The organism is Clostridium sp. TF11-13AC, assembly GCF_003481065.1.
GTDB classification, from domain to species: domain Bacteria; phylum Bacillota; class Clostridia; order Lachnospirales; family Lachnospiraceae; genus Otoolea; species Otoolea fessa.
In genome coordinates, this window is record NZ_QUKJ01000003.1 from 173,015 (window position 1) to 228,498 (window position 55,484).

70 protein-coding genes and 2 riboswitches (2 of these 72 running past the window's edge) are annotated in these 55,484 nt (G+C 48.2%); of the genes, 47 read left to right on the top strand and 23 right to left on the bottom strand.

The window, feature by feature from the left end; translation table 11 throughout:
- From DXD12_RS08130 to DXD12_RS08155, 6 genes are all read left to right on the top strand, one after another.
- On the top strand, nt 1–1,523 hold the final stretch of the coding sequence (locus tag DXD12_RS08130; RefSeq protein WP_003499613.1) for an ATP-binding protein. Its footprint begins 1,534 nt before the window's first position; 1,523 of the gene's 3,057 nt are visible here — the last part of the coding sequence; the start codon falls outside the window, past its left edge; it ends in the stop codon at nt 1,521–1,523.
- 193 nt (nt 1,524–1,716) lie between these two features.
- Nucleotides 1,717–2,244 (top strand): DUF5697 family protein, encoded by a 528-nt coding sequence (locus DXD12_RS08135; RefSeq protein ID WP_182457061.1) that lies wholly within the window; start codon nt 1,717–1,719, stop codon nt 2,242–2,244.
- On the top strand, nt 2,245–2,907 hold the full coding sequence (locus DXD12_RS08140) for a DUF6100 family protein (RefSeq protein ID WP_003499617.1): 663 nt from the start codon (nt 2,245–2,247) through the stop codon (nt 2,905–2,907). It abuts the gene before it with no gap.
- Nucleotides 2,908–3,079: 172 nt separating this feature from the next.
- Complete coding sequence (locus DXD12_RS08145) at nt 3,080–4,165, top strand: hypothetical protein (RefSeq protein WP_003499619.1); 1,086 nt, start codon at nt 3,080–3,082, stop codon at nt 4,163–4,165.
- 17 nt (nt 4,166–4,182) lie between these two features.
- Entirely contained in the window at nt 4,183–6,117 is a 1,935-nt protein-coding gene (locus tag DXD12_RS08150) for a VirD4-like conjugal transfer protein, CD1115 family (protein WP_003499621.1), read from the top strand.
- A 33-nt stretch (nt 6,118–6,150) separates the two neighbouring features.
- Nucleotides 6,151–7,647, top strand: a complete 1,497-nt coding sequence (locus tag DXD12_RS08155; protein WP_003499623.1) for a S1 RNA-binding domain-containing protein — start codon at nt 6,151–6,153, stop codon at nt 7,645–7,647.
- 88 nt (nt 7,648–7,735) lie between these two features.
- Here the strand turns inward: DXD12_RS08155 and DXD12_RS08160 are convergent, their stop codons facing one another.
- Both DXD12_RS08160 and DXD12_RS08165 read right to left on the bottom strand, forming a co-directional pair.
- Entirely contained in the window at nt 7,736–8,689 is a 954-nt protein-coding gene (locus DXD12_RS08160) for a nucleotidyl transferase AbiEii/AbiGii toxin family protein (protein WP_003499625.1), read from the bottom strand.
- Entirely contained in the window at nt 8,670–9,338 is a 669-nt protein-coding gene (locus tag DXD12_RS08165; protein WP_003499627.1) for a DUF6088 family protein, read from the bottom strand. Before DXD12_RS08165 ends, DXD12_RS08160 begins: the two co-directional genes overlap by 20 nt.
- Here DXD12_RS08165 and DXD12_RS15790 point away from each other — a divergent pair.
- From DXD12_RS15790 to DXD12_RS08365, 40 genes are all read left to right on the top strand, one after another.
- Entirely contained in the window at nt 9,276–9,887 is a 612-nt protein-coding gene (locus DXD12_RS15790) for an AAA family ATPase (protein ID WP_279221047.1), read from the top strand. The two genes, DXD12_RS08165 and DXD12_RS15790, sit on opposite strands and share 63 nt — an antisense overlap.
- Nucleotides 9,888–10,025: 138 nt before the next feature.
- Nucleotides 10,026–10,484, top strand: a complete 459-nt coding sequence (locus DXD12_RS08175; RefSeq protein ID WP_347561375.1) for a DUF4320 family protein — start codon at nt 10,026–10,028, stop codon at nt 10,482–10,484.
- An 8-nt stretch (nt 10,485–10,492) separates the two neighbouring features.
- A complete protein-coding gene (locus DXD12_RS08180) occupies nt 10,493–10,993 on the top strand; it encodes a hypothetical protein (protein ID WP_003499630.1) in 501 nt (166 codons plus the stop codon).
- A gap of 74 nt (nt 10,994–11,067) precedes the next feature.
- Nucleotides 11,068–11,637: a DUF6550 family protein gene (locus DXD12_RS08185; protein WP_003499631.1), complete on the top strand. Its 570-nt coding sequence runs from the start codon at nt 11,068–11,070 to the stop codon at nt 11,635–11,637.
- Between the two features lie 80 nt (nt 11,638–11,717).
- Entirely contained in the window at nt 11,718–13,415 is a 1,698-nt protein-coding gene (locus DXD12_RS08190; RefSeq protein WP_118638060.1) for a hypothetical protein, read from the top strand.
- Nucleotides 13,387–13,899: a prepilin peptidase gene (locus DXD12_RS08195; RefSeq protein WP_003499633.1), complete on the top strand. Its 513-nt coding sequence runs from the start codon at nt 13,387–13,389 to the stop codon at nt 13,897–13,899. Before DXD12_RS08190 ends, DXD12_RS08195 begins: the two co-directional genes overlap by 29 nt.
- Nucleotides 13,900–13,911: 12 nt before the next feature.
- Complete coding sequence (locus DXD12_RS08200; protein ID WP_003499634.1) at nt 13,912–14,751, top strand: RcpC/CpaB family pilus assembly protein; 840 nt, start codon at nt 13,912–13,914, stop codon at nt 14,749–14,751.
- Nucleotides 14,752–14,778: 27 nt separating this feature from the next.
- Nucleotides 14,779–15,573 carry a hypothetical protein gene (locus DXD12_RS08205; RefSeq protein WP_003499635.1) on the top strand — a complete coding sequence of 265 codons (795 nt, stop codon included), beginning with the start codon at nt 14,779–14,781 and terminating at the stop codon, nt 15,571–15,573.
- Entirely contained in the window at nt 15,566–16,942 is a 1,377-nt protein-coding gene (locus tag DXD12_RS08210; protein WP_003499636.1) for a CpaF/VirB11 family protein, read from the top strand. The genes DXD12_RS08205 and DXD12_RS08210 overlap by 8 nt, the downstream gene beginning before the upstream one ends.
- Nucleotides 16,943–17,875, top strand: coding sequence for a hypothetical protein (locus DXD12_RS08215; protein ID WP_003499637.1), 933 nt, complete (start codon nt 16,943–16,945; stop codon nt 17,873–17,875). It begins immediately after the preceding gene.
- The gene (locus tag DXD12_RS08220; RefSeq protein ID WP_050624192.1) at nt 17,872–18,750 is read left to right on the top strand and encodes a hypothetical protein; all 879 of its coding nucleotides are present in this window, start codon (nt 17,872–17,874) and stop codon (nt 18,748–18,750) included. The genes DXD12_RS08215 and DXD12_RS08220 overlap by 4 nt, the downstream gene beginning before the upstream one ends.
- 185 nt (nt 18,751–18,935) lie before the next feature.
- Nucleotides 18,936–19,082 (top strand): hypothetical protein, encoded by a 147-nt coding sequence (locus DXD12_RS15310; RefSeq protein ID WP_006873413.1) that lies wholly within the window; start codon nt 18,936–18,938, stop codon nt 19,080–19,082.
- 61 nt (nt 19,083–19,143) lie between these two features.
- Entirely contained in the window at nt 19,144–19,365 is a 222-nt protein-coding gene (locus tag DXD12_RS08225) for a DUF6133 family protein (RefSeq protein WP_003499639.1), read from the top strand.
- Nucleotides 19,366–19,448: 83 nt separating this feature from the next.
- On the top strand, nt 19,449–19,796 hold the full coding sequence (locus DXD12_RS08230) for a hypothetical protein (protein WP_003499640.1): 348 nt from the start codon (nt 19,449–19,451) through the stop codon (nt 19,794–19,796).
- A 41-nt stretch (nt 19,797–19,837) separates the two neighbouring features.
- Nucleotides 19,838–20,260, top strand: coding sequence for a zinc-finger-containing protein (locus DXD12_RS08235; RefSeq protein ID WP_003499641.1), 423 nt, complete (start codon nt 19,838–19,840; stop codon nt 20,258–20,260).
- A gap of 16 nt (nt 20,261–20,276) precedes the next feature.
- Nucleotides 20,277–20,858 carry a sigma-70 family RNA polymerase sigma factor gene (locus DXD12_RS08240; RefSeq protein WP_050624190.1) on the top strand — a complete coding sequence of 194 codons (582 nt, stop codon included), beginning with the start codon at nt 20,277–20,279 and terminating at the stop codon, nt 20,856–20,858.
- A gap of 60 nt (nt 20,859–20,918) precedes the next feature.
- Nucleotides 20,919–21,614, top strand: coding sequence for a hypothetical protein (locus DXD12_RS08245; RefSeq protein ID WP_003499643.1), 696 nt, complete (start codon nt 20,919–20,921; stop codon nt 21,612–21,614).
- Between the two features lie 2 nt (nt 21,615–21,616).
- Entirely contained in the window at nt 21,617–22,075 is a 459-nt protein-coding gene (locus tag DXD12_RS08250; protein ID WP_308459193.1) for a hypothetical protein, read from the top strand.
- A gap of 172 nt (nt 22,076–22,247) precedes the next feature.
- A complete protein-coding gene (locus DXD12_RS08255) occupies nt 22,248–22,856 on the top strand; it encodes a hypothetical protein (protein WP_003499645.1) in 609 nt (202 codons plus the stop codon).
- A 293-nt stretch (nt 22,857–23,149) separates the two neighbouring features.
- Complete coding sequence (locus tag DXD12_RS08260; protein WP_003499646.1) at nt 23,150–23,551, top strand: single-stranded DNA-binding protein; 402 nt, start codon at nt 23,150–23,152, stop codon at nt 23,549–23,551.
- Nucleotides 23,552–23,667: 116 nt separating this feature from the next.
- The gene (locus DXD12_RS08265; RefSeq protein ID WP_003499647.1) at nt 23,668–24,483 is read left to right on the top strand and encodes a hypothetical protein; all 816 of its coding nucleotides are present in this window, start codon (nt 23,668–23,670) and stop codon (nt 24,481–24,483) included.
- A 45-nt stretch (nt 24,484–24,528) separates the two neighbouring features.
- The gene (locus DXD12_RS08270; protein ID WP_003499648.1) at nt 24,529–25,602 is read left to right on the top strand and encodes a DUF932 domain-containing protein; all 1,074 of its coding nucleotides are present in this window, start codon (nt 24,529–24,531) and stop codon (nt 25,600–25,602) included.
- Between the two features lie 37 nt (nt 25,603–25,639).
- Entirely contained in the window at nt 25,640–26,473 is an 834-nt protein-coding gene (locus tag DXD12_RS08275) for a hypothetical protein (protein WP_003499649.1), read from the top strand.
- A 103-nt stretch (nt 26,474–26,576) separates the two neighbouring features.
- On the top strand, nt 26,577–27,116 hold the full coding sequence (locus DXD12_RS08280; protein ID WP_003502011.1) for a hypothetical protein: 540 nt from the start codon (nt 26,577–26,579) through the stop codon (nt 27,114–27,116).
- A gap of 63 nt (nt 27,117–27,179) precedes the next feature.
- A complete protein-coding gene (locus tag DXD12_RS08285) occupies nt 27,180–27,425 on the top strand; it encodes a hypothetical protein (RefSeq protein WP_003502009.1) in 246 nt (81 codons plus the stop codon).
- A gap of 104 nt (nt 27,426–27,529) precedes the next feature.
- Nucleotides 27,530–28,213 carry a YkgJ family cysteine cluster protein gene (locus DXD12_RS08290; RefSeq protein WP_003502007.1) on the top strand — a complete coding sequence of 228 codons (684 nt, stop codon included), beginning with the start codon at nt 27,530–27,532 and terminating at the stop codon, nt 28,211–28,213.
- 35 nt (nt 28,214–28,248) lie between these two features.
- Nucleotides 28,249–28,677, top strand: coding sequence for a DUF6809 family protein (locus DXD12_RS08295; RefSeq protein ID WP_003502005.1), 429 nt, complete (start codon nt 28,249–28,251; stop codon nt 28,675–28,677).
- Entirely contained in the window at nt 28,670–29,155 is a 486-nt protein-coding gene (locus DXD12_RS08300) for a hypothetical protein (protein ID WP_118638062.1), read from the top strand. The genes DXD12_RS08295 and DXD12_RS08300 overlap by 8 nt, the downstream gene beginning before the upstream one ends.
- A gap of 175 nt (nt 29,156–29,330) precedes the next feature.
- Entirely contained in the window at nt 29,331–29,870 is a 540-nt protein-coding gene (locus DXD12_RS08305; protein WP_003502000.1) for a hypothetical protein, read from the top strand.
- Nucleotides 29,867–30,412, top strand: coding sequence for a hypothetical protein (locus DXD12_RS08310; RefSeq protein ID WP_003501997.1), 546 nt, complete (start codon nt 29,867–29,869; stop codon nt 30,410–30,412). The genes DXD12_RS08305 and DXD12_RS08310 overlap by 4 nt, the downstream gene beginning before the upstream one ends.
- Complete coding sequence (locus DXD12_RS08315) at nt 30,409–31,509, top strand: DUF4313 domain-containing protein (RefSeq protein WP_003501995.1); 1,101 nt, start codon at nt 30,409–30,411, stop codon at nt 31,507–31,509. Before DXD12_RS08310 ends, DXD12_RS08315 begins: the two co-directional genes overlap by 4 nt.
- The gene (locus DXD12_RS08320) at nt 31,506–31,829 is read left to right on the top strand and encodes a hypothetical protein (RefSeq protein WP_003501992.1); all 324 of its coding nucleotides are present in this window, start codon (nt 31,506–31,508) and stop codon (nt 31,827–31,829) included. The genes DXD12_RS08315 and DXD12_RS08320 overlap by 4 nt, the downstream gene beginning before the upstream one ends.
- A 128-nt stretch (nt 31,830–31,957) precedes the next feature.
- Complete coding sequence (locus tag DXD12_RS08325) at nt 31,958–32,665, top strand: DUF4313 domain-containing protein (protein WP_003501990.1); 708 nt, start codon at nt 31,958–31,960, stop codon at nt 32,663–32,665.
- 26 nt (nt 32,666–32,691) lie between these two features.
- A complete protein-coding gene (locus DXD12_RS08335) occupies nt 32,692–33,348 on the top strand; it encodes a hypothetical protein (RefSeq protein WP_003501988.1) in 657 nt (218 codons plus the stop codon).
- 386 nt (nt 33,349–33,734) lie between these two features.
- A riboswitch (TPP riboswitch) is annotated at nt 33,735–33,834 on the top strand.
- 60 nt (nt 33,835–33,894) lie between these two features.
- A riboswitch (TPP riboswitch) is annotated at nt 33,895–33,992 on the top strand.
- Nucleotides 33,993–34,058: 66 nt separating this feature from the next.
- Nucleotides 34,059–34,733 carry a TenA family protein gene (locus tag DXD12_RS08340; RefSeq protein ID WP_003501986.1) on the top strand — a complete coding sequence of 225 codons (675 nt, stop codon included), beginning with the start codon at nt 34,059–34,061 and terminating at the stop codon, nt 34,731–34,733.
- Nucleotides 34,730–35,533 carry a bifunctional hydroxymethylpyrimidine kinase/phosphomethylpyrimidine kinase gene (gene thiD, locus DXD12_RS08345; protein ID WP_003501984.1) on the top strand — a complete coding sequence of 268 codons (804 nt, stop codon included), beginning with the start codon at nt 34,730–34,732 and terminating at the stop codon, nt 35,531–35,533. Before DXD12_RS08340 ends, thiD begins: the two co-directional genes overlap by 4 nt.
- 11 nt (nt 35,534–35,544) lie before the next feature.
- Entirely contained in the window at nt 35,545–36,186 is a 642-nt protein-coding gene (gene thiE, locus DXD12_RS08350) for a thiamine phosphate synthase (protein ID WP_003501982.1), read from the top strand.
- The gene (locus DXD12_RS08355; RefSeq protein ID WP_003501979.1) at nt 36,176–36,832 is read left to right on the top strand and encodes an HAD family phosphatase; all 657 of its coding nucleotides are present in this window, start codon (nt 36,176–36,178) and stop codon (nt 36,830–36,832) included. Before thiE ends, DXD12_RS08355 begins: the two co-directional genes overlap by 11 nt.
- 2 nt (nt 36,833–36,834) lie before the next feature.
- A complete protein-coding gene (locus DXD12_RS08360; RefSeq protein ID WP_003501977.1) occupies nt 36,835–37,320 on the top strand; it encodes an NUDIX domain-containing protein in 486 nt (161 codons plus the stop codon).
- Between the two features lie 209 nt (nt 37,321–37,529).
- Nucleotides 37,530–37,955 (top strand): response regulator transcription factor, encoded by a 426-nt coding sequence (locus DXD12_RS08365; protein WP_003501975.1) that lies wholly within the window; start codon nt 37,530–37,532, stop codon nt 37,953–37,955.
- A 53-nt stretch (nt 37,956–38,008) separates the two neighbouring features.
- Here DXD12_RS08365 and DXD12_RS08370 read toward each other — a convergent pair whose 3' ends face one another.
- The 4 genes from DXD12_RS08370 to DXD12_RS08380 all read right to left on the bottom strand — a co-directional run bounded on the left by DXD12_RS08370 (nt 38,009) and on the right by DXD12_RS08380 (nt 39,912).
- The gene (locus tag DXD12_RS08370) at nt 38,009–38,191 is read right to left on the bottom strand and encodes a helix-turn-helix domain-containing protein (RefSeq protein ID WP_003501974.1); all 183 of its coding nucleotides are present in this window, start codon (nt 38,189–38,191) and stop codon (nt 38,009–38,011) included.
- Nucleotides 38,188–38,595: a sigma-70 family RNA polymerase sigma factor gene (locus tag DXD12_RS08375; protein ID WP_243024401.1), complete on the bottom strand. Its 408-nt coding sequence runs from the start codon at nt 38,593–38,595 to the stop codon at nt 38,188–38,190. The genes DXD12_RS08370 and DXD12_RS08375 overlap by 4 nt, the downstream gene beginning before the upstream one ends.
- A gap of 19 nt (nt 38,596–38,614) precedes the next feature.
- Nucleotides 38,615–38,914 (bottom strand): hypothetical protein, encoded by a 300-nt coding sequence (locus DXD12_RS15655; protein ID WP_243024402.1) that lies wholly within the window; start codon nt 38,912–38,914, stop codon nt 38,615–38,617.
- Between the two features lie 443 nt (nt 38,915–39,357).
- Nucleotides 39,358–39,912, bottom strand: coding sequence for an SLOG family protein (locus DXD12_RS08380; protein ID WP_243037023.1), 555 nt, complete (start codon nt 39,910–39,912; stop codon nt 39,358–39,360).
- Nucleotides 39,913–40,038: 126 nt separating this feature from the next.
- Here DXD12_RS08380 and DXD12_RS08385 point away from each other — a divergent pair, with 126 nt between their 5' ends.
- On the top strand, nt 40,039–40,368 hold the full coding sequence (locus DXD12_RS08385; protein WP_118638066.1) for a helix-turn-helix transcriptional regulator: 330 nt from the start codon (nt 40,039–40,041) through the stop codon (nt 40,366–40,368).
- 30 nt (nt 40,369–40,398) lie between these two features.
- Here the strand turns inward: DXD12_RS08385 and DXD12_RS08390 are convergent, their stop codons facing one another.
- From DXD12_RS08390 to DXD12_RS08460, 17 genes are all read right to left on the bottom strand, one after another.
- Nucleotides 40,399–40,851, bottom strand: a complete 453-nt coding sequence (locus DXD12_RS08390; RefSeq protein ID WP_243037021.1) for a hypothetical protein — start codon at nt 40,849–40,851, stop codon at nt 40,399–40,401.
- Nucleotides 40,814–41,728 (bottom strand): ParM/StbA family protein, encoded by a 915-nt coding sequence (locus DXD12_RS08395; protein ID WP_118638070.1) that lies wholly within the window; start codon nt 41,726–41,728, stop codon nt 40,814–40,816. The genes DXD12_RS08390 and DXD12_RS08395 overlap by 38 nt, the downstream gene beginning before the upstream one ends.
- A gap of 166 nt (nt 41,729–41,894) precedes the next feature.
- Nucleotides 41,895–42,329, bottom strand: a complete 435-nt coding sequence (locus DXD12_RS08400) for a winged helix-turn-helix domain-containing protein (protein WP_029465871.1) — start codon at nt 42,327–42,329, stop codon at nt 41,895–41,897.
- Between the two features lie 55 nt (nt 42,330–42,384).
- Nucleotides 42,385–42,549: a DUF6440 family protein gene (locus DXD12_RS08405; RefSeq protein WP_117497604.1), complete on the bottom strand. Its 165-nt coding sequence runs from the start codon at nt 42,547–42,549 to the stop codon at nt 42,385–42,387.
- Nucleotides 42,550–42,699: 150 nt separating this feature from the next.
- Nucleotides 42,700–44,382, bottom strand: coding sequence for an FtsX-like permease family protein (locus DXD12_RS08410; RefSeq protein ID WP_243105364.1), 1,683 nt, complete (start codon nt 44,380–44,382; stop codon nt 42,700–42,702).
- Nucleotides 44,345–44,665, bottom strand: coding sequence for a hypothetical protein (locus DXD12_RS15660; RefSeq protein WP_243105365.1), 321 nt, complete (start codon nt 44,663–44,665; stop codon nt 44,345–44,347). Before DXD12_RS15660 ends, DXD12_RS08410 begins: the two co-directional genes overlap by 38 nt.
- Nucleotides 44,666–44,677: 12 nt before the next feature.
- Complete coding sequence (locus DXD12_RS08415) at nt 44,678–46,915, bottom strand: ABC transporter permease (protein ID WP_118638072.1); 2,238 nt, start codon at nt 46,913–46,915, stop codon at nt 44,678–44,680.
- On the bottom strand, nt 46,905–47,672 hold the full coding sequence (locus DXD12_RS08420) for an ABC transporter ATP-binding protein (protein ID WP_015538086.1): 768 nt from the start codon (nt 47,670–47,672) through the stop codon (nt 46,905–46,907). The genes DXD12_RS08415 and DXD12_RS08420 overlap by 11 nt, the downstream gene beginning before the upstream one ends.
- 101 nt (nt 47,673–47,773) lie before the next feature.
- Nucleotides 47,774–48,787 carry a sensor histidine kinase gene (locus tag DXD12_RS08425; protein WP_118638074.1) on the bottom strand — a complete coding sequence of 338 codons (1,014 nt, stop codon included), beginning with the start codon at nt 48,785–48,787 and terminating at the stop codon, nt 47,774–47,776.
- Nucleotides 48,784–49,452 (bottom strand): response regulator transcription factor, encoded by a 669-nt coding sequence (locus tag DXD12_RS08430; RefSeq protein WP_118501980.1) that lies wholly within the window; start codon nt 49,450–49,452, stop codon nt 48,784–48,786. Before DXD12_RS08430 ends, DXD12_RS08425 begins: the two co-directional genes overlap by 4 nt.
- A 131-nt stretch (nt 49,453–49,583) precedes the next feature.
- Complete coding sequence (locus tag DXD12_RS08435; protein ID WP_118501978.1) at nt 49,584–50,000, bottom strand: DUF523 domain-containing protein; 417 nt, start codon at nt 49,998–50,000, stop codon at nt 49,584–49,586.
- Between the two features lie 121 nt (nt 50,001–50,121).
- Complete coding sequence (locus DXD12_RS15315) at nt 50,122–50,298, bottom strand: hypothetical protein (RefSeq protein ID WP_002578900.1); 177 nt, start codon at nt 50,296–50,298, stop codon at nt 50,122–50,124.
- Between the two features lie 24 nt (nt 50,299–50,322).
- On the bottom strand, nt 50,323–50,742 hold the full coding sequence (locus DXD12_RS08440) for a nuclear transport factor 2 family protein (protein WP_118501976.1): 420 nt from the start codon (nt 50,740–50,742) through the stop codon (nt 50,323–50,325).
- A 12-nt stretch (nt 50,743–50,754) separates the two neighbouring features.
- Nucleotides 50,755–51,342, bottom strand: a complete 588-nt coding sequence (locus DXD12_RS08445) for a DUF2812 domain-containing protein (protein WP_118501974.1) — start codon at nt 51,340–51,342, stop codon at nt 50,755–50,757.
- On the bottom strand, nt 51,339–51,662 hold the full coding sequence (locus tag DXD12_RS08450; RefSeq protein ID WP_118501973.1) for a PadR family transcriptional regulator: 324 nt from the start codon (nt 51,660–51,662) through the stop codon (nt 51,339–51,341). The genes DXD12_RS08445 and DXD12_RS08450 overlap by 4 nt, the downstream gene beginning before the upstream one ends.
- Nucleotides 51,663–51,794: 132 nt before the next feature.
- Entirely contained in the window at nt 51,795–54,176 is a 2,382-nt protein-coding gene (locus DXD12_RS08455; RefSeq protein WP_118501971.1) for an FtsX-like permease family protein, read from the bottom strand.
- Nucleotides 54,177–54,253: 77 nt separating this feature from the next.
- Nucleotides 54,254–55,484, bottom strand: partial view of an ABC transporter permease gene (locus DXD12_RS08460; protein WP_118501969.1) — the 3' portion only. 1,154 nt of this gene lie beyond the right edge of the window; only the last 1,231 of its 2,385 coding nucleotides appear in the window; the start codon falls outside the window, past its right edge — the gene reads right to left on this strand; its stop codon occupies nt 54,254–54,256.

The window sequence follows — 55,484 nt, forward strand, 5'->3', positions numbered from 1 at the left end:
TCAAAGAGGGCCTTGCCAACAACGAGGACTTCTACTACTTGAATCTGCTGATTACCATTACTGCCTCCAACGAGGAAGACTTGGAATGGAAGGTCAGCGAAATGAAAAAGCTCCTGCTCTCACAGGACATGAACGCCTGCACCTGCCATTTTCGGGAGGAACAGGCGTTTTTATCTGCCCTGCCATTGGTGGCAATGGAAAAGAAACTGTATGAGCGGGGTAAGCGCAACCTGCTGACAGGCGGTGCGGCAAGCTGTTATCCCTTTACATCCTATGAGATGTGTGATGATAACGGTATCCTGCTGGGTGTCAACAAGTACAACAGTTCCCTTATTATCGTGGACATCTTCAATTCTGCGGTCTATAAGAACGCCAATATGTCGATCCTTGGCACGAGCGGAGCCGGCAAAACCTTTACCATGCAGTTGATGGCGTTGCGAATGAGGCGGAAAAATATCCCCATTTTCATTGTTGCGCCCCTAAAAGGCCATGAATTCCATCGCGCCTGCTCCAATGTGGGCGGCTCCTTTATCCAGATTTCACCGGCCAGTCCCCACTGCATCAATGTCATGGAGATTCGGCGGGTAGACCGCTCGGTGAATGAACTTCTGGACGGTCCAGGCATCCAGTTATCTGAACTTGCAGCAAAGATCCAGCAGCTCCACATATTTTTCAGTCTGCTGATCCCCGATATGTCTCACGAGGAACGACAGCTTTTGGACGAAGCCCTTGTTCGTACCTATAACACAAAAGGCATCACTCATGATAATGCCTCTTTGGAAGACCCTGCAAAGCCCGGCCAGTACCGTGAGATGCCGGTGCTTGGTGACCTGTACGAAATTTTGAAAACCTCCAAGGAAACGATGCGCATGGCCCACATCCTAAATCGTCTGGTAAACGGAAGCGCCAGCACCTTCAATAAGCAGACCAATGTTCGGCTCGACAACAAGTACACTGTTTTGGATATTTCCTCCCTCACCGGAGACCTGCTCACCGTAGGTATGTTTGTGGCGCTGGACTTTGTTTGGGACAGAGCCAAAGCCGACCGTACAGAAGAAAAAGCCATCTTCATCGATGAGTGTTGGCAGCTTCTATCCGGCGCCGGTGCTGCTGGTGTAAGATTGGCCGGCGATTTTCTTTTGGAAATTGCCAAAACCATACGCGGTTACGGCGGCGCCTCGATTTTTGCAAGCCAGGATCTTGCCGATTTCTTTGACCTTGACGGCGGCAGATTTGGTAAGGGCATCATCAACAACTCCAAGACCAAGATCATTCTGAATCTGGAGGACGACGAAGCCCAGCGGGTACAGGAAGCCCTGCACCTGTCCGATGCTGAAACAATGGAGATCACTCACTTTGAAAGAGGTCACGGTCTGATTTCTACCAATAACAACAATATTATGGTGGAGTTCAAAGCCAGCCCTCTGGAAAAGGATCTGATCACTACCGACCGCCGCGAGCTGCGTGAAATCGTAGAGCGAAAACGCCGTGAACAATCCACATCTGCCGAACAGCAGATATAACAATTTGAAAAGCGAGGTGATTCCCATGTGCAACTTTCCTTCCAGACGCCGCTATGCGTCTGCTTTGCGTCTGTATTACGCCTAAAAACCAGTTTTGCCAGCCAGATCATCTTTTTGGCTTACACTGACTGGCTTTCCTTCCTATTTAATGCGTCTTGAATACGCCTATATTACGCCATTGGAGGTGATACCCATGAAGACCAGGGCTGAAATCTATGGAAATGAAGCTGCGGCTCTGCTGCGGATCGTCACGATGTATCCCGGTCTCAATATGCAGCAGCTTCTTTGCTTTCACCCTGACAAAGAAGAAATCATCAAGACCCTGCTCTCCCATCTGCAAAAGCAGGGCCGTATTTTTCAAACTGATACAGGCGGTTACTTTCCGTCTGGTTGGGCAGCAAAATCAGACAACTCTCTGATACGGGCTGCCTGGGTACTCTTGGATTTTATCGGGCAGGTGGAATACCATGCTCCCGGTGATTTTCCGGCCAAGCTTATCTTCTTTGCAAACGGTGAACTATACGAAATCGTCTACGCAGCTTCCGGCCAGGAGGCCCTGATCAACCATGCGCTTCGGGATGACCGCAGCGGTGGACGCCGCATCATTTTGGTCGATAATCCGGAAGACATTTGCCGCATTGACTGCCCTGGCATTTCCGGTTTCTGCACCGTGGATGCAGCGGGCCAGGTGCATTACTTTAAGAAAACAGGAGGAACTTGATTGGAACGAAAAATCATCTCACACCGGATTGGAAGCATTCTTGATGATATATCCCGTTTGAGCAATGCTCTTTACGCGATGGATACCACGGATATTCAGCGCTATCCGGACAACTATGAAGTCTTATCCACTGACGCCGCCCTACGGGCAGAGAAAATTGCCTGCAGGCTGCGGCATTTGATATATTCCAGCACCACCATCCACAAAGGCGATTACCTGACATCCGCCGGTATTGTACACGGAATTGAGGTTGTCTATGAGGACGGTGTACTGGAGGTCACCCTGCCCGGGCTGCTCCCAAAACGCAAGCAGAGACAAAACACTGAGTTTCTGCTCGACCCGTTCTACTTCTCATTGGAGCAATACGCCAAAGAGCATCCCATGCCCCACTTCAGCGATTGTGTGGTGTGCTTTACGCAGGTTTATGACCAGTGCCTTCCCACCCGGCGTATCCGTGACTACGACAATCTGGAAGAAAAGCAGCTTCTGGATGTCCTCTCCACCTTCGTCATGGCTGACGATACCGGCCTGCTCTGCGATGCCTACAACACCGCTGCGCTGGGCGAAAAGGACTGTACCAGAATCAGTGTCATGGAAAAAAAGCGGTTTCCCGCCTGGCTTGCTGAGCATGAAAACACCCTAAAATCCATCTCGGATTTTTGAGCATTTTCAGCCATTGCTTGTCCGACCTGCCGCAACATCGTATTTCGCCCCGGATTTCGGGGCTTTTTTCTGTCGTTACACCACGGATTTTTACCGAAGTTCCTTGCAGTCTCGGTAAAAGCCACACACCACAAGGAGGTGATCACTTGGGAAATTCCCACAGCCAGACACGATGGCGTACAGGCTTCTCTCTCTGACTGCCATCTCCGGCGAGTTCCCCACAGACCAGCTTAACAGACTTCCCGGCAGTCCATATTATCTGGAGTCTGTTGTCACTGCACTGAAAAAAGACGGGCTGCTGCGTACCTATTACCGGGATAAACTGCGCGGCTACCGTCTGGGGCCGCGAGCCAAAGCCACTCTGCTGGAAAGCCGGCCGGACAGGTTTGCCAGCTACCTGACAGGAGATACCGACACCAACCGTTTGAAATGCGAAATTGACCGAAGACTCCGGCTACACCGCCTGGCAGAAACCTATGTGACCATGGATAATGCGGGTGTATGTGTGTATCGGGATGAAAAACCGGCAATTTTTGCGCCGGAGGGTTACGCTGGTGGCATGATTGTCTATCCTGCTTTTTTCAGTTCCAGAGAAGTGAAAGAAATGGGGATCGACACCACGAAGATCCGCAGTTCCCGCTCCACCGGAATACTCCTTGCGCCCTCCGGCATCTTCGTGACCTACAACAGCAGTAGCGCCCTGATGAAATGGCGCTACAAATCGGAAATGCGGGTCAAAGCATTGATCTGGAGTGTAATCTGCCAACAACGCCTGTCCTCACAGTTTCGCCATGAGGATGTTCATGGACTGATTCTGGGCAACAGCATGGATCTGGCTTATCAGATTTTGACCAGCACCGGAGGTCGCAAACATGATTTCTTCATGCTGGATGGCAGCTATGAGCATTTTCTTTATCTTACCAACGACCATCAGGGGGAGGTGACACTGGCACTATTGTGCGACCCTGGGAAAACTGCGGAGCTGGACCGTATTCTGCTCCAAGGTCTTACGGCGAGGCAACCCGGGCTGGCTATTGAGCATGACGGCATTTCACCAGATGGCTCACCAGTCCTGTTTGGCTATTTCTGCGATCTGCCCCGTATCGCACGCTTTAACACCTCTCTCGAACTATCCGAGCGCCCGGGCACACTGATCTGCTTTGACTTCCAGGCAGAGGTACTTCGCAGTTACTGCGGTTCCCGAGTGCGCTTCCAGACCATTGACTTCACAAAATTCGAGGGGAGGTTGTTCCCATAAACAAGAAAAAACTGATCGTGAGCCTGATTGCAGCGCCCTTTGCCATTCTTGCAATCCTATACGCAGGCGGCTTTCTGGCACAGCTTTTGGGTAACTATGCAACCTGGAAACAGGGCGGCGGCATTCCCGGCGATGGTACTTCACCGCTGGCCGCTTCGCCCGACTTCCTTCTCTGCCTTTCCTCTGTGCTCCGACCGCCTTATGGCGTGTATGGCATTTTGATCTGCATTGGCTTGTTAGCAGTGCTGCTCATCATGGTCATGCGCATGGGATATGGTGATGCCGACGAGTATGATGAAGACCGTAATTTCTCCTACTCCGCCAAAGGCACTTATGGCACCTCCGGCTGGATGTCCCGCAAAGAGATGTCCGGCGTACTGGATCTGGTGCCCGACCTGCGCAAGCACAAGGGTATTGTACTGGGTATGCTGGATGGCAAAGCAGTCTGCATACCGGAAGATACCAGAATCAACGGCAATCTGGCAGTCTACGGCGCCAGTGGCTCCATGAAAACCCGTTCGTTTTGTATGAATCGTATTCTTCAGGCCACTGTCCGAGGCGAAAATGGCGCCGGAGAATCGCTGATCATCTGCGATCCCAAATCGGAATTGTACGAGAAGTCAAGCGAATTTCTCCGCAGCCGGGGCTATTGTGTCAAGGTATTCAACCTCGTTTCGCCTGAAAACTCAGATTCCTGGTGTTGCCTTGCCGAAGTTGAGGGACAGGAACTAATGGCTCAGCTTTTTGTAGATGTCATCATCAAGAACACCACGAACAACGGCAAGAGCGACCATTTCTGGGATGCCTGCGAGATGAATCTGCTCAAGGCCTTGGTACTGTATGTGGATCAAGGCTATGCGGAAGAAAACCGCAACATTGGCGAAGTCTACCGGCTGCTGACCCTCAATGGGGAATCCCAACTTGACACATTGCTCGAAGCGCTTCCTTCCACTCATCCTGCCAAAGCACCCTACAGCCTGTTCAAGCAGGCCAGCGACACAGTGCGAAGCGGCGTGATTATCGGTCTGGGCAGCCGCCTCCAGGTATTCCAGTCTGAACTGATCAAGAAAATTACCGCTAAGAATGAGATCGATCTGGAGCTTCCGGGTCAGCAGCCTTGTGCCTACTTCCTCGTTACCAGCGACCAGGACAGTACCTTTGATTTTCTGGCCTCGCTGTTTCTATCTTTCTGCTTCATCAAACTGGTGCGATATGCAGACCACAACTGCGAGGGTGGCAAACTGCCTGTGCCTGTCCATATCCTTGGGGAAGAACTGACAGCGTGCGGCACGATCCCCGACCTCTCCCGCCGGCTCAGCGTAATACGCTCCCGGAATATCTCCATGTCCTGTGTATTCCAAAATCTCGCAGGATTGCAGAACAGATACCCGCAGAATTTGTGGCAGGAGATCATTGGAAACTGTGACGCGCAGTTGTTTTTGGGCTGTACAGACCAGCTTACTGCCGAATTTATTTCTGCCAGGACAGGGCTTGCCTCCGTAGCAGTATCCAGTAAGTCCAAACAGCTGGGCACCTGGCGTATCTCCAACTATACACCGGAGTTTCGTGAAACCTCCGGTGTTGGAAAACGCCCTGTACTTACTCCTGATGAAGTCCTGCGACTCCCGCTGGATCAGGCACTCATCATCATCCGCGGCAAGAAGGTTCTGCAGGTAGACAAAATGGATTACTCCAAACATCCGGAAGCCAAGTATCTGCGTTCCTGCAAAGCATCTGCCCATGTGCCGGAATGGCGCCGCTTGGAAGAAGAAGCCGCCAAAACACCGCAGCCCGCGCCGAAACCGGCTCCGGCAGCAAAGAAACCGGCAAAGCGCAAAGCCACCAAACCGGCATCCCCCACAGATAAATCACCCAAAGAGGCTCCGGCTCCCAAATCTGCCGGTACGCCGGAAGGCATTATTACCACAGACAAGGATTCCATCCTGTCTTAAACAAAACTATCAAATTCATAGGAGGTTTAATCTATGGCAACCAAGAAAAAAGAACTTCTGGAACAGGACGCTCCTGTTACCGAAACCGTTATGTCGGAAAGCGAAACTCTGCTGGTCGATACCGCTCAACCTGAATCCCTTCCTGCTGACGCTGGCGATGGTCTGGATTTGAACGAACTGCTGGGGCTGATGGATCAGCCCCAGCAGGACACCTCTGGCGAAGATATGAATGAAGATCCCCTTCCTGAACTCACCGAGGAGGAAATGTTCGGGGATGCGCCTGCTGAAACAGACGATCAAAGCGCTGCTCCCACTGATATGCCGGAAGACTCTGATGTGCAGCCGCCTGATGTTTACGAAGATAACGCCGACGCTTTGCAGGAACCCCCTGCATCTCCAAAGCCCAAGCGTACCAGCCGGAAGAAGAAAGAAGCTGCTGCTCCTGAAGAACCTGTCTCAGAGGAAGTTCCTACCGAAACAACAGTGTCGGCGGATACAGCCGAAACCCTTTCTATTGCGGAGGAACCTGCTGTGGAGCCTGACGTTCCTGCTGTGGAAGAAGTTGCCGCTCCTGCACCCATTCCCTCTCCTCCCCGGCGCCAGCCCCGCCCCCAGCGCGGCGAGGCTCCCGTCCTTACCATCCGCAACCGGGATGATGTCGAGACTGCCGAAGACCGAGATGATGTAATCTGGCATGAGATCCATAATGCCTACCGTACCCGCAAGATCATCACCGGCAAGCTGGGCGGCATTGAACAGCTGGACAACCGCAAGACAGTGGCAGTTGTGGATTACAAGGGGTTCCGTGTCATTATCCCTATCAAGGAAATGATGATCAATCTGGGCCGCAGCCCTTCCGGCCAGGAATATACCGACCTTATGCTGCGCCAAAATAAGATCCTTGGCAACATGCTGGGTGCTGACATTGACTTCATCGTGCGTGGTATCGACTCCAAAACTCGCAGCGTAGTTGCCAGCCGCAAGGAGGCCATGCTGCGCAAACGCCAGATTTTCTATCTGGATACGGATGCTGCCGGTATGTACCGTGTCTATGAGGGCCGCATCGTCCAGGCGCGTGTGATTGCAGTGGCTGAAAAGGTTGTGCGCGTGGAAGTTTTCGGCGTTGAAACCTCCATCCTTGCCCGTGACCTTGCCTGGGACTGGATCGGTGACGCCCATGAGCGTTTTTCCGTAGGCGATGAGGTTCTGGTCCGTATTCTCAGCGTGCGGCGCAACAGTCTGGAGGACTTGGGCATCAAGGCTGACATCAAGAGTATTTCCGAGAATACCGACAGGGACAACCTGCAGAAGTGCCGTATCCAGGGCAAGTATGCCGGTCGTGTCACAGATGTCCACAAGGGCGTTGTCTATGTGCGCCTCTCCAACGGTGTCAATGCGGTAGCTCACTCCTGCTATGACTACCGGATGCCCGGCAAAAAGGACGATGTATCTTTTGCCGTCACCCGTCTGGATATGGAGCGGGGTGTGGCCGTAGGTATTATCACCCGGATCATCCGTCAGAACCTGTAAGCAAAGCAATGCCAGAGGAGCAGATAAACCGCTGCTCCCCTGGCTAATTTTTGTCCACAGTTTTTATGACACCAGTGTCATACTGCACTTACTCAAGCGCAAGCAATACCTCTCCAAGTTTCTTCCACTGCTCTACCACAAAACCAAAAGACAATGCATCTTCTTCCGCAAAAACATAGTTGCGCTGCATATTCTGATAGTCCTTACGAAGTGCCTCATTATCAGAAAACCCTCTGAGCAACTGAAAATCAGAAAACTTCTTTTCCGCCAGATCACTGCCTGTTCTTCGGGTCTCTTCCAGTCTTTTATACCCCAGCATCTCAAGGAATGTCTGCTGATTTTGAATCATTTCCTGAATCTGCTCTAAATCAAACATGACGCTGACATCGTAAAGATGTTTTGCCACATCAAAATACATCTTACGCTCATAATAGAATTCAGCAGCAAAAATCTTGTCGGCAAAAATCCTCTCTAACCGAATTGTGTTAATCATGAAAGGGGCAACATTATATTGTGACTGAAGAATATTTCGCTGTTCTTCGGTAGCATAAGTGTAAAGTATCGGTTCAATTTCAAGCGGTGTAAAAGGCTCGCTGACGGTAAAGGATGTACCTTCTACTTTGACATACCCAAACCGTTGGAGCGGATCATCCGAGTCAACGCCTACAAGCGGAGTATAATCATAGACAGTTGTGATACTACCTTTCCGATCATCTTCGAGATCCTTTCTGGATGTGCGTGGTAGGGCCTGATATTTCTTTGTTGCCATCTCCAGCCGTTTCTTAGCCTGGCTGTTACTGCAATTATCGATGCACACCGTCAAGTCAATATCCTCTGAAAACCGGCGGATACTTTTCTGTGCTTTATACAAGGCCGTTCCGCCTTTAAAATAGGCTGGCAGCGTTACCTGTTTCCCTGCTAACTCCCTCAACAGTAGTGTAACATAATAGTCCTTCTCCAAAATATCAGCCCTAATGCTGCTAGCCTCATGGATTAAATTGATAATATTCAAAAAAGCAAATTTATCCTCGTGCAATTTCATAACTACCCTCCAACAAAATGTCTATGGTCCGAAGCAAAGTTTTTTGCCCATAATATTTTCTGGCCATCAGAATCAACATCTCAGTTTTCAATGTGAATTCCTCAACAGTAGCTCTTACCACATCAATCGGCTTTGCAGTATCTACTGGTGCCATATCCAGTTCTCTGATTGCATCCAAAATTTGCAAATACCGAAAATTGTCAGAATTAACTACGATAGGCGGTTTCCGAATCTCAATCTGCATTCCTTCCGGAACTCGTTTTGTATGCAGGTTGGTTGCAATGCATCTCCTTCTTGGCATTTGAGAAACAAGACCAATGCGATTTAATGCCGACAATCCTGTTTCATATCCAATTATCTCGTTTTCTTTCCGAAGTAATTGCTTACAAAAAAGTGTTTCTTTATCCGGAGTATAATATCCAAATGCTGTTTTCACCCTCCTGCAGTAAATCCCTTTGGTTAGACGCATAATCTGCCCCTCTTTTTCAAGCCGGGCCATATTTACATTGACTGTCTTTTTTACCATCGCCGCATCAAGTAAAAGTCGCTCCGCCACATACTGTGCGACCTGTTCGGTTGTAATTGTTTGATCTGGCTCCAGAGCAGTCAGATACTGCATGATCAAATCTCGGTACTTTATCTTTTCCATACAGATCTCCTTTCTGTTGCACTTGTTATTATAATACTCAATTTTTCTTTATTTTATGTATTCATAATAACATTTTTTCTTGTTGCAGTCAATGGGAGAAAAAAACAGATATACTCCAAGTCCAGTTTCTCATTTTCAGTTACATCTTCCTACACACTGAACATGGCAGAGGAATCTGATGGCACCAACAGTTATTTCAAACTGATTGGCATAGTAAAAGAGGTGCTGGATGAAGGAACACCCCTTGTAGTAGACGAACTGGACGCTCATCTGCATCCCCTCCTGACAAAGCATCTAGTCTCACTTTTTAACAGCGTGGAATTCAATCCAAATGGGGCCCAGTTGATTTTCACATCACACAATACCAATCTTCTTGACTTGGATGTGCTGAGGAGAGATCAGATCTGGTTTGCCGAAAAAGATGAACTGACCGCTGCTACCGATCTGTTCTCTCTCCAAGCTTTTTCTATTCGTAAAGATACCAAGCTGGAAAAAGGCTATTTGATTGGACATTATGGTGCGATTCCTTTTATTAAGGGTGGGCTGTAATTGGCAGAAAATTGTCTCTACATTGGCACAGTCCTGCCCTTTCGCCGTAAATCCATATCTGTTATACTTGGTACAGTCAAAACTTTGCATAGCAGCCGCTCCGGTTTGGAGCGGCTGTTTTCAATTTAAGTAAAGGTGGTGGTTTCTATTCTCTTTCAAAAAGCCCGGAAGATGCTGAACAACGAGCGGGGCGAGGCCAACTATTTCAGTACGGTGGTCTTTATCTTCATTGCCGTCCTGCTTCTTGCCTTCATTATTGACCTGTTCAGCATCATTTCCACCAAGCAGGAACTTGACCATGCCGCCGATCAGATGGTCAAACAGATCCAGCTTTCCGGCGGCGTCAACGGCGAGACCGATGAGCTGTTTGAATTTTTGAGTTCTCAGATCGAAGGAGCCGAAAATATTTCCTACTCCATTGACACTACCTACACATCACCCAGGCCATCCGGTATGACAAATGCCATCCAGTTGGGCACCCCCTTCTTCATTACTATCGAGGGAGATGCCAAACTGGGTGGGTTCTGGAATTTTGACCTGGTAAACATCACAGTGGTTGCCCGTGGCAGCGGCGTCAGTGAGCACTACTGGAAGTGAGGTGACCTATGAAACGCATATTCCTGCGGCTGAAACAGTCGCTGCGAAACGAACGGGGCGAGATCACCTTTTTCGCCTGCTTTTTTGTGGTAGGTATCGTGATGCTGATCTCCTTCCTGCTCCTGTACGCTTCCATCCGGATCACCTGCATCAACATCCGCAATGGCGCTAAAATGGAGTTAAATAACCTCAGCGGCACAATTTATGCAGACACCTACCGCTCCCAGCGTGAAACCAACTTTGAAGAGTACCTAAATACCCTTTACTCCAGCAATGATTATACCGACATGCTGGAGGCTACAGTAGCAGGCGGCCTGGACTCCAAGATTCCGCTTTCAACGGAGGATTACAAGGTTTCCGACATCAGCCTGGAGTTCAATGTAGAGGATGGACGGGTTGAGTACATCTTTTACTGTGATGTGGAGTTCTATGTGCAGATGTTCGGTCACAGTTATCCGGCTATCACCCAACGGGTGGAGCTGACAGGCTACCACAACACAAAATTCTAACAATACTGTTGAAAGCCCGGCACATTCTACCGTATAGGCTTTATATAACAGCAAAAAAGGAGTGTATGTAAAATATGAAGAAGTTTTTCCAATCCAAAGGCTTTATTGTTTCCTCGCTGGCTCTCCTCTGTGTCTCTATTCTGGGTGTCTGCTGGTTCGTAAGCCGCGACCGTACCGGAGATTTTAGACCGGATGAATCTCCACCCAGCAGCGTCACCGGCGATTGGTCAGATGGCGGCACACAGACAGATGGTGATAATGGAGCAGATGCTTATGCCCCCGGCCAGTCCACAGACGCCAAAGAAGAATATCCCAAAGTAACCTCCCAAACGGAGGATGAGGTTGTGATCGACTTCACTGACACCGAAAAGCCTAAAGAAACACCTCCTCCGGTGCCGGAAGGTAAGACCGAAATCAAAGATCCTGGTCAGGAGCATACCGTCAATCCTGACCCGTCAGTTCCGGAGGTCACTGCCCCACCCGCCGAGCAAACGCCGCCCAGCAATGACCCGGTTCCCGGCTCCAGCAACGGAAATGGAGCTGTATACGATCCAGTGTTTGGCTGGGTTGTTCCCGGCAATGTACAGCAGTCCACCGGTGACAGCGATGGGGATCTGAACAAACAGGTCGGCAATATGGGCTGATTTACTACAACTGAATATGACACTACTTGGCCGTCACAGGATTGTGGCGGCCTTCCTATTTTCAAAAGGAATGGAGCGTGATGTATTTGAAACGACTTCTCGCCTTCCTATGCTGCTTTACCCTTGTTTTCTGTCTATTCCCCTCCTCTGCCTTTGCATCGGGCGGAAATGGAAACATAGATGGCGGCGGTGGCAGCATGGGTCAGGGCACAAGCAGCAACTTCTGGAACTCAGGCAACGATGGCGTTCGCATTACTGTTGTTGACGCATCCAGTGGAACTGCCGTATCTTCGCCGCTGGACTTTTCAAACCGGACGCAGAAAACCAGTCTTCTCCATTTTGGTAAAGTCAACAAGCTGCAATATCTGGGCGGCACCGGCCTCTCCCTTCAGTCCGGCGTTGCCTATTCCTGCATTAGACCTACACAGTCTATGCCCACCATCGTCAGCAGCAAGGGGCAGAGCAACATCGAAGCCATCAAACGGTATTTCTGTTCTGAATATGCGTGCATGATGGTCGCTCAGGCAGCCGGCGTCGATTATGAACGGATGATTGCCGGCGAGTACAAGCTTCTGATTGAACCCATTGCCTACTTCACTCACAACGGTCAGTATTACTGCATGACAGCTACTGAGGCCGGCCTGTATGATCAGATGTCCGGCGGCAATCTGCGGAAAACCATGACCTCGCTTACCCATAAAAATCTGCCGCTGTCAATGTTCCTGGAATTCAGCGACCTTGGCATCTCCGCCTGGACAGGCAACACCACTGGAAAGCAGAACAATTCCGACATCATCAGCACCCTTGGCGTTGGTATCGTCTGGTTTGATGAAGCTCCGCCGGAAGGAGAAATTGAGGCCCCTGATGTCGAATACCGAGTGGACACGGATGTGATCACCGCCGTCACACTACGGACGGACCAAGATCTGACGCCGGATAATCCGGCATCGGTTACCTTCCATATCCTCGGCACCACCTACCGGGTCAATGATATAGTGATCCCCGCCGGTGACAGTCAGGTAGTCTGGGTCAAATGGCATACTCCCTCCACACCCCAGACCATAACCATTACAGTATCTGTCAGCGGCGCCTATACCGCCCAGGATACCTTTGTCGCAAAGATCGTGGACCTGAATGAACACATTCCGCCTGACCCTGTGGCAACCGACACGAATCCCGGCTACTCTGTGCCGCCCCTGCCCAATGAAACGCAGAAGCTCACTGCCAACTGGGGCGTCTGGAGCTGCTACTGGGTGCCTGTATGGGTATGGTGCGACCACGGTGAAGATGGAGGTCACTGGGTCGATGAAGGATATTGGGAATACGAATATACGGGCTACTCCGCTTCCATCAGCGGCGAGATGTCTCTAATGCCAGATGATATTGTACCCACAGCATCCGGCAAGACGATGAAAAGCGGGTACGGCGTTAAAACCGAAGTGCGGGCAACGCTGTCAACAGATGCCCCGACCAGCCACATTACTTATCCCCAAACTGCCTTTTCCGTATTTCCTGAGTTCCAGTATCAGACCTATCTGCGGCTTCTGCAGCGTTCCGGCGGCCAAAGTGCAAAATTCATCTTTAAGCCCAACGAGTTTTCCACCTATGACCGGACAGTGCATTTCACACCGCTGTGGTTCCCCGATGCCACCGACTACACCATCTATACACAGGTGTGGGATACCTGGACTCCTGACGGTATGTTATCCATCAACCTAAATGACTATGTTTCGATCCAAGGGAGCCTTTATGATGACTGGTATACCAATCGAGAATAACCTCTGGACAGCTTACCTGCTTACCATATTTTTTGTGGTGGCCGGCTTTGCTGTCTACGATGTGCTTTACAGACGGGTGCCTGACCGGGCACTCGTCTTTTTTATCCCCTTAGCTGCCCTGGCGCCGGTCCTTCAAGGGTATTTCCTGTTAAATCATGGACTTCCGCCGCTCTTTCTCTGGCCGGTCGCTACCCATGCTCTGGTAGGTGCCCTGCTCGGCTTTTGTATTCCATTGGCAGCTGCACTGGCAACAAACGGCACTGGTCTGGGCGGCGGGGATATCAAGTTCTGCGGGATATTAGGGCTGGTCTACGGTCCTTCCGGCATGGCGCTGGTCTTTCTGACTGCAGCTGTTACCGCAATGCCTGTGATCTTTCTTCTCAGGCGGCTTTACCGAACCGGGCAGCCCCTTGCTATCCCGTTCCTGCCATTTCTCGCCTGCGGCTGCTGTACAGCGACCTTGGCCCAACTATTTTTAAGATAGGAGACAACGCTTATGAAACTCAATAACCGATTCATCTTCGGTATCCTTTCTCTGCTGCTGGCGGCGGTTATCGCCTTTGTGGCACTTCCAACCATCGCCCGTCAGACCAATGGAAAGGAGGAAATCGTCCGCATTACCCAGCCGGTATTGAAAGGCGAACAAATCTCGTCAGAAAATGCCGAGGTGGTTGAGGTAGGCGGCTATAACCTCCCCTCCAACATCGCCCATCAGCTCTCTGATGTAAATGGTCTTTACGCTACCGCCGACTTGGCTGTGGGTGACTATATCCTTACCAGCAAGATCAGCTCTGTACCGGTTTCGTCCGATGTGGCGCTCAACAGCATCCCTTCCGGTAAGGTCGCTATCTCGCTGACCGTTAAAACACTTGCTTCCGGCCTCTCTGACAAGCTTCAGCCCGGTGACATCATCCGTATTTACCACTTTCTTGATACGGCGGCCGAAGTACCGGAACTGCGTTTTGTCAAAGTATTGTCCGTCACAGACTCAGACGGCATCAATGTGGATAATGCCAAGGAGCCCACGGAGGATGAAGAAAAGCAGCAGTCAGCCACCATCACTGTGCTGGCAAGCCCTGAACAGGCGAAGATCATTACCGGTCTTGAAAATGACGGCGTAGCTCATGTGGCTCTTATCTCCCGCAACAATGACAAACTGGCAGATGAGCTGCTTGCCGAGCAGGATAAGACTCTGCAGGAAATCTACTTCCCCGAAACTTTGATTGAGGAAGAAGCTGCAGATGCGGAAAATTCTGATGTTGAAAGTGAACCCCAGGAAACGGAAACTGCAGAGTCTGCACAATCCACTAATGAAACTGCACCCTCGGCAGAATAATCAAATCAAGGAAGGAGGATCTTCGTTATGGGTAAAGTTATCACCGTCTGGGGAAGCCCCGGCAGCGGCAAATCCATGTTCTGCTGTATTCTGGCCAAAGCCCTGACCCGGGACAAGCGGAAAGCCATCATTATCAATGCCGATATGAATGTCCCTATGCTGCCGGTCTGGCTACCGGAGCAGATCATCCAGACCAATACCTCTATCGGCCAGGTTTTGAGCAGTGTGGAGATTGATACATCTCTGGTCGCCAGTCATGTGACAGTGCTGAAAAACTATCCCTTCATTGGGATGATGGGCTATGCGGCAGGAGAAAACCCGCTGAGCTACCCAGAGGTCAAATATACCATGGTACTGCAGCTCATTCATGCTGCCGCCAAACTGGTAGATTTCGTCATTCTGGACTGCAGCACCAGCATGACCAATGTGTTCACTCCCGCCGCCATTGAAGCCGGCGATGTGGTCATCCGTATCCTCACCCCGGACCTAAAGGGCATCAACTACCTGAAAGCCCATCAACCTCTGCTTGTGGACGAGCGCTTCCGGTTTTCTGAGCATATGACATTCGCCGGTCTGGCCCGTCCCTTCCACGCCTTGGATGAAATGGGCTATATCATTGGCGGGTTTGACGGCCTGCTTCCCTACAGTAAGGAGATCGACCGCTGTGCTACCGAAGGCGGTATGTTCAAGGCTATCACCTACTGTAACCCCAAATACACTGCTTCACTGAACAAGGTACTGGAAATTCTGGAGCAAATGGAACTGGCCGAACAGTCAGAGGATGATGCAGCGTATGAATGTGAGGAGGATGCCGATGAGTAATTTGAATGATATATTCTTCACACCGGCCGCCAATCAGGAGCTGACCTATGACCAGGTACTGGAGGATGTACAGCGGTATTTTGCCGAAAACCATGCCTCCACCATTGCTGAAGCTGGGGAAGGCAATGCAGAGCGTGCCACAAGCCTGCTGAAAGAACTGATGGAACACTACATTGTCAAACGCAAATATGCCCTTGACGGGCTCTCTACAAAAGAACTGTGTTCCAAGCTCTATGAAGACATGGCCGGCTACTCCTTTTTGAAGAAATGGATCTATAAGCCTGGTGTTGAGGAGGTCAACATCAACGCCTACAACGACATTGAAGTGATCGAATCCAGTGGGCGCAGTATCAAGATCTCTGATAAATTCAGTTCGCCCCAGCACGCCATCGATGTGATCCGCCGAATGCTCAACGCCTGCGGCATGGTCATTGATGATACTATGCCCAGCATTGTGGGATTTCTGGACAAAAACATCCGTATTTCAGTGGACAAAACTCCCATTGTGGATGCAGATGTAGGCGTCAATGCCTCCATCCGTATTGTCAACCAGCAGACCGTCAGTGAAGAAAAACTGCTGAACTCCGGCAGTGCCACCGCTGAAATGCTTCACTTTCTGACTGCCTGTATACGATATGGGGTGTCCGTCTGCATTGCCGGCTCCACCGGCTCCGGCAAGACCACGATCATGGCCTGGCTGCTGTCCAATGTGCCCAATAACCGGCGCCTTATTACCATTGAAGAAGGCAGCCGCGAATTTGATCTGGTCAAGCGGGATGCACAGGGCAATATCCTCAATTCCGTGGTACATCTGCTGACCCGCCCCAGCGAGAACCCTGCGCTGAACATCAATCAGGATTTTCTTCTGGAGCGGGTGCTGCGTAAGCATCCGGATGTCATCGGTGTAGGTGAAATGCGGTCAGCGGCAGAAAGCCTGTCCGCAGCCGAAAGTTCCCGCACCGGCCATACCGTATGTACCACCATCCACTCCAATTCCTGCAACAGTACTTACCGCAGGATGATGACCCTTGCCAAACGCAAGTACAACATGGATGACTCCATCCTCATGCAGATCATGGTAGAGGCGTATCCCATCATCGTCTTTACCAAGCAGCTGGAGGACCGTTCCCGTAAGATCATGGAAATCATCGAGGGCGAGGACTACCAGGACGGGCGGTTGATCGCCCATTCCCTATACAAATATGAAGTGGAGGACAATGTAACTGATGACCGTGGTGAAACCCGTGTGGTGGGGCACCATAAAAAAATCGGCTTGATCTCCGATTCCTTGAAGAAAAGGCTGTTGGACAATGGCATTTCCAACAAGGAATTGGAAGAATTCATGCAGCCGCCAAAGGAGGTGGGTTAATTGCAATGGATCTATCTTATCTGTTTTATCCTGCTCAGTGCTGGGCTTTTGGCTCTGTTTGGTGTGAAGCCGGGTGATTTTATTGACGCCCTCTTCCGCTCCCAGCGAAAATCCGCCACCTTGTCTGATGAACTGAATGTTCTTCTGGGCACACCAGCCAAGGGTTTTTTTAATCAGGATTACGAACTGAAACAGATCTTGAAGGGTACCGGACGGGCGGACCGCTATGAGGCAATAAAACGACTGTCCCTGATTCTGTTCGCTGTGGGGGCTGTGCTGGCTCTTTTGATTGGGAATGTGTACATGGTGCCCATTCTGGGTATCGGTTTTTCCCTTATACCGATCTGGTATCTGCGCAGCACTGCCGCCAGCTATAAAAAGCATCTGAATGAAGAACTGGAAACCGCTATTTCCATCATCACGACTTCCTACCTGCGCACCGAGGATCTGATCCGTTCTGTCAAGGAAAACCTGCCCTATATCAATGAGCCGGTAAAAGCCAACTTTGAAGCCTTCGTTTATGAAGCGGAATTGATCAATGCCAACATCACCAGTGCTATCAACAGCCTGAAGATGAAGATTCCCAACCGGGTCTTCCATGAATGGTGCGGTACCCTCATCCAATGCCAGTCCGACCGCAGTATGAAGAATACCCTGCCTACCATCAACCAGAAATTCTCCGATGTGCGTGTGGTGCAGTCGGAACTGGAGGCAATGATGCAAGGACCGCGGCGTGAAGCCATCACCATGATATTTCTGGTTATCGCCAATGTGCCGATGCTCTATTTCTTGAATGAGGATTGGTTCCACACCCTTATCTTCACCACACCGGGCAAAATTGCACTGGCAATCTGTGCAGCCATCATCCTGTTTGCGCTGACCCAGATTATGAAACTGAGCAAGCCCATCGAATATGGAGGTGATAGCGTATGACCTTTCTGGCGCTCATCGCCATCATCTTCTTCGGTTTTGCTGTCTACAACCTGACCTGTGCCTTTGTGGACATCCCGACCAAGAAGACCTCACAAATGATGATGCTCTCCCGCAAACAGCAGGGCACCAAAAATGAAAAGCTGCTTGATGTCTATGTGACAAAAATCGCCGGTTGGATCGCCCCTTATTTGCGGCTGGACCGGCTCAAGCGCAATAAGGTGCAACGCGCTCTGGACATTGCAGGTCTGCAGCTTACCCCGGAGGTCTATACAGCCAGAGCCTGGGTAACTGCAGGGGCAGTTGGCCTGTGTGCCATCCCCATGGCATTTCTTATTCCGCTGCTGGTACCTATTTTGATTGGCCTTGCGGTAGCGCTGTGGTTTTCAACCTACTATGCAGCCTTTGATTTTGTTAAAAAGCGCCGCAAACTGATCGAGGGAGAGATCCCCCGATTTGCTTTGACCGTCGGCCAGAGCCTTGAAAATGACAGGGATGTACTTAAAATTCTGACTTCCTACCGCCGTGTGGCTGGGAAAGACTTCGGCGCCGAGCTGGATCAGACCATTGCTGATATGAAGACCGGCAACTATGAAAATGCCCTCATTCGATTTGAAACCCGCATTGGCAGCCCCATGCTGTCCGATGTGATCCGTGGCCTGATTGGTGTCCTGCGCGGCGATGATCAGCGGATGTACTTCAAAATGATTACTTTCGATATGCGCCAGATCGAGCAGAACAATCTGAAGAAGGAAGCTGCCAAACGTCCCAAAAAGATTCAGCGTTACTCTATGATGATGCTGATTTGCATTATGATTATCTATCTGGTGGTGCTCTGTACCGAGGTTATGAGTTCGCTCGGGGCGTTCTTTGGCTAATTGGTATCCGACCCGGTACTTCCGGGCGTTTTCATACCTGCTCCTCATATGGAAGACAAATACACAGGGAGGTGAGCGTTTGTACCCAAGCGATTTTCCATAGCGACAGGCACATTATTTCCATTGGTCCTAACTGAGCCGGTCTGTTTCATCAGCCCGGCTTCATTTTTTACAGGAGAATGCCTATGCCCAAAAAGAAATTTTATCCGCCGAATGATACCGGCACCAAAAAACGCCGATTTCGTTGCTTGCTGTTCCAGCGGCCTAAAGCATATCCGAACCGGCCCCGTTCCAACAAAAACAATCTGATCAAGCCTATCCGCCGCGCTTAACAGACGGTGGACTTGATATACCTACCCAACCACAAATCAAACACATAACAGGAGGTTAACCATGAGAAAATTCACGACCCGTATCTATACCAAAGCCAACTATCTGCTCAACCGCGGCCGTATGGCATTGTCCAATCAGCGCGGCGATTTTTACATTTCGGATGCCGTCAAGATCATTATCGCCGTAGTTTTGGGTGCGCTGCTCCTGGCGGCTCTGACCCTCATCTTCAACGATACGGTCATCCCCCGCATCACTGAAGAGATTGAAAGTCTGTTCTCCTAAGCACCAAATCAGGGGCCAGTTTGCAGAACTTCTGCAGCTGGCCCCTTTTTTATTTGCAGATAACGACTAATGGAGGTGAAAGCATGAATCAAAAACCGTGTCAGTTCTATTCCTTTCTGCAGGCAGTCCGGGGTAACTGGCGCAACGCCCTGTTCATCCGCTGCAGCGGTTCACTTTGTCCAATGATCCGGCAGGCATCCTGTGAGGGGTTCCTGATGGCAGCAGACGCAGGCTGTCAGCCGATCTTTCTGTCCGTCCAGACAGTGCGGAAGCTGAGTGGAGAAGCAGTGGACCCCGAAGAATGCTCTGCAATTCTGGAGTGCCGCTCGTTCCGGACTGCTTATACCAAGTTTCTGGAATGGCATACCTCTTCGGACCATGTATGTCCGTTTTTACAGCTATGCCCAGACCGGGATACCTACTTCGGATGATTCTGCCTGTTAAGACGCAATGCCGCCGTCATCGGCGCGTAATGGAGGTGATTTTATTGAAACAAAAGCAAATCAAATGTCCTTATTGTCATGCTCACGCTTCTCTTCGGCCTGCAAGCCTTGTGTATGGATCTACTCCACAGACCAGAGGAAAATTCCTGTATGTCTGCGACAGATGGCCGGCCTGCAATGCCTATGTCAGTGCTCATGAGCGCACATTGCTCCCCATGGGGACACTGGCGAATGGCGATCTGCGCCACAAACGCATTCTGGCCCATCGTGCCCTAAAAAAACTGCAGCAGGACTGCCATATGGAAAAATGGGAGGTCTATATCTGGCTGCAAGCCAAACTGGGGCTGGATGCACACCAGACCCACATCGGCCAGTTTTCCGAATATATGTGTGAGCAAGTCATTTCCCTCTGTCAGCAGGCTCCGGCGTACACATCCGGGCGTGCTGCCTGAACGGAGGTGAAGCCTGATGAAGCAAAACTTTAAGCTTACCAAAGACCAGCAGACACTGGTAGAAAAAAACCTATCCATCGTTCACTGGGTCATTGTCAACAACATCCATGTAAATCCCGGCATCTGTGGTCTGGAGTACGGAGATCTGTTTCAGGAAGGATGCCTGTGGCTCTGCAAGGCCGCTTTTACCTACAATGCCGGACAGGCGCAGTTTTCAACCTACGCCAAAAAGGTTGTGAAAAATGGACTCCTCTCCTACTGCCGAAAAATCTGTAGTCAGGGGCGGCACATCAGTCGGCTGATCATCGGAGAACAGGGCGAGCTGGCCGCAGATGGAGAGCAGGTAGACCAGCCGGATGACCATTTTGACTCCCACCTTTCTCGTCTGGAGACCCTTGATCTGCTGGAAGCCAGCAAACAGAACTATCAGGGCGTTGCCAGACTTGGCATCGAAGCACTGGCGCTGAAGGTTCAGGGAATGCGCATTACAGACATCGCCGCCCTCTATCAAGTCCCTCCTTCCCATGTGGGCGCCTGGATCTCCCGCTCCCTGGAAAAACTTCGCAATGACCCTGACTTTTTAACCTGCCTGCTTTGATCTGTTGAAAATCAGCATCAATAACAGTAAGGGATATGTATAAAAAGGAGGTATCGAAATATGGCAATCAAAACCCTATACACTGCGGTCGGCCGGTTTGAACGAAGGACAAACGGCTGCAACCGCAGTTGTCCAATCATCCTGTTAGGCGGTCAGGAGTACATGGCCGATATGCAGGAAATGGTGATTTGGAGCATGCTCAACTGGAGAATCCTGCGCTGGGATGACATCGCACAAGAATACGAAAAGCTAGCCACCGCATCCGGTTACTGTACCGAGCGTTCTTGGGAAGACTGTACAAACCGACTGCTTACCCGCGGTCTTCTGGTATCCGGCAGCGGTGAAACAGAATACGATGCTCTGTATGACCTGCTTGGTTCGCTCAGCATTATCCCAACCAGCGGACCGTTCTTCCTCCGGCTCGCCTCTTTTGTCAAGCTGACGCTGCTGGCACATGTTCCGGTATCCGCTGCGCGGAAACTGTTCCAGAAAGATAAACGCACCAAATACGAAGTTCTGGTCATGCGCCTTGCCGGCCAAGCCCTGCTCTCCACTGCAGAGATCATCAAGTGCATAGATAAAAATATTTCCCGCCTCCCCAATGAATGTGCGCTTTTGGATTCCCTCTACGGAGATGAAACGACCACCAGTGACAACATTGCCAGCATGGTCAAAATCAGCCAGAGCAGCAAGCCAGTGACATTAGCCGTTGCCAATCTTTATCTGCGGCAGCAGATTATCTTTGAGAGGGTATGAGCATGATGAAACAATGGACTCTTTTTCCCACCGTATTGCAGCGAAAGTTTCTGCTCACTCTGCTGGCCGGAATCGCCAGTGCGGGAATCAGCGTCATCATCTGCGTGGCGACTAAAGATCATATCCTGCTGGCATTGGGGATTGTCGTACTCTGCGCCTGTCTTATATCCTGTCGATGGATCTGGGCGACTGCAGCACATAAGAACTACGAGGTAGTGGAAGGCATCTGCGCCGGTATCAGTACACCTATGCTCCGCCACTACCGCAAAGTACATCTGATAGACAGCCATGGTATAGAGATCACACTGCTTCTCAGTAAATCGGCCCGGCTTAAAATAGGCGCACCCTACCGATTTTACTTTCAGAAAGGGGCGCGGCCTGCCGTGGGAAATGACTATCTGGACGCAGCCCTTTCAACGAACAGCTTTTTGGGCTATGAAGCAATCAGCGAGCCGGAGTAACATCCCGATCCGTCCTCTGAATCCTAAAAATGCGAGGTGGTTTTGAGCCACCTCGCTTTCTTAAAGGGCATTTTGCAAATCACAATGACCAACGCCTGATTTCCTTATATTTTGCAGAATACATTCCTTCTGTCCCTATTTATTGGGTAGATCAAGGAAAGGAGGGTTTCCTATGTATAAGCCCCATACCATCGAACAATATAAAGTCTATCGCTTTCTGGAAGAAAACTTTGCGCTGGAGCATTTCCTGCTCGCTCCTTTGTCGCGCTTCGGACTGATGCTGGAGGACAAAACCGGTGAAAAAATCGCGTTTGCCTTTCTCAATGACTGTGTACAGGAAATACCTATACCAGCTCCAGCTGCTCCAGAAACAGTAATCGCTTTTCTAAAGCAATTCCGCAGCCTTACGCCCCGCCCAGTCGTCCATGACTTTGAAGCGCTGACCCGCTGGTGGCTGGACAATCCCAACCCGCTTACCTACCAGCAGGCACTTGGTATGTCCGATGATCTCTACCACCATTTTCTGTCCCATCCTTTGATCAGTGAAGATGACGCCCTTCGGCTGGCACGCAAAGGACTCGTTACCGAATCGGAATATAATGACCTGCAGCTATGGTATTTCAACGGCCATACAATGTCCTGCTGGTTTGGTCCTCTGGGAGTAGATGGCACCGGAAGCCTATACGGCCTGACCTTTGACTATCAAACGGCATCCCCAACAAAGACTCAGTTCTACCTATTGGATGACTACTACCGCGTTATGAACCATCTTACAGAGTAAAACCTTTTCAACTACTACATATCGTACTTGTCGCTGGCTATAAATCTATATATAGTGTTTTACATCTTGACAGGCACAAGATGCAGTGCTATACTGTATCTGTAATTGATTTTTGTGCGTATCCCATTTGGGAATACAGGTCTTTTTGATCTGTACCGTAGGCCAAAAGCCTGCATTGCACACGCTGTTAAGTTTGTATGCAAGTGTCAGTGATTTTTTGCGCCCTTTTAGGGTCGAAAAACTGCTGGCACTTTTTTATATAGATAATAATGCCAATGGCAGAAAGGAGTGTTATGGCACAGATTTTTGTGTTCGGGCGCGTCATGAACGACCTCGTACCCAAAGAAAGCCAGTCCAAACAAAGCTATGTATGCTTTGATCTGATGGAACGCACCAAAAACTGGACGCAGTTCTATCAGGTGTGGGCCTGGGATGCAGATGTCACCCGGCTCATGCAATTCAAGGTCAAAAAAGGCAGTATGATCTGGCTTGCCGGCTCACAGCGGCTGGTAGATGTTCGCATGAAGGACGGCAAATTGGAAAAGAAACTGAAGGTCAGTCTAAATGACTTCGGTTTTCTCCCCAAACAGCCCGCCGCGGCGAACAGACAAGAGAATGACCCGGACATTACGGCGGAACCCGCACTGCCTCCCGCGGAGGTATTGGACGGTGACCGTGAATCCCTGCCGGAGTAGTTTACTTCGGCTCCTAAGAGGGACCGTATCAAGTTTTTCAGAATGAAACTGAAAGCTTGGTGCGGTCCCTCTTTTTTTGTTTTCCAACAAATTCAGAAAAAAGGATGGTATCAAACATGAATAATGACAGAGGACTTTTGAGTGGCAGCATCACGATCCTGATTGGTGCGGTCATCGCAATTATGGCTCTCGTGCGCAGGCCCTGGCAGATCTGGCTGCTGCTGGGCGTTTTCACTCTCTGGGGACTGTGGGTAGTTTTGATCCTGCTTCTCCCCTATATGCAGCAGGCCCAACGGCGTCGCCAGCGTCAACAGCGCACCAGACAGCTCCATGCAGAAGGCATCCAAACACGAAGTTTTGAGATTCCTGACTTGGGCGGCACCAACTCCGATGACCTTCTGGTGCGCCACACCAACCATCGTATTCTGGCATATCTGCGCTCCGCTTATCCGCAAGCCACCTTCGAGTGGTGTGAAAAGCAGCCGGAGCAGCTGATCCGCAATGGCGGTACCGGCCGAATCCGTGTGTTTGGCATTGACGAGTTTGATCACGCCGATGTGACACTGGATCAGAACGCCAATATCAAATGCGATATGGTCAAAATCGTTCCGCTGTCCAAGGTCGGCGGAGAAACTAACGAGGATGATGCAACACCTCCGAACAGGCAGCCTGTTGATCCCCGTATCTGGTATGAAACGCAAGGACGCTCTGTACTGGAAGCACTGATCTCCGACCTTAATTCCCGTGGGCACAGTAAACTGACGCTTCGGGAAGACGGTGATATCTGCATTGAGCAGGGCGAAGATGCTGTTTCTCAGGAGCATCTGAACAACTTTCCCCAGAAGGTCTACTGGCCCCGTCTGGCAGAGGTTCTGGAAAGCAATGGTCTGGCCGCTGAAGTCACTGCCCAGGGCATTCAGGTGTCCTGGTAATGCTTCTGCTGCCAAGGAACACAGAGAAAGGAGTGAACTTGACGAATGAAATCAGGACTTACCATCGTGGAAATGGCACAGCAGATTGAACGCCAATCCAAACTCAAGCAAGACTATTTGCTTGATACCCGTCGGCTTCAAGTAGAACCTTTTGGTTCTCAACTTTATCTCCACACCTTTGATGACCACGATGACCCACTGGTGGAGCCACTGGAGATCAACCAGATCGCCCATCGGCAGATCGGCACACATCTGAAGATTCCGGCTGCTTACTATGACCGTATGCTTTCCGATTATCCGGAACTGCTGGCGGAGAATGTGAATTCCTGGTTCCAGCGGGAACCGACCCAGCGTATGGTCCGCACCCTGGATGGCACTGTACGGGCGTTTTTGAGCAACCGCTATCGCCGCATTGACAACCTGGACATTGCAGAAATCGTCCTTCCTGTCATTCAGCAAATGGAGGACGCCTATTTTGAAAGCTGCCAGATCACGGACAGCCGTATGTACATCAAGGTAGTCAACAAGCGGCTTGAAGCCGAAGTTGTACCCGGTGACATCGTGCAGTCCGGCGTTATCATCAGCAATAGTGAGGTTGGACTGGGTTCCGTCAACATCCAGCCTTTGGTCTATCGGCTGGTATGCAGTAACGGCATGGTTGTCAACGATGCCCAGACTCGCCGTACTCACATCGGACGGGTCAATGAGGCAGACGAAAACTTCCAACTGTTCTCACAGGAGACATTGGCCGCTGATGACCACGCATTTGCCATGAAGATCAAGGATACCGTGATGGCCGCCGTGGATGAAACACGGTTTACACGGGTAGTCGGCATGATGCGTGAAGCCACAACCGTCCAGATGAATACCACTGATATTCCCAGTGTTGTCCGTCTGGCAAGCAAGGATTTCAATATCACCGAGGAAGAAAGCACCGGCGTTCTGCAGCGTCTGATTGAAGGCAAGGATCTGACCCTCTATGGGCTATCCAATGCCGTAACACGCTTTAGTCAGGATGTGGACAGCTATGACCGCGCCACTGCCCTGGAGGGGATCGGATACAATATCCTGTCCATGCCCCGGCAGCAGTGGAACCGTATCAATCAGATGGCCGCCTGACCATCTGCAACCATCACATTTTTAAGGAGGAACCACTATGTATAATCAGAACAGCGATTTGATGAAACAGGAAAAATTCATGCTCCCCACTATGATCGAAAGCGATTTCAGCGCCGAGGAACTGGCCGAGGACGCCGATGGTCTGCAGATGAGCTTTCCGCGTGTCAAGATTCCCGCCGGCGGCACACTCCAGTTCGAGATGCCGTCCGATGATCCGGACAATCCTGACTATGAAAAGACTCTGGTAGGCGTCATTCTGCATAGCCACGCCACCTGCGCCTACTGGCCGGCCGGCAGCGAGTACGATGACGATACCACGCCGCTTTGTTCTTCTGCGGATGGCAAGATCGGCATCGGTACACCCGGCGGTGCCTGCGCCACCTGCGCAATGAACCGCTTTGGTTCTGCACCTGATGGCAGCAAGGGAAAAGCCTGCAAAAATATGCGTATACTCTACCTGCTCCGCAGTGGAGAGTACATGCCTCTGCAGATAAATCTGCCCCCCACCAGCATCAAACCTTTCAAAGACTTTTTGAATCGAGCTTTTATGTTCCGCTGCCGCGCCACCTGCGGAAGCATCGTGCAGATTGGTCTCAAGCGTGAGAACAACGGCACCAATGACTACAGTGTTGCTACCTTCAAACTGCTGCAGGATTTCCAGGGCGAGGAACTGGCTCAGATCCGGGCTTACGCCAACAGTTTTAAGGAGCAGATCAAACTCCTGCTCCAACAGCGTACCGAAATCACTGAGGAGCAGCGCGACACCGGCTGCGATTATGTAATCGAGCCTGGCGCCATGACCAACGAGCCGGCAGACGGTCACTATACTGTCAGCCAGATCAATGGTGACTGCGAGCAGCTGCCCGCATAAGTATCTTGATGTGACCTGCGCCACATGACACATGAACAAAGGGATGCCTTCGGTTGAACACACCGGAGGTATCCCTCTTTTTTTATTTAAGGAGGAAAATACAATGTTATGTGAAGTACCATTAACCAAAGAACAACAGGCATTTGCCACCGCCCATCATAGCCTGGTCTATAAGTTTCTGAACGAAAACCGGTTGCCAGAAGATGAATTTTACGATGTAGTCATTTTCGGCTATCTGAAAGCCGTTCGGGATTACTTTTCTGATCTCACCGCACAACAGTTCACTTTTTCCACCATCGCTAATCGGAGAATGAAATTCTGCTTATTCGATTACTTCCGTACCCAGGAGCGCCGCAAGCGCAATATGGAGGTTCTCAGTATTCATGTCGGATTATATCCTGATGGTGCACCTTTAGAAGATACCATTCCTGCCCATGACCCAATCATGCAGCAGTTGGAAATGGATCTTCTGCTCCACGAACTGGCCGGCAGAGTATCCAAGCAGCAAATGGATATTGTGCATCTGAAACAGGGCGGCTATGGTATCCGTGAGATTGCCCGCACCCAGAAGGTTCCTATGCGGCGCATTAAAGAGCTTCTGGCCGAAGTCCATGATGTGCTGTTGGACATTTGCTATGGGTAAACCCATTACAGATACGAAATACCCTTACATCCACATTTTCAAAAAGATTGGAGGTCAAACCGAATGAAGAAAGAAAAGAAACAGATCGTTTTGAATGGTTCTCTGCTACGTCCACTGTCTGTTGGGCGGGGTGCGCTTCTGCACGCCGGAGGAAACATCTACCACACTTCGCGTGTGGTGGCGATTCTGGAGGAGTCGGAGGATTGCGTCCGTTTTGAAACGCAGAACTCCCACTACCATCTGTCCATGTCCCCTTTTCCGCTGGCGGCTGTCAGTCCGCTCCCTGTGAGATTGGCCGCATGTGCGTGAAGGGACTGTAAATGGATTGGAACAGCCGGCTCCCGCTGACTATTCCACAAGTTCTGGCCGTGGCGGATACCATTCCGTCACGGCTCTTTTTATGGAGGAACAAAATGAACGAAGAAATCATGAATGAAATTCAACCAGTCCGCCCCAAAGACCAGTTTACCTTTTCCTGCCGTCAATGCGGGGCGTGCTGCCGCAATATCGAAGGCTGTGTAATGGTGGAGAGTCTGGACGCCTACCGCCTGGCTCGCTATCTCCGAACAAAAGGTGAGCCCATTGAAGGAATAGAGGATTTCCTGTTCCGCTACTGCGAACCGGAACCACTGACCGAAGAAGGCTTCCCTATCTATATGCTCAAGACAAAAGCCCCAAACGGCCCCTGTATCTTCCTTATGGATGGGCGCTGTTCCGTCTACCCTGCCCGTACCCGTACCTGCCGTATCTATCCTCTTACCGTAGGTCCAGGGGAGCGTGGCCGTGATTTTGAATACTGCCTGTGTCTGGACCGGCACCGGAGCCACTTTACCGGCAGCCGGGTATCCGTCAAGGACTGGTTGTATCAGAATTTTAAGAGGGAAGACAAAGAATATGTAAAGCGGGAATATGAGATCGCCACCGAACTGGGCAAACTGATGCGCGCCATTGACCCTGACATGCGGCAGGGCATTGTATTCAAGGTGATCTACTACCGCTATTACAATTTTGATTTAGACCAGCCTTTTCAGCCTCAGTATGAGCAGAATAACCGGCACCTGTTAGCAGACCTGCACCGGATTGCCAGGGAACAGTAAAAGGCAAATGGCTTTTAGAAAGGGGGCCTCATTTTATGAATTTACACGAAACAGCAATGGGGCAAAGATTTTTTAATGTTCAGCTCCCTGCACTGATCAACACACTCAAAGATATTGCGGCGGCGCTTTCCCGCCCTGCACCATCTGCTATATCCTTTCCGGCAGACCCACGCTTTCTCACTTCGCTCTATTATGGCGAATATGAAGCAGATGTGTTCAAGCTTGATAAACGCCTCACACCTTTTAATCAGGCAGTACAACAGAAAGAAAAAGCTCTGCTCCCGCTGCTCTCCAACGAGGCATCCATCGCTTTTGAACAGTATCAGACTGCGGTACAATGCCGCAATTCTGCTGTATTGGAGCAGGCATACGCCTCTGGTTACCGTACCGCTGTGCAGATGTTTGCGGCAGGCTTAGGCCCACAGCCGCCAATACCGGAACATGAGGAGGATAGCAATGGATGAGAACAGACTGCCCGAACTGCCCCAGGAAGCTTTTCGGCCAATGATCGCACAATCAGTCCAACTGGAACAGTTTTTGGGGGAAGAACTGATTTTTTGCTTTCGGGATCTTGATGGCGTCCATACCTTTACTACCTGCTATGGCGATATCTACAAAACAGTCAACGCACTGCGGGATTATGTCCGGCTTCTGGAATCGGTGTGCGATCAGTGGGAGCTGACTGGATTCCATCGTGCTACCTATGAGTACCATGCAGAAAAGCTACGTAAAATTGCGGACAAGCTGCAAGCTGGTATCGGCTACGACTATGACAAAGCCGTGGAACGATGCAAAAGAAAACGAGCCCAAAAGTCCCACAGCAGCGATGTCGGGGAAGATGCCCTTCTGCTGACGGTACGGGCTGCCGACAAGTCCACTGACAATGAAAAGGAGGCTGCGCCTTATGAGGAAGATACCCCTTGGGAACCTGAACTCGAATAACCCTATAAAAACATCTGTTAAAAAGTATCATGCAAACGTTGCCCGGCAATCTTCCAGAGAACGGAACCGATTGCTGGCCTGCAAGAGCTTTGCGTTTACCCACGCCAATGTGCATGAGCACTGCCGCCACTTCCGGCGCGGATAACCGCCCGGAAGTTACCCACGGAGGATGCCTATGGAACGAGATGAACTACGCACCACTTTAGTGAACCATCTGGAAACCCTGCGGCGCAATCTGCAGGTCGTATCCATGGAGGTGCTGAAAACCAAGTACAAAAAACCATTTGATGCCTTGCGGCAAGACATCTGTAAAGCCGCTACCGCCTATACCCGCTTTCTGGTATTTGACGGTATGCGGATCAAACACAAATACTTTGATGAGGCCGTACCCTATATAGATGCAGCTGTGAAGCAAACCAAGCGGCTCAAACAGATCTCAGATGCTGCCTTTCAGCGCCAGGATATTGACGAGATCGAATCCCTCGCCCTTGCCCTGCGCAAAGAGATAGAAGCAGCTCTGCAGCCCTTCTATATGGGACATATGTGCCTTTATGTGACGCCGGAATGCTTTGACGACCCGCCCAAGACGCCGGAAGTCTACAACGATGCAACCGCCTGCGTCTGGCGGGATGGTACATGGCAGCTTCTGGAGGATACCAGCAACGGGTTCCTACTCTTTGTTCAATCCAAATCCAAGGAGGAAGCTGCCGCATGAAAAATACATCTCAGCAATATCTAAACAGCGAAGCACACGGTTATCTCATGGAGGCCAAAGCCTGCAAGCTTTTGCTCAAAGACTTGGAGCGCATCCGCGCCAAGCTCAAGCGGCACATCGAAAAGGAAGCCGCAGACCGCGAGGCAGAATTTGAAGCAGCTATGCAATACCATAGCGAAAGCGACATCCAGGAAGCCTACGGCTGGGAATTCATCAGCGAACAGCAATATGAGCGCTATCTGGAATTGTTTCGTCAGGGACGCAAAGCACTTGACGAACACAGCCCCACTGTTACAGAACTGGCTCTCTCCATCCTGAACCGCATCTTTCTGGATATTGATAGGGACTGCCGCCAATGCGAGTTTGAAGCCCTGTCACCGGAAGAACAGCTTGCCGAGTTGAAGCGTGCTGAAGAATCCAGACAGGCATGGAAGCAGTATATCGCCAGTCTGAAAGAAATGGTCGGCTCTATGACTGGAAAGACCAATGACCACACTGCGTCAAAAAATGCAGCAACTATACACAAGGAGGATGCAAAATGAAAATTCGCGAAGATCGTTCTCATATGAATATTGATACCAGATGGTTTGAAAAAGGCTATGCCAAAGAAGATGTCCACTCCCTGCGCCTGCAGTCCCTATGCACCGAAGCAGAGGCCGCAGCCAACAAACAGTTTTATGACAGTCACACCTGCGAAGAATGGGAACAATATATCCGTCAGGCAAGTTTGGAGAGCAGCGCAGCAATGAAACCCGTCATGGAAGCCATCGCACAGGACTTTGTCTGCTACCAGTATGACGAAAATATCCCTGTGTCCTATGGCAGCGACCGATGGGATCTGTACTTCTGGTGTAATCCCTTTAGCGGCGCCGCAGACGCATCCGAACGGGATTTCTCGTACTTCACACTGACCTTTAACGAGCGTCAAACGCTGGAGAAACGGAAAAAAGTCTGTCAACAGGTACTGGATCTCCTATGCTCACGCTTTCAGGAGCATCCCAATCTCAATGTAGCCGTACAGTATTCCATATGGTTTGACCATCCAAAGATCCACGATGCGGTGGAGCGCGCAAAGCCCCGTCTGCATGGCCTGCGCTGTATTCAGGACCAAAAGGAAGGAAAGCTGCTCCTGCAGGACGGTGCCCTGCTCTTCAAGCCAAAATACGCAAAGAAATATACCCGCACGCTGAGCCAGAGCCAGATTTTGTCCCTTAGTTGGGAACTGGGCGTAGAGGATGGAGAGCCTGATACTGATACTGATGCTGCACCTGTTACCTTGCCTTACAAGAAATTTGGTGCCACGCACCCCATCCAGCTGCAGGTGACTTCCTACCTGAATGGAAACCTTGCCATACAAATGGTGACATGGGAAAGCGGTGACCCGGAACCCTGGGCGACTCTCACCGTCAACCTGCCCGGTCAGCGGCAAAAAGACCATGCCTTTATCGACACCAATGCCGATTCGGAATTTCCCACCTGGCTCATCCGACATGGTCTGGCTATCCCCACCGGCCGCACCATGCAGAGCGGGTTCTGCACCTATCCCGAATATCGTTTTCGTGCCAACCGGCTGCAGGAACTGGATCCGGAAGGGTATGCAGGCTACCTGAAAAACTTTGAAAGGCGGTGCAGTGCATGAAATATAAGGCAGTTTATGATGTACTGAATGAAAGGCGGCAGACAACCCCCGGTTTCTGTTACCATGACCGCAGCGGCTGGCGTGCTTACCCCCAGACCTATATGACCATGCAGCGCCCTTTATGGATTATCGCTGAAGATGCTGCCACGGGCAGGCGTCTGTGGATCACCCAGGAGGGCACCCGATTTAGCATTTCCATTCGAAGGATGGATGAACAGCGGAATAACTATGGCCCTACCTATCGCATTACTTGTGAAAACAGGACAAAGCTGGCTCAGGTTCTGCGCTATCAGTTCGAGTCAAAGATTTTGGCTGTGTAGCTGACGATGACCAGAGAGGAACTGCATTCCTCTCCCTGCTCCGGTTTCCTTGTCCGGAACACACACCAACAAGCACCGGCAATCTGCATTTTTGCAGGCGGCCGGTACTTCTTTGGAGGAAAACGCTTATGAATACTCTCGCATTTACGCTGGGCGAACACCGAGCCCAGCTTACTTTGAAAATCAGTACATATCCCAACGGCAATCTCGCCATCAAGCTTTATGAAAAGGATCATGGCATCCTGATTTTGTGGGAAACCCTTACCACCAACTTAACCGGAATCCGGCCCGACCACTGCGCTTTCATCAATATAAAAGCCGCAGACGGACTTTTTCCGGCCTGGCTGTCAGACAATCACCTTGCGGAACCCACTGGACAAATTCTTGAATCGGATGGCTGTCTTTACCCTGAATACCTGTTTTATGGCAAAGAACTGGATGCCCTGGATCATGAGGGGCACACCCTCTACATCCGGCATCAGAAAGGCGAACTGGGGTGCCACTTTGAGCGGCTGTATATTGCCCTGCGCAGACTGGCGCGGGAAATCAACGGGTTCAGCTACACCGATTACAGCGGCTGGCGGTGTCTGGATGGGAGTTCCTCCACCCTGCCCCTCTGGATTGAGGCATCTGATCCTTCTCATGGCCGCAAATTCATCTTCACACAGAAAGGTCCCGCACTCCAGACTATCATCCGCTATGCCGATGGTACGGAGAAGCAGTGCATCTATCGGCGCAAAGAGGACATGGCAGGCGATCTGATGACCATGTTCCAGGATGAGCTGCGTGTTTACCCTCCCTGGTCTGAAGACCGAAGGAAACGGTACGAATATTAAACACGATAAAATAGGAGGACATCATCATGAAGATCCGTATCTATCCCAAATCCCTGTTGGAAACCATGTGGCAGCAGGACAAACTGCTGTTTACCCCAGAGGCGGAGCAACCACCCCTGTGTCTTCGGTGTGGTCAGCCGCTGGATTGCAGGCTGGTCATCAACGCCCTGAGCCGCTATGCAGATGTCCATATCTGCGAGGCGTGCGGTATGGATGAAGCCCTGCGTGATGCCAACCGTTGCCCACTCCCTCTAACAGAATGGGCAGCTGTCAAAAACGGTTTGAGCCAGCAGCAGACCGACTTTGAAAATCCGTTGCTGACTACTTCCTGCACCTTTGAAGATCTGTTTCAGCAGGGCTCCCGTCCTGCCAGCGAGATAGCCTATTCCCGTTCTGATTATGACGGATGGAAATGGTGGACCACCTGGCATCAGTGCCAAAAGGATACGCCTGTTCTGGAAGTTGCCCGTGAAATTGATGCTTTCCAGAATGCGCTGTTCCAACTGCCGGAGTTTCTGAATTTGGATACCCTGACACGGTTCTGCCGAGGGTACGCCCAGCCCACCAGCGAGCCCACCGAATTCAATTTGTATTCGGAAACTGCCCACTTTTATATCTGGCTGCGGTTAGTCACCCGGCATCGAGATTATAATGCCTATGTGCATTACTATCTGAAAGGTTAAAAATTTACAACGCACCGGATACAGTATGCCTATCGGCTCTGTATTCGGTGCGTTTTTCTCTCTTTATATACCGCACCATAATCATATCCAAAATATTTATGAAAAATTAGATGCCACAAATTCTATTGAGGGATAAAACAAAGCTATTATTTTAGGATACATTAGCCCCTTACTGTAACCCAGTGATAAAAAACGTCGGCGAAAAGGTGTCAAATCCTCCACATCTGTCTCTCCTTTTTTGTCCGTTTTCCCGCATTTAGAACCTCGTTTTGAGGGGAACAGGATAACTTTATCTAGCCGACCATGCGGAAAAACCTTTGATTTCCGTGGACTTTTACCGTCCTAAATGCGTAGACTTGACTTTTGGGGACTTTCTAACTATAATGATATTCAAGCAGGGGGACTACCTTGTAGTTGAGAAGGTTAAAACCTGACCCTTTGAACCTGTTGGCTAATACCAACGCAGGGAGCTAAAGAATACAGATTCGTATTTTTTGGACATTCTCTGTTTTGGGAATGTCCTTTTTTAATTGAATAAGATATGATATGTGTTTGCGAGGGAACTGAACAAGTTGAAAAAGGTAAGACCTGACCTCTGGACCTGTCGGCTAATACCGGCGTAGGGAAGCAATTTCTTACGCTCGTATTGCGTCTGAAAGAGCTTCTAATTGTTTTAGAGGCTCTATTTTTTTATCTTAGGAGGATCAAACATGGCATTTATGAAAGACATCTTAACCCACAACATTCCCATTTGGGAAGAATGTGCAGCTACCCCATTTGTGCAGGAAGTGCAAACTGGAAAGCTACCTCTTGAAAAATTCAAAAGATATATGATTCAGGATAGTATCTATCTGAAAAACTATGCCCGTATATACGGCAAGGCAATTTTTCATGCTGATACATTAAGAGAAATTCAGCTTTACTATTCCATGCTGAATTTTGTAAATGATACGGAATCAGAAGTGCGCCTGGATTATCTAAAGCAATTTTGCATGACGGATAATGATATTGAACTGATCGCTCCTCTGCCTGAAAATCAAAATTACATTGATTTCATGTTTGAGATTGCGTCACATGGAAAGAATGAAGAAATTTTAATGGCGGTTCTTCCCTGTATGCTAAGTTACAGCTATATATTCCGAAAATTGGCGGCTGTTCCTACAAGCAGACAGTCAAGATATTGGGACTTTATCAAAGATTATGCGGATGAACAATATGCAGAAAGCTGCAAAGAATGGTCTGCTTTTGCAGAGCATAAATGTGCCGGGTTATCAGTAGCAAATAAAAAGTATCTGGCTGATATTTTTGAAAAAGCAAGTTTGTTAGAGCTTGCTTTTTGGAAGATGGCCTATCGGAACGAGAGAATGGAGGAAAATGCAAAATGAAAAAAGTATTGTCCATTGCCGGATCAGATTGCAGCGGAGGTGCAGGTATTCAGGCTGATTTGAAAACTTTTTCTGCTCACGGCGTATTTGGAATGAGTGTTATTGTTTCTGTTGTTGCAGAGAACACCAGCCGCGTTATCGACATCCAAGATATTACCCCGGATATGATTGCAAAACAGATTGATGCCGTGTTTGAAGATATTGAAGTGAACGCAGTAAAGATTGGTATGCTTTCTACGCCAGAATGTATGAAAGCAGTGGCAATGAAACTATTACAATATAAGCCACAAAATATTGTAATCGACCCGGTTATGTATGCCAAAAATGGCTGCCCATTGATGAATCCTGCGGCGGTTTCCACCTTGATAGACACTGTAATTCCACTGGCCGATGTGCTTACTCCAAATATTCCAGAGGCAGAGAAAATAGCGGATATGCAGATTTCCACAGTTTCAGATATGGAGGCTGCCGCAAGAAAAATATATGCCATGGGTTGTAAGGCGATTGTTGTCAAGGGCGGACATCATATAGGAAATGCCGTTGATGTCCTATTTGATGGAGAAAATTTCCACCACTTTGAAACAGCCCGCATTGATACGAAAAATACTCATGGGACAGGCTGTACCTTTTCTTCTGCAATCGCTTCCCAGCTTGCAAAGGGAAAAAGTATTCCGCTTGCTGTCGAAGCGGCAAAGGCTTATGTCACAACGGCAATCGAACACTCCCTTGCGATTGGAAAAGGCTGTGGCCCGACGCACCATTTCTACGAATTGTATCAGCATGGTTTATCTAAAGAATAGGCAGGTGCAAAATGAACTTTGATTATACACTTTATCTTGTTACTGATCGTCAACTAATGAGCTGCGATAGCCTGACAGAAGCGGTGGAACAGGCAATTTTAGGAGGCTGCACAATGATACAACTCCGAGAAAAAGAATTGCCTTCATTGGAATTTTATAATCAGGCGGTTGCCGTGAAACAGGTTACGGAGAGATACCATATTCCCCTTATCATAAACGACCGGATAGATATTGCAATGGCTGTGCAGGCTGCGGGAGTACATATTGGACAACATGATTTACCTGCGGCTACCGTCCGCAAAGTAATTGGGGAAAATATGCTGTTGGGGGTATCTGCTTCTTCCATTGCAGAAGCAATACAAGCACAGCAGGATGGTGCGGATTATTTGGGAGTTGGCGCAATGTTCCCTACTGGAACTAAAACCGACGCTGAATCTGTATCAATGGAGGAATTACAGAAAATCCGCACAGCCGTTTCTTTGCCGATAGTTGTTATTGGCGGTATCAATAAAGGAAATGCAGGGCGTTTCAAGCCCATGGGAATTGACGGACTGGCTGTTGTATCTGCCATCATAGCGCAGTCCGATATAAAAGCTGCTGCTGCGGAACTGAAAGATTTATTTTGCGGAAAGGAAAAGAAACATGGATTTTAATGCGGCAATCTTTGATTTAGATGGAACAATTCTGGATTCAATGGATGTATGGGAGCATATAGATATTCAGTTTTTGAAAAAGAGAAATCTTCCTGTCCCAGATAATTATGTAACTGAAATATGTGCAAGGAGTTTTGAGGAAGCCGCACAATATACCATTGATCTTTTTGGATTGCAGGAAACGGTAGAGGGAATTATTGAGGAATGGAATAATATGGCGGTCGAGGAATACAGGAACCATGTCGGTCTGCTGCCCTATGCCCTTGATTATCTTCTGCGCTTAAAAGAACATGGAATAAAACTTGCAGTTGCTACGGGGTTGCCGGAAAATCTCTATATTCCATGCTTAAAGAACAATTCTATTTTAGAATTATTTGACGCTCTATGTTCAACAGATGAGGTTCAGCGGGGAAAAGAATATTCGGATGTCTTTGAATTGGCCGCAAGAAAATTAGGGGTTGCACCTGAACACTGTATTGTGTTTGATGATGTGCTTCCAGCAATTAAAAGCGCAAAGGCAGCCCGTATGTTAGCAGGTGGGATTTATGATAAGTATTCCGCAGATCAGCGTACAGAAATAGAAAGGATTGCGGATATTTACTTACTTGATTTCCGGCAAGCACCGATCCCACACAAAGAGGTATGAAAATGGAAAAATGGGATTTATATAATGCAAAACGGGAAAAGTCTGGAATAGCAGTGTGCCGTGGAGAAATCATACCCAAAGGGCTGTATCATTTATCTGTGAGTGTATGGATTGTCAACCAGCAGGGGCAGTATCTTTTATCACAGCGGCATCCGAAAAAGCAATACCCTCTTTATTGGGAATGTACGGGTGGTTCTGTACTTTCCGGGGAAACCAGTTTGCAAGGAGCAATCCGAGAGGTAAAAGAAGAATTAGGAATACTGCTTACTCCCGGAAGTGAAAAATTGATTTATCAGACCAGACGGGAAAATGTGCAGGATTTTTACGATGTTTGGCTATTTCATAAGGATATAAAGATTGAAGAAATGCGTTTACAGGAAACAGAAGTTGTGGATGTTCAATGGGTAAATCCAGATAAGTTATTTAAGATGTTTCGCCTGAAACAACTGCACCCTCTGATTACCTATGTGGAACAACTAATAGGCTGAAAAATGCCAGATGTTAAGGTACCAAAGTCTCTGTTGTCTAACACGCTTTTATTGCACAAGAAATCAAATAGGATCCATGTTATTTAGTTCCATATGAAATCAAACAAATTGTGGAAATCACTTATATAAATTATCCTTGCATTTTATATTCTATATTTCCATGAAGTTTGGTTGTCTCAAAGTGTGTAAGGAGAAAGGATGTGAGCAAAATGGGTAAACTTCTGATTCTGTCCATTCCTGATCATGAAGAACATATAATCAACAAAATTATGGAGCTTATTGCGGATGAGCCAGAGTTTATCCACCTTGCACCATCTCCACCGCAGTCTGCACTTTCCTTCCCTGGTCTTGAAATTCGGCTAAAGGAACAAACCGTATATTGCAACGGTACCCTCATCGCTTTGACTTACCATGAATTTGCAGTCCTTACATATCTGGCTCGTCATCCTGGCTGGGTATTCTCAGCCAGCCAGATTTATGAGGCCGTATGGGATAAAGACGGTGAACACTGCGGTACTGCAGTTGCCAGCGTCATCGGTCAGATCCGTCGCAAGCTGACGCCAGACACGCCGAAGGGCGGTTATATCCGCACCGTACTGGGCAGTGGGTATAAATTTAACAGTTCTCCTTTTTAAGTCAGTAAGAAAGGCTCCGAGGCCGTAATGATCTCGGAGCCTTTCTCATTGACTTAAATCCTAAACAGGCTGATTGCCTTCAGTAAAATAATGCTCAATTCCTGGTATAAATCTTCATCAAGTACGCCATCAATAATGGCATACTTGAGTAGCAATGGCCGGTACATCTGTAAGATTGCCGTAATGGCATCCTCGTTGCCAGCCTTGGCGCTGAGAAGCAGACATTCAAAATTCATTTTTTGTCACCTCCTTCAATGCACTTTCTGATTTTCTGAATCGTCCTGTAGTAAAGTGCCGCTGCCCCTTTATAGGACAGCCCAAACTTTAGTCCCAGCGTCTCAAAATCTTCTTCCTCCAGCGTTCGAGCCAGAAATATCTGGCGTTCCCGTTCATTGAGTTTCTGCAACGCCTCCAGAAGCACTCCATTCTCAATGACATCCATAAGCGGCAATCTGTCCAAGACCACTTCCTCTGAGCTGGGTTCGGATTCATAGACCGCTTCTACAGCACTCTCTATACTGTTGCGCTTATAGAGCTGGATCAAATAATCTTTTCTGCGGCGTTTGACCGCCGAAACTAAATATGCTGTAAACCTGAATTGCAGGTCATCTTCTGCCTGCCCATTGTTCCGTTGCCACATGGCTTTACCTCCAAAAGTCTCAAGAATTCCGATGGATTTCCTGAGCTTCTGGTGGTGACCTGCACCGGACCAAATCTGGCTGAGATAAAGAAAAACAGCCAGCTTTGTACCAATGGACAAAACCAGCTGTTCCTTGAATTTCTGCATCGAGCAGTTCAATAGATGCCGTCCGGGCAGGTGGAGGTTTATCTTTATGTAGAGAAAACTCTCTTGTCCTACCTCGACGATATACCCCTATTGAGAGCCGTTCATGAAAAGCCGTGTGTCCTGGAGTTATGAAAGCAATGAACTGCTCGATGTTGTGGAATCCTTTCTCCATAACATCGTTACTCCCTGTCCGCAGTTATGCGGACGGCACACAGGCGGCCTGCATCATCCCCTTTCTTTCGCGATATGGCAGCGCAACGCTGCCGCCCTGCTGATAATTGTTAAATTGTGAAATAATACTTTTTTCAAATGCTATTCCAGCTATTCTATTAAATTAAAACAAAAGGCGGCCTCCATCCTTATTGTCAGGATAAAGACCGCCTTCTTCTTCCGATTTTCATTGGGTATCGTACTGATCTCATACCCCCACCTCCGCTTATCGAATTTTCATTGATTTTTGGGATTACTGCCATAATTACAGTGTAACTGACAGTTTTCGGAAACTTTTGGAGTAGCGTTGGAATCACCTTCGAGAAAAGAGAAAATCGTTCGACATTATATGACAAAACAGGCTCCAAAACGGTCACACCTCTTTCCTGTTTTGGAGCTGTTCCTTTATTTTTTCCATAAAATTGCATCTTCCGTCGTTACCTGTGCCGTATCTGGATGGATATAAATGATTTGGAGTCCTTTCTTTTTTGCATAGTTGACAGTCTGCTGGGTTCCAGACCGCATATTGTGTGTATTGTCATAGACAGCCACCATATATCCGGCCTGCTCCACCATATAGTAATTGCGTTTCTTATAATTGTCACTTGATGGCATTTCACCCAAGATTAAGACCTTCGCAGCATATTTGCGAATAAACCCCATCCTCTTTCGATGCCAGTCATCCCAGCCTGCATCATAACCCTCAAAAGGGAGAGCCAGACACAATTCCACATCTTGATACATTGTCTGTTCTTTCATTCGCAGCAGGATCTCTGCTGCCCACATATCAGCTCCCATTGCTCCCCCAACCCAAAAGCATCGTACTCCCTGATTATAAAGCCGTATAAGCTGCTCCTGCAGACATTTTTTGATCCGCTGACAACGCTTGTCCTTTTCGTTATATTTGAACTTAAAACGGGTCGGTCTGTGGCCTGTAATCACACACGAAAAACTGTTCATATGGTTCTCCTTTCCCAGCATACTTCTTTGTCTATTATACTTGCCATAGACGAGATAAATCAACCATGACCGCTTAATAATCCATGTCATAGAGGATAAAATGTAACTATAGCATGGAGGTGACGCATGGATAATCTACTGAAAGATATGGGCAAACGGATCTTCGACCGGAGGAAACAACTGAATATGACCCAGGAAACTCTGGCAGAGTTGGCTCATGTCACACCACAGACCATCTCCACCGCAGAACTGGGTCAAAAGGCTATGAGACCTGAAACGATCCTTAAAGTCTGTGATGCACTCAACATCAGCACCGAGTATTTGTTGCGAGGCGTCATCACAGAAACAGATTCCTCCCTTCTTATGGAGAAGATTTCCACACTAACACCCAAACAATACAGGCATTTTGAAGATATTTTAGACAGTTTTATCGCGGCCATACAGGAAGAGGCATAGGAGCATCACTGGCTCCCATGCCTCTTTTGATTATCCCCGGCTGCGGAACGCAGATAAAGTACTGGCAATCAGGCTGCGTGTCCTATCGTCCATTTCCGGATCATCGTCCACTTCCTGTGCAGTCGAAAGCATCACAGGCGCTGCAGGCTTCTCCACCAATCTGGCTGTAGGAATCTGCTCTTCTGCTTTTTCCTGTCCCATACCTTCCTGCCGCAAAATCTCTTTGACGATAGCCACCACCGCTTCTTTGCTGATGATTGAAGCATTTAGCGGCTGCGGCTCTTGCCCAAAGTGCTCATTATAGTAGACCACTGCATTTGCCACATACTGTGCTTTTGTACGTGGACTCTGCAGCTCCAGTAATCCAATGGCAGTCTCGTGTATGGGATCTCCCTCATTGAATCGCAGCGTAAACCGCCCTCGTTCTTTTTTCTCGCCCATACCATCACCTGCCTGCTGTTTCAATCCGGTACAGATACTCATAGCCATCCGCATTTGCATTGATTTTCGGTACGAAGAATGGTGTTCCCACCTTGCCCGAAGTTTCGATCTGTCGCTTCAAAAGAATGGCGCCACCGCCTACAAATACTACCTTGCAGTATTGCAAATCCAACATCCTCTCTCGCAGCGTGCTGAACAGATCATTGATAAATTCCTGTGCCATCTGCTCTGTCAGCCGTATAGCTGCGTCTGGATATTGGGTCTTCTTCCCCATCAGGATAGCGTCCACATCTCCTTCATCCAACAGCAGGTCCAGCTCCGAATTCACCTTGGAACGCACCTTATTGTACAACAGGATCACACCATTTTCTAACGAATCGCAGGAGGTAAGGTCAATCTCTCCGTTTTTCATCAGCAGATAGTCGGCAGTAAACCCGCCAATATCCAAGATTACCGCTTTGGGCTCCTCCACAAGCGTGTGAAGCATGGTGGCCGCTGCTGCGTAAGCCTGGGGAAAGCAGGCCACATCTTCAATATAGATGGAGTACGGCTTGCCCTGCACCTCAAATTCTACCATTCCCCGCTGCCCAAAGTATTGTGTAAACCGCTCCACCTGGGCGCCAAAGTGTGCCGGCGGCAACCCTACCGCCAGTTGGATACGCTGCACCTCTGAGGAATATGCCCCCCTCGCTTCAATCTCACCAGCCAAAGCAAATAGGGTCAGGATAAAGAAGCGATCATCCTCCGTTTTATCTTTCCGATAAGGAATCCGCTCAGTAGACAGCGTATAGTAGGTATTCTGATACCTCAGTACATTCTGTCCAAAGGGACGGGTGACACTCTGCTTCAGACCGGACACAAAGGGGTTGCAATGAACCGTTTTAATTTGTTTGTTGCCATGATCAACGCCAATAAGCATATGTAATGCCTCCTTTTTACTTTATACATATCCTTTACGCCTATATGACGCCTATTCTCAACAATCACACACTATTTTTATGAAAACAAAAAGCAGGAGACCCATCATAAGGGTTTCCCGCTTTGGACTGCTTCATAATATCGCAGCTAATATATATTTGATTGTTCTATTCTGCCATACCCTGCGGAACTTCAAATTTGTATCCGCTCCCCAAAACAGTACGGATATAACCCGCTTTCGGCATATCCGGAGTCAGTTTTCTGCGGATCTGACCAATGACGCTGGCAACGGCTGTTCCGCAGTTTTCACCATCCTCACCCCACACTTCTTCATAGATCTGCCCGGCAGAAAATACCCAGGATGGGTGGTTTGCTAAGTATACCAATGTCGCAAATTCCCGATGGGTCATAGAAATCAACTCGCCGTTTCGGTGTACAGTTCTCTCCTTCAGGCGAAGCTCCAATCCCGGAAAAACAAGAGTATTACAAGGGTGAGATGACACAATATGGTCAAATCCCGGCTCGGCTGCAATAATCTCCATAATTCTGCTAAGTATATATTCTTCATGGTCTGTTACCGACAATACAAAGATTTTTCCCATATGTCCCTCCCTTATTCATAATTAGAATGCTGATACCCTGCAACCAATATAAAGTTTACTTGTTTATTTCAGTAATAACGACTGTTCCGTTTTTATCCAGCAAAGGGGTAATCCCCGTATCATGGACAAGGTAGTTTACACCTGTTTCGGTGTCTACAACAATACTCAAGGAAGTTCCCTGTGTATAGATTGTTTCAAAGCGCTTTTCTTTGTTTGCCATAGTAATCCACTCCTTTGCATGGTGTAAGGTATCAGCATTTCTAATTTATTACTCTATGATAAAGGCCAAATGTTGCAGAAATCTCCTAACCGCTTTCTTTTTCGGCAAGAAAACAGACTGAATTGCTTCATTTTTGTAGCAATTCAATTTTTATCTCATTTCAGGCCGAAGAATAACCCGTTTGAATAAGAACATTGTTGCACCAAAATAGGTCAGGTAGATTGCACAGAATAGCAGGATCGTCACCAGACCATAAAGAGGTACAAGTCCCTGCTGCAAGATTGCTTCTCCGAAAAAGAACTGTGCCCCTGTGATCAGCAAAACCGTCAGTAAAAGAGGGAATAGCAGTGGGATCAAAAATACTGTGGACAGCTCCCTGCGTATCAGGGAAGCCTGCCTGTGACCCGGTACACCCAAACGGTCAATGACTGCATAATTCTTCTGGTTTTTGTCTATGGCAGAAAGCTGCTCAAATGCAAGAACCGAGCAGGATAGAATGATAAAAATAATGCTTAAATACAATCCGCTGAACGAAATGGCTGTAAATCCAGTCAGCGAATTGGCAACACCCCACGCCTTTACTGTAACACCCATCGTTACTTTTTCTGGGAGCTGTTGACCGGACTGCAATTCCGGCTGCCATTTCCCACTGTTCAGGAATTGCTTCAAGTCGCTTTTCAATTCCGGGTATCCGCCATCTTCCAGTTTCATCGCCAGACGGATTTTTTCTCCGACTAATTGTGAAGCTGCTTCATCCGGCAGAACAAGTACATATCCCTTCGTTCCGGCCATTTGATACTGCTCCATCGGCTCCGTCAGAATCGGTGTCTCTGCAATAGTCAAGGTTCGACCATTTAATGTGATCTCCGGCTGCTGCTTCAATCCCTGCCGGATTCCGTCCATATAGTTCCATGTATCACAATGAACCAAAAATTCGTTGTTGCCCATGACAACAGGAGAAAGCCCCAGGATTTCACGCAGGTGGTTATAGTCGGACAAGGACAAGGCTTCGATAGATTTTTCAGGAACCGCATACAGATAATAGCTCACAGAATCCTCGACTCCACAATGCTCCTCAGTAAATGAAACGATGGAATCCATGCTGGATTTTTCCAAAGGTGCATCAATCGCCACACCTGCATCATAGGGATAATAGGCTTTCATATTGGCTTTGTAGCCTGCCCCCATTGTAAGCCCCACAAACATGGTTGCCAGAGATATAGTTAAAAGAATCGCCACCACAGCCATTGTCCGGCCAGCAGAATGGATGCGCCGCCCAATCTGCCCCAGGAAGAACAGATTTTCTTCTTTGTACTTATGGCGCAAATTTTGTTTTGCAAATCGGTGCAGCAAAAGCGGAATCTGGCGATGCAGCTCGTAAACGCCCACCAGAATGAGCAAGCAGGCTCCGCCAAGGTACAAAAATGCTTCATTTGTTTGTGTCTGAAGCATCCGCCCAAGCAAAATCACGCCTGTAACCATTGCAGCGATTGAAAGCAATACTACCAGAAGACTACGACTGCATGATTTAAAACGGTATTCTTCATTCTTGCGGTTATCATACAGCAGATCGATCACTTTCTGATGCCGGATAATCTTTGCTGCTCGGAGCATCCCAAAAGCATACATCAGGGCAAAAAACAAAAATGTTACTGCCCAGGCCTGGAGAGAAAAGGAAACCTGATAGGTATGCGGCACCTCAAAGATATTTTTTACCACCTGATTCAGCAAACCGGAAAGCCCTGTGCCAACCAAAGAACCAAGCAGAAAGGCCCCAGTGCCGATGATACTGTTTTCAGCAAGGAACAAATTCCGTACTGTCTTTGCTTCCATGCCAATCAATTCGTAGGTTGCAAACTCCTTTTTTCCGTCGTCCCAGCATAAAGCGGATCGCATAACCGATCACAAACGAGGACATAAAAGCAACCAGAGCTGACATAAACAAAATTCCAGTAGTCAGCATCGACATATTTTCTGCCATAGCAAGAACATCTGATGAAAAGCCCAATGCCAAAAATGAGTACATCAATGCCGCAGTCAAGGTAAGCGTCACAAAGTAAATGATATAATCCCGCAGGCTTCTGCGGATATTTTGAATTGCTAACTTCCAGTACATATCTTCCTCCCATCACCTTACGCTATCGGAGTTGCTGCGAATTGAACGCTGGAACAGCAGCCATGTACTGAGAAAATAGCAACTCAGCAGCAAAGCGAAAATCCCGACAATGATACCTATTTGCCGCATCAAGGCTCCGCAGCCAATATAAGCTGAGATTTCAGCAGAAACACTTTGAAGAAAATAGCCAATCACAATAATTGCTACAACGATTGCCGCTGTGATTGGCATCCCAAACCAAACACCAAGCTGTTTTAGAACCAAAGTATGCAGGTCCTTCTCTTCCACTCCCATTTTTCGCAGAACCGAAAATCTGTAGTTGTTTTTTTCTGCATCCAGGAGCTGCTGAAGAGCCAGCACGGTAAGACACATCACCATCAGAACAATTGCACCATAGATCAAGGACGCTTTTAGGATAAAGTTAAGGGCGATTATACGGTTCACTTCCGTAGTATGGACAGTTGTACTGTATCCTGCCAGATTGTCTTTATCAGGATCTTCTGGATAAGAACGCCCAAGAAGCTGTTCCAGCATTTCTGCCGTTTTGAAGGGAAGCGGATATTGGGTCATCACAAATCGGTTGCGCTGTACCGGAAGCAAGACTTGCGCTATTTCGTCAGGTATGATATACACCACATCTGTATAAAGATTATAGATGGATTCCCCCACAGGCTCCTGAAACACGGCGTTCTCACTGAGTTTCAGGGTGCCTGCGTCAGTTTCCAATAAGGTATGCTCAGCAATGTAGTTTTCAATATCCTTGTCCTCTGCTGCACGATGCCAGTGGGTAGCAAATTCATCCGTTTGTAAGATAATAGGTTCATATCCCAACATTTTCCGAACAGCGTTATAATCCTTCAGTGCGATCGCCAAGGGAGGAAAATTGTACTTTACTCGCTGGTGAAAGTCGCTTTGCTTGGGAAGATATTCCGAAAAAGTCAAATCGTCCTTTATCGCTATTTTGTTTTGTTCTATGAACGCAGTAATTTCTCCATAGTCTGTATCCGGAAGATTTTCCACTTCATAAACATCGTTGTAGCGGCTTGAAATTTGAATATCATAGACAGCCCGACTGTCCAAATAGCCCAGACTCCATCCCGTTAAAACCGGCGCAATGACAAACAAGCAGATAGAAAAAGTCAGGGTCACACAAATGATCGTCATCGTTTTCGTATTGGTAGCCAGCTTAGAGGAAAGCTGTCCAAACAGAAATAAACTCGTATTATGATATTTGCGGGACACTTTAGACTCCTTCCAGTATAGGAGCGCCGCATTCGATAAATACATGACTGCGGAAATGATAAACAAAATATCCGCAACCCCAAACAGCAAATATTGATTCAGAGTTGGAGCGTCAAATCCAAGGAAGTAGGCTTTTTCCAGTTCTGCGATGGAAAAAATCGGGATAGCGGTCAATACAGCACCAGCCAGAAGTCCGCAAAGATATCGGGAAAACCCTATTTTTCTGTGTAAAACAGCACCTGCGATTGCCCAAAGCAGCGTCAGTGCAGGGAAAAGGACATTCCCCCAATACATGAGCTTTACAGGAAGCGGATGTCTGGAATCGAAGTAAAAATGATATTTTACAGTACCTACCTCCAGCATCCACAGCAGCAGAATGCCATAGAAAATACAGATCATCGGCATCCATCTGCTTTTATGAAGCGGTTTTTCATTCTGACGGTTTGCCGTCATAAGCTCAATAATCCTGCTTTTGTTGAGAATTCTGACATTCCCGACTCCAACCAGAATCTGGCAAACAACAAAGAAGCCCACGGTCAACAGCACAGTATCCGGGAAAAACGACCAAGAAAAAGCGTAGGGTTCCCCAAAAGAAGCAAGCAGCATAGCCGTAATGACCTGAGAAACGACCATCCCCAGAAGGATTCCCACCGACACAGAGAATATGAGCAGGAAAAAAGTCTCTCCAAAAAAGAGCAGGCCTATGGTTTTTTGCTCCATTCCCAAGGTTGCCTCAACGGCAAACTCCTTTTGCTTTTTTCTCAGCATGAAACGATTGACATAGTGGATCAGAAACAACAAAAGCAAACTAATCCCGCAAATTGCCAGTTTCATACCTCCAGCCAGCAGGGAAATATTATATTCCGCACCAATGGTCGGATGATAATGGGTGCTGCTGATAGACAAAAACGCATAGAACAGGGTGACACAGAGTGTCATGGTCACAATATAAATCAAATAGTCCTTCACAGACCGCTTTGCATTTTTGAAAATAAGTTTAGCGTACATCGCTCATGCCCCCTCCCATCATGGTAAGGACATCCAGGATTTTTTCAAAGAAAGTCCTGCGGGAATCACCCCCCTTACGGATTTCCGTAAAGATTGCCCCGTCCCTCATAAAGAGAATACGATTGGCATAGCTTGCCGAGAAAGCATCGTGTGTCACCATCAGAATCGTGGCTCCGAGATCTTCATTGATACTCTGGATCGTCGAGAGCAGCATCTGGGACGAGTGACTGTCTAACGCACCGGTGGGTTCATCCGCCAAAATCAGCTTAGGCTGATTGATAATGGCTCTGGCACAGGCGCACCGCTGCTTCTGGCCGCCGGACACCTGATAGGGGTATTTGTCCAGAATATCCGTGATATTCAGCTTTCCGGCCATTTCCCGCACCCGCCCATCAATCTCGCCTGCTGGAACCTTGTTGATGGTCAGCGCCAGGGCTATGTTTTCCGAAATGGTCAGCGTGTCCAGCAGGTTAAAATCCTGAAATACAAATCCAAGATTCTCCCGACGAAACCGGGCAATCTGTTTTTCGTTGATTTCCGTCACATCGGTTCCGTCCAGATAGATATGTCCCGCACTGACGGTATCAATGGTGGAAATACAGTTGAGCAGGGTAGTCTTGCCGGAGCCAGATGCTCCCATGATTCCTACAAATTCTCCCTCTTGAACGGAAAAGCTGATGTCCTGAATTGCTTTTGTAACATTTCCGCCATTTCCGTAATATTTTTGGATATGATCCAGTTTCAAAATTTCTTTCATTGTTATCACCTCTGATCTCTATTGTAAAATAAGAGTGGCTTCGTTTGTATCAAGTTTTCTTACAAAGTTCTAACAAAAATGTAAGAAGTGCAGAACGCTTTTCAGTTCTGCACTTCATGAATCAGACAGTTAATGTGAAAAGAAAGGGAAATGGCTGTGCCATGTTCCGACGACTCCGCCGTAATGCCAATGCCCAGCTTTTCACAGAGCCGTTTGCACAGATACAGACCAATGCCCGTGGACTGCTGAATCAGACGACCATTCTGACCGGTAAATCCCTTTTCAAAGATACGGGGCAGATCGGACGCAGCAATCCCGATTCCATTGTCCTCCACGACAAGGACAACCTGATCCTGCCATTTATGAGTAGAAATGCGGAGAACCGGCTGCTTCGTACGATACTTGACCGCATTGACAATCAGTTGATTTAGGATAAAACGCACCCACTTTTCATCTGAATAAACCGTATCCTGCATTTCCTCCACTTCCAGGCGCATACCACTTTGGAGCAGCAGATATTTGTTATCTGCAATCGCCTGATGCACCACTTGGGACAGTGCCATTTCCCGGACAGAATAATCTTTCTCTGTATGCTCACTGCGGGCATAATAAAGAGCCTGTTCCGTAAAGCGGTTGGTCTTTTCCAGTTCCAGCAGAAGTTCTTTTGTCCAGTTCGTCCGATGGTTTTCACATAGGAGTTTCATGGCAGTAATGGGCGTTTTGATTTCGTGAATCCATTGTTCAATGTATTCCTTGTACTCCAGGCGTTCCCGCTCGACCTCCCCAATCTGCTCCAACATGGATTTTCCAGCCATTTTCAAAATCTGATAGTAAACCTGATCCTCGGCCTGTTCCGGCAGTTCCATCACTTCAGAAATAAGGTATCTCTCGGAGAGCTGCTTCGCCATATCCAGAAGTTTTTTCATCTGCCGCTTTCGTTTCCAGTAAGTAAGGATAAGTCCTGTCAGCAAAACCAAAGCCCATACGATCAGAATCAATACGACTGCGGAAACCGAATTGCCGCACACCAACAGAAATACAGTGAGCGCAGCCATACAAACAAGGTTTGTCAGCAGAAATGGAAGCCTGTTTTTCCAATATCGTTTGCTGTTCATATCGTGTACCCCTGCCGGTGCTTTGTCTTGATAAAATCTGTCAGGCCGATGCTCGCCAGCTTCTCCCGGATACGGTTGATATTAACGCTCAAAGCATTGTCATCCACATATAACTGATTGTCCCACAAATACTCAATCATATCTGCACGAGAACAGATTTTTCCTCCGTTCTTGAACAGGTAATAGAGAATTTTCAATTCGTTCTTGGTAAGCTCCACGCTCTGTCCATGATAGTCCAGACTGCTGGACTCCAGATGCAGCACCGCATCTCCATAGACAATCTGATCCGTTTGCTGTGCGGGATAGGCTTTTTTCAGCAGAGAAGCAATTTTCGCAAGCAGAATCGCTGTGTTATAGGGCTTCGTGATAAAAGCGTCTCCGCCCAGCATGATGCTATTCAGTTCGTCCATATCCGTGTTGCAGCTTGTCACAAAGATGATTGGTACTTCGGAAAATGTGCGAACCTCGGTGCAGAGAGAAAAGCCGCTGATTCCCGGCAGCTTGATGTCCAGCAAAATCAAGTGTGGCTGCTCAGCTTTGATCCGGTCGATCACATCAGAAAAATCTTCCGGAGCCGCTGTTTCATAGCCGTTACTTTGCAGCAGCGTTTTCAATTCATTCCGTATCAATGGATCATCTTCTATTATCAATATTTTTTCTTTCATATCAGCCTCCGTGAAGAAAACTACTATATGTAGTTGCTCATGCTCCCATTGACATTTGCATCAGGCGAAGATAAAAATGCAGCCTTAATGCGTTAGAAACCTTGTCCCTCAACAAATAAAAAATGGTAAACTTATATTTCTTCAACATCAATGACATTATATCCTCTTTGTTTTAATGCCTTTGCAAACAAGCCCATTCCAGGAATTAACTTCCCAGTGAAGCTACCATCATATATCTGATTAACACCACAGGTAGGACTTCTGGATTGTAATATAACTAAATCAATCTCTTCATTCTGAATTTTCGATAATGCAACTGCCACTGCTTTATCATATTCTAAACTAACATCATTTCCGTTTTCATCAACTACTCTCCCATCCACAATTTCTGCACAGGATCTGGGAATTTTCATACCTGCTAATACTTCCGGGCAGATAGAAATCACTTCTTTATCTTTCAAAAAATTCATAGCCGCTATATTTTCGTTGTTTTTCCCATTATATTTACAGTTCACTCCCATAATACAGGCACTAACCAATACCTTCATATTTGTCACCTCAAATCCCAATGGTTTGCTCGTCCAATCCACAATAAAGTCTTTTAACGAATGGTTGAGACTGCCAATCTGTCAATGCACCATAGCCGGCAGTTCAAAAGCAAACTATGTGTTAAAGCAAACTACCCTTTAACCCTTTTTTGAAAACCAGTACAGCTCTTTCGGTTCCCCAAAAAGACATCGTAACAAGTCGATAGCTTTCCTTTTCCATTTCTTCTATTTTTGCATTGATTTTCTCTGTTACATTTTCCACGGTAATTCCTTCTACTAATTCTGTCCGATACATCATATTTTTACCTCCATAAGCACTCAATCAAAACCAATTCGCTTTTTCTGCTCTGAATTGAGGGGTATCGCCTTCCTGGTATGGATTATAGGTATTGCGATTACACCCAAATTCTTTTAATGCCTTTATTTTATTATCTTCTGTCCATTCAACCAGCGAGATTCCATCAAATTCCTCTATACTTCCATTGTTCATTTCATTTTTGAAATACCACTCCACAATCGTTTGATCTCCCTTATGGAAGAATTGCTTGATTTCCCAAACAACTACCCTGCCACGGGTATTCCATTCCTGAAACCAATGCTTTACTGTTTTTCGGTTGTTATACTGGGGACTCCAGCTTTCTGTATAGATCACATCTTCTGCAAATATATCATCAATCCCCATATCCTGCTGATTGAGCCACATATCAAACCATAGTCGGATCGTTTTTTCTCGTTCATTCATAATATAAACACCTCACCATTCTTTTGTCTTACCTTCGCGTTTGTTCTGCATGACCTGGGTTTGATATACGAGAACAGGAATTAGAGAAACCAGGGCAAGCACACCAAAAACTACCGAACATTTTGCAACCGCAAATATTGCGAACATGAGCAGTATCAACAACCACGGATTACGCAGATTTCTGTAATAGTTTTCCTTGTCCTCATAAGAAGTATGAAGTTCAAATGGCTTACCGTCATTATCCTTTTCTACAATCAACAGTTCCCGGTTAAAGGTGGTGGCATTTGTTGCTATGCGTCCGCCTTTTTCAGCCCATGGCCGTAGACGCACTTTACCAACAGAGTAGTTCAGGTTGATGTTTTTATAAAATACTTTGTAACCCATCCCCTCTAAAAACTCATGATAATCTGACGCATCGACCTTCGATTTTTGCCCGATAAACTCCACACAGTATTTTACCTGATCCGGTTTACACTCCTCAAATTCATACAACATTTTTTCCGCCCGAATCAGACGATAGCCCTTTTCAGACATTTTATTCAGCCAATGTTCCTGGGCAGTCAACAAACCGCCAAAGAAACGATAATACTTTTTGCTCATACTGCACCTCCAATAATTCCATTAGCTACGCATACAAGTTCATTGAGCCTTATAAGTTCCTTTTCTGCAATTTCTTTTCCTTGCGTTGTAATGAGATATTCTTTTTTCCGTCCCGCACTATCTCCAAAAGGTGCAATCCAGCCTTTTTCCTGCAATGAGTTCAACGCACCATATAAAGTACCTGCCCCCAGCGTAAGCCGCCCTTTTGTACTATCTTCAATAAATTGCATGACAGCATATCCATGTTTCGGGGTATAAAGAGAGAGCAAAATAAAAAAGGTCACCTCTGTGAGCGCACCACCTTTCGCATTGTCTCGCATAACACCTGCCTCCTTATTACGGTTACTGTAATAAATATATCACTAACCGTAATAGAAGTCAATAACAATCCAAAATATAACAGCAAACTTAAAAAGCGGGGCAGCACACGCCGCCCCGCCAATCCTATATGCTTATTCCATCGCTCGCATTTCTTCCACAAGCGATTGATTTTTCTGCCTGCGCATTGTCCAGAAGGACAGAATCACCTCCAGGCCAAACAGCACCAGAACGAACAGCCCCATTTGCAGGAAGGGGAAGGAATATGGCATTGCTACATGGAAAGTCATTTCGCTGAATTTTCGGGCAAATATCACTGCAATCGGGAGGCCGACTGCCAGGGTTGCCAATGCAGCAGAAAACGCATAGCAAATTCCTTCATAGATAGTCATTTGGCAGAGTTGCTTTCTGGTCAGACCGATGGCGCGAAAGACGCTGTTTTCCCTCTTTCTGGACATCTGATTGGAGAGGGTGGTGTTGATGAGGTTGACCACGCCAAAGAGGAACACCAGCCACGACAGCGCCTGAAGCCCTCCAAAAACGACCCGGTTTTCCATTTCCTCATAATCCTTATGTATCCCAATGGTATCCAAGTCAAGATCCGGATCGGAAGAAATGATCGCACTCAGACTGCTTTCAATCTGCTCCGCCTTTTGGGGATCGCTGACAATGCTCCAGGAATAATCAAAACAATCGATCATAGGCATTGTTTCCTCAAATAGCTCTTTGGTTGCAACCATACAGGTGTTGTCCAATGCCAGAGGACCATGACCATTCTTAAGCTCATTGTTTATGAACAAGCCGGAAACCGTGACAGGAATCTCTTGATCCCCTATGGAAAGTTTGATAACCGTTCCCGCATCTACACCGATCATATCTTCTGCATATTCCATATCCAGTGCAATACTATGGGAATCTTGAGGTAAAGTTCCAGACACAAGAGCCGCTTCCATTTGATCCCTGTTTCGGTCACTCAACAGATCGCACATTCCGCCGGAAGAACTTTCCTCATTCTCAAACCGCACATGAACCGCCTGACGATTCTCTATCACATCTGTCACGCCGTCCACAGCCAGAACCTCCTGCTGAAGCGCTTCATTCAAAGGATTTCCTTTCGACATCACCTCATATTCTGTTTTTTCAGAATGGATATAGATTTTATAATCCCCATCCGGGAAATACTGTCTTGCGATCCGCTCCGGCGAACGAACCAAAATAATAGAGGCTGTCACCAAAAGGATCACTCCGCCCAGACTCAGGGAAGCCACGATGCTGATCGTCTTTTTACGGTCACGCCTGAAATTTGCAATTCCCATGGAGAGGGGATTTAACCGCATATTCTTCTTATGTGTGTGGGACTTTCCGCTCTGACTGCCGGTAAAGCGGACTGCTTCAATCGGAGAGATACCTGCGGCAATCTTTACCGGCCTGCGGATCGCAATGGATACCATAAACCAGCCAAGCAGTGCAGTCAAAACAATCGCAGCAGCATAAAACGGCAAATTAAACCCACGGGAAAACAGGGCAAACCCGGCTGCACATCCCAGCAAAATACCGATTCCAATGCCGGCCCATCCTAAAAAGCGGCCTTCCTTTTTGACAATACGGCGGATCTGCTTTGGCGTTGTGCCGATAGTCCGCAGTTGTCCATAGCTTTGGATTTTGTCATTGATCGAGATCCGGAAGATACTTTGAATCACCACATATCCTCCAATGATGACCAGAACTGCGATTCCGGCAACCAGCGCCAGCATACTGACATTCACAGGCTGCTTATAGAACTTCATATAACTGAGGTTCATGATCGGCATTTCCAACTGATATTCCTTGGCAATCTCCCGGCTGCGGGCAGTCAGCTCTGTTTCATCCATTTGCTGCTCATTCTTAAAATGCACATAGGCGCGATAATCAGCGGGGTTATAGCCGCTCCATCCTTTCAAGGCTTCTTTGGAAAGAAGAATGGACGATCCATTTACCTCTTTTTCCTTATAGCCTTCCAGAATACCAGTCACCGTATATTCTCCGTGAAAGCTCTCACTGTTCAGCATAACCTTTTCGCCAATCCCGGCGTCTGCACCATATTCGGAAAGGAAATAACGGCTTACTACCACTTCATCCTCCTTTTGGGGCAGGCGGCCTTCCAAAAGCTTCATCTGGTCACGGGCAATATACATGGTTTCCTCATCACAATAAATGTAGGAGGCGTTATATCCCTGCTCCGCAGGTTCCACAGCCAGCATATAATACTCTCCTACCCTTGAGAAGTCATCCAGCCCCTTCAGGGTAGACACATCTTCTTCAGTAATCCTGGTATAGACTGCCTCATAGGTATCCTCCACATGATTTTTCTCTATCTGCCGGGTAGACAAAGCCATCACAATCGAAAAACAGATCAGGCAGGATGCCAGCGCAACGGCGATCACCACCATAAGATTCCGGCGCTTCTCACTTTTCAAACTTTTTCTTGCCAGTTTCCTGACAATATTTCCTGTATCATTCTCAAATGGTACTGTCATTTTGATCATCTCCTTTAAGTCTTATATTTCTGCTGTCAGCAAAGCGGCGGCTTCACATCGGAAGCCGCCGCCTCTGGTTAGTCCATGGTCTTAATCCGCTCTACAAGGGAAAGCCGTTTAGAGTAACGGACAGCAACCACAGAGAAGATTCCGGTCACGACCAAAAGTGCCAGAACAAAAACAACCGTTTCCATCAAAGGGAATTGATAGGACAGTTCCCCAAAAATATTAAAGTTGCTGATCACATAGTCAAAAATCCAGCCCAGGATTCCGCCAATGCCAACTGACAAAAATACCGTAACCCCTGCGTACCACAGGCATTCTGCGATCAGCATACGGGAAACCTGCTTTCCGGTCATTCCCACAGACTGCAAAATTCCAAGCTCCTGCTGCCTTGCCAGCAGATTGGTCATCAGGGTGTTGACCAGATTTACCATGGAGAACACAAACAGGAATGCCAGCAGCAGATAAACACCGCGGGTCATCATCTTTAGCTGCGATTCCAGGGATGCCGCATGGTCTGCTCTGGAAAAGACCGTCAGCACCGGATTTTCCAGCAGACTGAAAATAGACGCCCTGAGCGCATCCGAGTCCTCTGATGTGTGGACATTCCAAACAGCCTCTCTGTTCTCAATGTCCGGGTAGAGCTGATCGGCCAGTTCTTCTGTAAGGGTAAACAGACCCCATGCGCCGGTGCCTGATGTCACTGACGGCTTCGCAATCCCCATGACCGTTACTTCTATGCTCTTACCGTCCATGGATTCAAAGGTCAGCACATCCCCGACAGCAGGCGTATAGCCATAAAACATACTCAAAAGATGGTCTTCCGAATCGGTCACGACCACACCGTTGTTTGCAGCAAGCTCCTCATAATCTGCGCTGCCCTGTTCCAGATTTTCCTCCGGCAGCCATTGTTCCATCTGCTCTCTGTCAAATACAGGGAACTTTAATGCAACACTTTCCTGGGGGAATTTCACCGTTGCGGATGTCACTTCATGGCTGGTGATAGATTCCACACCATCTATGGCAAGAAGCTCCTGACGAAGTTCTTCTGTCAGTGGATTTTCCCGCGCGATGGCAGGCAATCCTTCCGCTCCTCCCGAATCCATCCAGCTGACCTCATAGTTACAGTGATCTCCCATGGCTTCTATCGCCATCTTTTCGGGGCTGATGGAGTTGAGTACCGTAGCGGCTGTTACCAGAAACACCCCTGTCAATCCCAGAGATACCAGAGTGATGACCGTCTTTTTCCTGCTCCGCCTAAAGTTCATCTGTGCCATGGAGAACGGCGTAATGCGGTGGTTTTTC

Bases quoted from the DNA above. Each gene is read 5' to 3' on its own strand.
- thiE (WP_003501982.1), top strand. From the start codon at position 35,545: ATGAACTTTGATTATACACTTTATCTTGTTACTGATCGTCAACTAATG.
- DXD12_RS15660 (WP_243105365.1), bottom strand. From the start codon at position 44,665: ATGTACTGGAAGTTAGCAATTCAAAATATCCGCAGAAGCCTGCGGGAT.
- DXD12_RS08405 (WP_117497604.1), bottom strand. From the start codon at position 42,549: ATGGCAAACAAAGAAAAGCGCTTTGAAACAATCTATACACAGGGAACT.
- DXD12_RS08415 (WP_118638072.1), bottom strand. From the start codon at position 46,915: ATGTACGCTAAACTTATTTTCAAAAATGCAAAGCGGTCTGTGAAGGAC.
- DXD12_RS08230 (WP_003499640.1), top strand. From the start codon at position 19,449: ATGAATCAAAAACCGTGTCAGTTCTATTCCTTTCTGCAGGCAGTCCGG.
- DXD12_RS08280 (WP_003502011.1), top strand. From the start codon at position 26,577: ATGTTATGTGAAGTACCATTAACCAAAGAACAACAGGCATTTGCCACC.
- DXD12_RS08160 (WP_003499625.1), bottom strand. From the start codon at position 8,689: ATGAAATTGCACGAGGATAAATTTGCTTTTTTGAATATTATCAATTTA.
- DXD12_RS08135 (WP_182457061.1), top strand. From the start codon at position 1,717: ATGAAGACCAGGGCTGAAATCTATGGAAATGAAGCTGCGGCTCTGCTG.
- DXD12_RS08325 (WP_003501990.1), top strand. From the start codon at position 31,958: ATGAATACTCTCGCATTTACGCTGGGCGAACACCGAGCCCAGCTTACT.
- DXD12_RS08205 (WP_003499635.1), top strand. From the start codon at position 14,779: ATGGGTAAAGTTATCACCGTCTGGGGAAGCCCCGGCAGCGGCAAATCC.
- DXD12_RS08450 (WP_118501973.1), bottom strand. From the start codon at position 51,662: ATGCGAGACAATGCGAAAGGTGGTGCGCTCACAGAGGTGACCTTTTTT.
- DXD12_RS08300 (WP_118638062.1), top strand. From the start codon at position 28,670: ATGGATGAGAACAGACTGCCCGAACTGCCCCAGGAAGCTTTTCGGCCA.
- DXD12_RS08195 (WP_003499633.1), top strand. From the start codon at position 13,387: ATGATGACTGGTATACCAATCGAGAATAACCTCTGGACAGCTTACCTG.
- DXD12_RS08395 (WP_118638070.1), bottom strand. From the start codon at position 41,728: ATGCTTATTGGCGTTGATCATGGCAACAAACAAATTAAAACGGTTCAT.
- DXD12_RS08360 (WP_003501977.1), top strand. From the start codon at position 36,835: ATGGAAAAATGGGATTTATATAATGCAAAACGGGAAAAGTCTGGAATA.
- DXD12_RS08390 (WP_243037021.1), bottom strand. From the start codon at position 40,851: ATGAGTATCTGTACCGGATTGAAACAGCAGGCAGGTGATGGTATGGGC.
- DXD12_RS08240 (WP_050624190.1), top strand. From the start codon at position 20,277: ATGAAGCAAAACTTTAAGCTTACCAAAGACCAGCAGACACTGGTAGAA.
- DXD12_RS08455 (WP_118501971.1), bottom strand. From the start codon at position 54,176: ATGACAGTACCATTTGAGAATGATACAGGAAATATTGTCAGGAAACTG.
- DXD12_RS08255 (WP_003499645.1), top strand. From the start codon at position 22,248: ATGTATAAGCCCCATACCATCGAACAATATAAAGTCTATCGCTTTCTG.
- DXD12_RS08340 (WP_003501986.1), top strand. From the start codon at position 34,059: ATGGCATTTATGAAAGACATCTTAACCCACAACATTCCCATTTGGGAA.
- DXD12_RS08320 (WP_003501992.1), top strand. From the start codon at position 31,506: ATGAAATATAAGGCAGTTTATGATGTACTGAATGAAAGGCGGCAGACA.
- DXD12_RS08365 (WP_003501975.1), top strand. From the start codon at position 37,530: ATGGGTAAACTTCTGATTCTGTCCATTCCTGATCATGAAGAACATATA.
- DXD12_RS08210 (WP_003499636.1), top strand. From the start codon at position 15,566: ATGAGTAATTTGAATGATATATTCTTCACACCGGCCGCCAATCAGGAG.
- DXD12_RS08235 (WP_003499641.1), top strand. From the start codon at position 19,838: ATGGAGGTGATTTTATTGAAACAAAAGCAAATCAAATGTCCTTATTGT.
- DXD12_RS08435 (WP_118501978.1), bottom strand. From the start codon at position 50,000: ATGAAGGTATTGGTTAGTGCCTGTATTATGGGAGTGAACTGTAAATAT.
- DXD12_RS08305 (WP_003502000.1), top strand. From the start codon at position 29,331: ATGGAACGAGATGAACTACGCACCACTTTAGTGAACCATCTGGAAACC.
- DXD12_RS08335 (WP_003501988.1), top strand. From the start codon at position 32,692: ATGAAGATCCGTATCTATCCCAAATCCCTGTTGGAAACCATGTGGCAG.
- DXD12_RS15315 (WP_002578900.1), bottom strand. From the start codon at position 50,298: ATGATGTATCGGACAGAATTAGTAGAAGGAATTACCGTGGAAAATGTA.
- DXD12_RS08190 (WP_118638060.1), top strand. From the start codon at position 11,718: ATGTATTTGAAACGACTTCTCGCCTTCCTATGCTGCTTTACCCTTGTT.
- DXD12_RS08260 (WP_003499646.1), top strand. From the start codon at position 23,150: ATGGCACAGATTTTTGTGTTCGGGCGCGTCATGAACGACCTCGTACCC.
- DXD12_RS08380 (WP_243037023.1), bottom strand. From the start codon at position 39,912: ATGAACAGTTTTTCGTGTGTGATTACAGGCCACAGACCGACCCGTTTT.
- DXD12_RS08275 (WP_003499649.1), top strand. From the start codon at position 25,640: ATGTATAATCAGAACAGCGATTTGATGAAACAGGAAAAATTCATGCTC.
- DXD12_RS08440 (WP_118501976.1), bottom strand. From the start codon at position 50,742: ATGAATGAACGAGAAAAAACGATCCGACTATGGTTTGATATGTGGCTC.
- DXD12_RS08200 (WP_003499634.1), top strand. From the start codon at position 13,912: ATGAAACTCAATAACCGATTCATCTTCGGTATCCTTTCTCTGCTGCTG.
- DXD12_RS08155 (WP_003499623.1), top strand. From the start codon at position 6,151: ATGGCAACCAAGAAAAAAGAACTTCTGGAACAGGACGCTCCTGTTACC.
- DXD12_RS08225 (WP_003499639.1), top strand. From the start codon at position 19,144: ATGAGAAAATTCACGACCCGTATCTATACCAAAGCCAACTATCTGCTC.
- thiD (WP_003501984.1), top strand. From the start codon at position 34,730: ATGAAAAAAGTATTGTCCATTGCCGGATCAGATTGCAGCGGAGGTGCA.
- DXD12_RS08385 (WP_118638066.1), top strand. From the start codon at position 40,039: ATGGATAATCTACTGAAAGATATGGGCAAACGGATCTTCGACCGGAGG.
- DXD12_RS08355 (WP_003501979.1), top strand. From the start codon at position 36,176: ATGGATTTTAATGCGGCAATCTTTGATTTAGATGGAACAATTCTGGAT.
- DXD12_RS08285 (WP_003502009.1), top strand. From the start codon at position 27,180: ATGAAGAAAGAAAAGAAACAGATCGTTTTGAATGGTTCTCTGCTACGT.
- DXD12_RS08165 (WP_003499627.1), bottom strand. From the start codon at position 9,338: ATGGAAAAGATAAAGTACCGAGATTTGATCATGCAGTATCTGACTGCT.
- DXD12_RS08370 (WP_003501974.1), bottom strand. From the start codon at position 38,191: ATGAATTTTGAATGTCTGCTTCTCAGCGCCAAGGCTGGCAACGAGGAT.
- DXD12_RS08270 (WP_003499648.1), top strand. From the start codon at position 24,529: ATGAAATCAGGACTTACCATCGTGGAAATGGCACAGCAGATTGAACGC.
- DXD12_RS08420 (WP_015538086.1), bottom strand. From the start codon at position 47,672: ATGAAAGAAATTTTGAAACTGGATCATATCCAAAAATATTACGGAAAT.
- DXD12_RS15310 (WP_006873413.1), top strand. From the start codon at position 18,936: ATGCCCAAAAAGAAATTTTATCCGCCGAATGATACCGGCACCAAAAAA.
- DXD12_RS08290 (WP_003502007.1), top strand. From the start codon at position 27,530: ATGAACGAAGAAATCATGAATGAAATTCAACCAGTCCGCCCCAAAGAC.
- DXD12_RS08145 (WP_003499619.1), top strand. From the start codon at position 3,080: ATGGCGTACAGGCTTCTCTCTCTGACTGCCATCTCCGGCGAGTTCCCC.
- DXD12_RS08430 (WP_118501980.1), bottom strand. From the start codon at position 49,452: ATGAAAGAAAAAATATTGATAATAGAAGATGATCCATTGATACGGAAT.
- DXD12_RS08410 (WP_243105364.1), bottom strand. From the start codon at position 44,382: ATGGAAGCAAAGACAGTACGGAATTTGTTCCTTGCTGAAAACAGTATC.
- DXD12_RS08220 (WP_050624192.1), top strand. From the start codon at position 17,872: ATGACCTTTCTGGCGCTCATCGCCATCATCTTCTTCGGTTTTGCTGTC.
- DXD12_RS08250 (WP_308459193.1), top strand. From the start codon at position 21,617: ATGATGAAACAATGGACTCTTTTTCCCACCGTATTGCAGCGAAAGTTT.
- DXD12_RS08445 (WP_118501974.1), bottom strand. From the start codon at position 51,342: ATGAGCAAAAAGTATTATCGTTTCTTTGGCGGTTTGTTGACTGCCCAG.
- DXD12_RS08180 (WP_003499630.1), top strand. From the start codon at position 10,493: ATGAAACGCATATTCCTGCGGCTGAAACAGTCGCTGCGAAACGAACGG.
- DXD12_RS08425 (WP_118638074.1), bottom strand. From the start codon at position 48,787: ATGAACAGCAAACGATATTGGAAAAACAGGCTTCCATTTCTGCTGACA.
- DXD12_RS08295 (WP_003502005.1), top strand. From the start codon at position 28,249: ATGAATTTACACGAAACAGCAATGGGGCAAAGATTTTTTAATGTTCAG.
- DXD12_RS08400 (WP_029465871.1), bottom strand. From the start codon at position 42,329: ATGGGAAAAATCTTTGTATTGTCGGTAACAGACCATGAAGAATATATA.
- DXD12_RS08265 (WP_003499647.1), top strand. From the start codon at position 23,668: ATGAATAATGACAGAGGACTTTTGAGTGGCAGCATCACGATCCTGATT.
- DXD12_RS08375 (WP_243024401.1), bottom strand. From the start codon at position 38,595: ATGTGGCAACGGAACAATGGGCAGGCAGAAGATGACCTGCAATTCAGG.
- DXD12_RS08245 (WP_003499643.1), top strand. From the start codon at position 20,919: ATGGCAATCAAAACCCTATACACTGCGGTCGGCCGGTTTGAACGAAGG.
- DXD12_RS08315 (WP_003501995.1), top strand. From the start codon at position 30,409: ATGAAAATTCGCGAAGATCGTTCTCATATGAATATTGATACCAGATGG.
- DXD12_RS08185 (WP_003499631.1), top strand. From the start codon at position 11,068: ATGAAGAAGTTTTTCCAATCCAAAGGCTTTATTGTTTCCTCGCTGGCT.
- DXD12_RS15655 (WP_243024402.1), bottom strand. From the start codon at position 38,914: ATGGAGAAAGGATTCCACAACATCGAGCAGTTCATTGCTTTCATAACT.
- DXD12_RS08310 (WP_003501997.1), top strand. From the start codon at position 29,867: ATGAAAAATACATCTCAGCAATATCTAAACAGCGAAGCACACGGTTAT.